Annotated in this window: 58 protein-coding genes (2 of these 58 only partly in view); 27 read left to right on the forward strand and 31 right to left on the reverse strand. The window is 64.2% G+C overall.

Annotation, left to right across the window (positions count from 1 at the left end; genetic code table 11):
• Positions 1–228, reverse strand: partial view of a ParB/RepB/Spo0J family partition protein gene (locus KV106_RS19210; RefSeq protein ID WP_261211751.1) — the beginning only. 813 nt of this gene lie to the left of the window's left edge; only the first 228 of its 1041 coding nucleotides appear in the window; it begins with the start codon at positions 226–228; its stop codon lies off the left edge, out of view.
• A 1-nt stretch (position 229) separates the two neighbouring features.
• The gene (locus KV106_RS19215) at positions 230–1426 is read right to left on the reverse strand and encodes a ParA family protein (RefSeq protein WP_261211752.1); all 1197 of its coding nucleotides are present in this window, start codon (positions 1424–1426) and stop codon (positions 230–232) included.
• Positions 1427–2043: 617 nt separating this feature from the next.
• Here KV106_RS19215 and KV106_RS19220 point away from each other — a divergent pair.
• Both KV106_RS19220 and KV106_RS19225 read left to right on the forward strand, forming a co-directional pair.
• Positions 2044–3429: a replication initiation protein gene (locus tag KV106_RS19220; RefSeq protein WP_261211753.1), complete on the forward strand. Its 1386-nt coding sequence runs from the start codon at positions 2044–2046 to the stop codon at positions 3427–3429.
• Positions 3430–3713: 284 nt separating this feature from the next.
• The gene (locus KV106_RS19225; RefSeq protein ID WP_261211754.1) at positions 3714–4016 is read left to right on the forward strand and encodes a hypothetical protein; all 303 of its coding nucleotides are present in this window, start codon (positions 3714–3716) and stop codon (positions 4014–4016) included.
• Positions 4017–4280: 264 nt separating this feature from the next.
• Here KV106_RS19225 and KV106_RS19230 read toward each other — a convergent pair whose 3' ends face one another.
• Positions 4281–4835: an Rrf2 family transcriptional regulator gene (locus KV106_RS19230; RefSeq protein WP_261211755.1), complete on the reverse strand. Its 555-nt coding sequence runs from the start codon at positions 4833–4835 to the stop codon at positions 4281–4283.
• A gap of 472 nt (positions 4836–5307) precedes the next feature.
• Positions 5308–5718, reverse strand: a complete 411-nt coding sequence (locus tag KV106_RS19235) for a hypothetical protein (RefSeq protein ID WP_057596354.1) — start codon at positions 5716–5718, stop codon at positions 5308–5310.
• Between the two features lie 169 nt (positions 5719–5887).
• Here KV106_RS19235 and KV106_RS19240 point away from each other — a divergent pair, with 169 nt between their 5' ends.
• Both KV106_RS19240 and mltA read left to right on the forward strand, forming a co-directional pair.
• The gene (locus tag KV106_RS19240; protein ID WP_261211757.1) at positions 5888–6673 is read left to right on the forward strand and encodes a hypothetical protein; all 786 of its coding nucleotides are present in this window, start codon (positions 5888–5890) and stop codon (positions 6671–6673) included.
• Positions 6674–7417: 744 nt separating this feature from the next.
• Entirely contained in the window at positions 7418–8809 is a 1392-nt protein-coding gene (mltA, locus tag KV106_RS19245) for a murein transglycosylase A (protein WP_261211758.1), read from the forward strand.
• A gap of 110 nt (positions 8810–8919) precedes the next feature.
• Here mltA and KV106_RS19250 read toward each other — a convergent pair whose 3' ends face one another.
• Positions 8920–9141, reverse strand: a complete 222-nt coding sequence (locus KV106_RS19250) for a hypothetical protein (protein ID WP_261211759.1) — start codon at positions 9139–9141, stop codon at positions 8920–8922.
• Between the two features lie 105 nt (positions 9142–9246).
• On the reverse strand, positions 9247–10197 hold the full coding sequence (locus KV106_RS19255) for an IS481 family transposase (protein WP_261211760.1): 951 nt from the start codon (positions 10195–10197) through the stop codon (positions 9247–9249).
• A 141-nt stretch (positions 10198–10338) separates the two neighbouring features.
• On the opposite strand from KV106_RS19255, the gene KV106_RS19260 reads away from it, so the two are divergent.
• Genes KV106_RS19260 through KV106_RS19270 form a run of 3 tightly spaced genes read left to right on the forward strand, consistent with a single transcriptional unit; the run spans position 10339 to position 11600 of the window.
• Positions 10339–10944 carry a DNA-3-methyladenine glycosylase gene (locus KV106_RS19260; protein ID WP_261211761.1) on the forward strand — a complete coding sequence of 202 codons (606 nt, stop codon included), beginning with the start codon at positions 10339–10341 and terminating at the stop codon, positions 10942–10944.
• Positions 10945–10962: 18 nt separating this feature from the next.
• Entirely contained in the window at positions 10963–11253 is a 291-nt protein-coding gene (locus tag KV106_RS19265) for a DUF3253 domain-containing protein (RefSeq protein WP_261211762.1), read from the forward strand.
• Positions 11250–11600, forward strand: a complete 351-nt coding sequence (locus KV106_RS19270; protein WP_261211763.1) for a hypothetical protein — start codon at positions 11250–11252, stop codon at positions 11598–11600. Before KV106_RS19265 ends, KV106_RS19270 begins: the two co-directional genes overlap by 4 nt.
• A gap of 52 nt (positions 11601–11652) precedes the next feature.
• Here the strand turns inward: KV106_RS19270 and KV106_RS19275 are convergent, their stop codons facing one another.
• A complete protein-coding gene (locus KV106_RS19275; RefSeq protein WP_261211764.1) occupies positions 11653–13392 on the reverse strand; it encodes an ATP-binding protein in 1740 nt (579 codons plus the stop codon).
• Positions 13393–13476: 84 nt separating this feature from the next.
• Between KV106_RS19275 and KV106_RS19280 the strand changes: the two genes are divergently transcribed.
• A complete protein-coding gene (locus tag KV106_RS19280; protein WP_261211765.1) occupies positions 13477–13644 on the forward strand; it encodes a hypothetical protein in 168 nt (55 codons plus the stop codon).
• A gap of 19 nt (positions 13645–13663) precedes the next feature.
• On the opposite strand, the gene KV106_RS19285 is transcribed toward KV106_RS19280, so the two are convergent.
• Positions 13664–14635, reverse strand: a complete 972-nt coding sequence (locus KV106_RS19285; protein ID WP_261211767.1) for a helix-turn-helix transcriptional regulator — start codon at positions 14633–14635, stop codon at positions 13664–13666.
• 251 nt (positions 14636–14886) lie between these two features.
• Between KV106_RS19285 and KV106_RS19290 the strand changes: the two genes are divergently transcribed.
• The 3 genes from KV106_RS19290 to KV106_RS19300 are packed head-to-tail and all read left to right on the forward strand — an operon-like array spanning position 14887 to position 17775.
• The gene (locus KV106_RS19290; RefSeq protein ID WP_057596348.1) at positions 14887–15114 is read left to right on the forward strand and encodes a hypothetical protein; all 228 of its coding nucleotides are present in this window, start codon (positions 14887–14889) and stop codon (positions 15112–15114) included.
• A 4-nt stretch (positions 15115–15118) separates the two neighbouring features.
• Positions 15119–16636, forward strand: a complete 1518-nt coding sequence (locus KV106_RS19295; RefSeq protein WP_261211769.1) for a sodium:solute symporter family protein — start codon at positions 15119–15121, stop codon at positions 16634–16636.
• 53 nt (positions 16637–16689) lie between these two features.
• Entirely contained in the window at positions 16690–17775 is a 1086-nt protein-coding gene (locus tag KV106_RS19300) for a carbon-nitrogen hydrolase family protein (protein ID WP_209547330.1), read from the forward strand.
• A gap of 203 nt (positions 17776–17978) precedes the next feature.
• Here KV106_RS19300 and KV106_RS19305 read toward each other — a convergent pair whose 3' ends face one another.
• From KV106_RS19305 to KV106_RS19370, 14 genes are all read right to left on the reverse strand, one after another.
• Positions 17979–18260, reverse strand: coding sequence for a hypothetical protein (locus tag KV106_RS19305; RefSeq protein ID WP_261211771.1), 282 nt, complete (start codon positions 18258–18260; stop codon positions 17979–17981).
• Entirely contained in the window at positions 18257–19168 is a 912-nt protein-coding gene (locus KV106_RS19310) for a TraX family protein (RefSeq protein ID WP_261211772.1), read from the reverse strand. Before KV106_RS19310 ends, KV106_RS19305 begins: the two co-directional genes overlap by 4 nt.
• A 63-nt stretch (positions 19169–19231) precedes the next feature.
• Positions 19232–19981 carry a hypothetical protein gene (locus tag KV106_RS19315; protein WP_261211773.1) on the reverse strand — a complete coding sequence of 250 codons (750 nt, stop codon included), beginning with the start codon at positions 19979–19981 and terminating at the stop codon, positions 19232–19234.
• Between the two features lie 27 nt (positions 19982–20008).
• Positions 20009–21952: a type IV secretory system conjugative DNA transfer family protein gene (locus KV106_RS19320; protein ID WP_261211774.1), complete on the reverse strand. Its 1944-nt coding sequence runs from the start codon at positions 21950–21952 to the stop codon at positions 20009–20011.
• Positions 21918–23030, reverse strand: a complete 1113-nt coding sequence (gene virB11 / locus KV106_RS19325) for a P-type DNA transfer ATPase VirB11 (RefSeq protein WP_261211775.1) — start codon at positions 23028–23030, stop codon at positions 21918–21920. Before virB11 ends, KV106_RS19320 begins: the two co-directional genes overlap by 35 nt.
• Complete coding sequence (virB10, locus tag KV106_RS19330; protein WP_261211776.1) at positions 22993–24342, reverse strand: type IV secretion system protein VirB10; 1350 nt, start codon at positions 24340–24342, stop codon at positions 22993–22995. Before virB10 ends, virB11 begins: the two co-directional genes overlap by 38 nt.
• Positions 24339–25178 (reverse strand): TrbG/VirB9 family P-type conjugative transfer protein, encoded by an 840-nt coding sequence (locus KV106_RS19335; RefSeq protein WP_261211777.1) that lies wholly within the window; start codon positions 25176–25178, stop codon positions 24339–24341. Before KV106_RS19335 ends, virB10 begins: the two co-directional genes overlap by 4 nt.
• A complete protein-coding gene (locus KV106_RS19340; protein ID WP_261211778.1) occupies positions 25178–25906 on the reverse strand; it encodes a VirB8 family type IV secretion system protein in 729 nt (242 codons plus the stop codon). The genes KV106_RS19335 and KV106_RS19340 overlap by 1 nt, the downstream gene beginning before the upstream one ends.
• A 168-nt stretch (positions 25907–26074) precedes the next feature.
• Positions 26075–27121: a TrbL/VirB6 family protein gene (locus KV106_RS19345; RefSeq protein WP_261211779.1), complete on the reverse strand. Its 1047-nt coding sequence runs from the start codon at positions 27119–27121 to the stop codon at positions 26075–26077.
• Between the two features lie 236 nt (positions 27122–27357).
• The gene (locus KV106_RS19350) at positions 27358–28092 is read right to left on the reverse strand and encodes a TrbJ/VirB5 family protein (protein ID WP_261211780.1); all 735 of its coding nucleotides are present in this window, start codon (positions 28090–28092) and stop codon (positions 27358–27360) included.
• Positions 28085–30592 (reverse strand): VirB4 family type IV secretion/conjugal transfer ATPase, encoded by a 2508-nt coding sequence (locus tag KV106_RS19355; RefSeq protein WP_261211781.1) that lies wholly within the window; start codon positions 30590–30592, stop codon positions 28085–28087. The genes KV106_RS19350 and KV106_RS19355 overlap by 8 nt, the downstream gene beginning before the upstream one ends.
• Positions 30583–30972, reverse strand: coding sequence for a VirB3 family type IV secretion system protein (locus KV106_RS19360; RefSeq protein WP_057590553.1), 390 nt, complete (start codon positions 30970–30972; stop codon positions 30583–30585). Before KV106_RS19360 ends, KV106_RS19355 begins: the two co-directional genes overlap by 10 nt.
• Positions 30973–30981: 9 nt before the next feature.
• Complete coding sequence (locus tag KV106_RS19365; RefSeq protein WP_261211782.1) at positions 30982–31317, reverse strand: TrbC/VirB2 family protein; 336 nt, start codon at positions 31315–31317, stop codon at positions 30982–30984.
• On the reverse strand, positions 31314–31745 hold the full coding sequence (locus tag KV106_RS19370) for a hypothetical protein (protein ID WP_261211783.1): 432 nt from the start codon (positions 31743–31745) through the stop codon (positions 31314–31316). Before KV106_RS19370 ends, KV106_RS19365 begins: the two co-directional genes overlap by 4 nt.
• Before the next feature lie 325 nt (positions 31746–32070).
• Between KV106_RS19370 and KV106_RS19375 the strand changes: the two genes are divergently transcribed.
• Positions 32071–32997 carry a ParA family protein gene (locus KV106_RS19375; protein ID WP_261211784.1) on the forward strand — a complete coding sequence of 309 codons (927 nt, stop codon included), beginning with the start codon at positions 32071–32073 and terminating at the stop codon, positions 32995–32997.
• A complete protein-coding gene (locus KV106_RS19380) occupies positions 32994–33902 on the forward strand; it encodes a ParB/RepB/Spo0J family partition protein (RefSeq protein WP_261211785.1) in 909 nt (302 codons plus the stop codon). Before KV106_RS19375 ends, KV106_RS19380 begins: the two co-directional genes overlap by 4 nt.
• Positions 33903–34216: 314 nt before the next feature.
• Here KV106_RS19380 and KV106_RS19385 read toward each other — a convergent pair whose 3' ends face one another.
• Together KV106_RS19385 and KV106_RS19390 are read right to left on the reverse strand one after the other, a co-directional pair.
• A complete protein-coding gene (locus KV106_RS19385; RefSeq protein ID WP_261211786.1) occupies positions 34217–34549 on the reverse strand; it encodes a hypothetical protein in 333 nt (110 codons plus the stop codon).
• An 842-nt stretch (positions 34550–35391) separates the two neighbouring features.
• Positions 35392–35880, reverse strand: coding sequence for a hemerythrin domain-containing protein (locus KV106_RS19390; protein WP_261211787.1), 489 nt, complete (start codon positions 35878–35880; stop codon positions 35392–35394).
• A gap of 331 nt (positions 35881–36211) precedes the next feature.
• On the opposite strand from KV106_RS19390, the gene KV106_RS19395 reads away from it, so the two are divergent.
• Positions 36212–36589, forward strand: a complete 378-nt coding sequence (locus tag KV106_RS19395) for a hypothetical protein (RefSeq protein ID WP_261211789.1) — start codon at positions 36212–36214, stop codon at positions 36587–36589.
• Positions 36590–37118: 529 nt separating this feature from the next.
• Here KV106_RS19395 and KV106_RS19400 read toward each other — a convergent pair.
• From KV106_RS19400 to KV106_RS19415, 4 genes are all read right to left on the reverse strand, one after another.
• Positions 37119–37715: an alpha/beta hydrolase gene (locus tag KV106_RS19400; protein ID WP_261211790.1), complete on the reverse strand. Its 597-nt coding sequence runs from the start codon at positions 37713–37715 to the stop codon at positions 37119–37121.
• Between the two features lie 216 nt (positions 37716–37931).
• On the reverse strand, positions 37932–38180 hold the full coding sequence (locus KV106_RS19405) for a GlsB/YeaQ/YmgE family stress response membrane protein (RefSeq protein ID WP_261211791.1): 249 nt from the start codon (positions 38178–38180) through the stop codon (positions 37932–37934).
• A gap of 346 nt (positions 38181–38526) precedes the next feature.
• Positions 38527–38979 (reverse strand): YXWGXW repeat-containing protein, encoded by a 453-nt coding sequence (locus KV106_RS19410; protein ID WP_261211792.1) that lies wholly within the window; start codon positions 38977–38979, stop codon positions 38527–38529.
• A gap of 1385 nt (positions 38980–40364) precedes the next feature.
• Positions 40365–40808, reverse strand: a complete 444-nt coding sequence (locus tag KV106_RS19415; protein ID WP_261211793.1) for a universal stress protein — start codon at positions 40806–40808, stop codon at positions 40365–40367.
• 105 nt (positions 40809–40913) lie between these two features.
• On the opposite strand from KV106_RS19415, the gene KV106_RS19420 reads away from it, so the two are divergent.
• The 11 genes from KV106_RS19420 (at position 40914) to KV106_RS19470 (ending at position 50760) form a co-directional block, all read left to right on the forward strand.
• Complete coding sequence (locus KV106_RS19420) at positions 40914–43238, forward strand: heavy metal translocating P-type ATPase (RefSeq protein ID WP_261211794.1); 2325 nt, start codon at positions 40914–40916, stop codon at positions 43236–43238.
• Positions 43238–43375 (forward strand): cbb3-type cytochrome oxidase assembly protein CcoS, encoded by a 138-nt coding sequence (gene ccoS, locus KV106_RS19425; protein ID WP_203208236.1) that lies wholly within the window; start codon positions 43238–43240, stop codon positions 43373–43375. The genes KV106_RS19420 and ccoS overlap by 1 nt, the downstream gene beginning before the upstream one ends.
• A 65-nt stretch (positions 43376–43440) precedes the next feature.
• The gene (gene ccoN / locus KV106_RS19430; RefSeq protein WP_261211911.1) at positions 43441–44880 is read left to right on the forward strand and encodes a cytochrome-c oxidase, cbb3-type subunit I; all 1440 of its coding nucleotides are present in this window, start codon (positions 43441–43443) and stop codon (positions 44878–44880) included.
• A 9-nt stretch (positions 44881–44889) separates the two neighbouring features.
• Positions 44890–45531, forward strand: coding sequence for a cytochrome-c oxidase, cbb3-type subunit II (ccoO, locus tag KV106_RS19435; protein ID WP_261211797.1), 642 nt, complete (start codon positions 44890–44892; stop codon positions 45529–45531).
• 19 nt (positions 45532–45550) lie between these two features.
• Positions 45551–45691, forward strand: coding sequence for a cbb3-type cytochrome oxidase subunit 3 (locus tag KV106_RS19440; RefSeq protein ID WP_261211798.1), 141 nt, complete (start codon positions 45551–45553; stop codon positions 45689–45691).
• Between the two features lie 13 nt (positions 45692–45704).
• Entirely contained in the window at positions 45705–46622 is a 918-nt protein-coding gene (gene ccoP, locus KV106_RS19445; protein WP_261211799.1) for a cytochrome-c oxidase, cbb3-type subunit III, read from the forward strand.
• 22 nt (positions 46623–46644) lie between these two features.
• Positions 46645–48057, forward strand: a complete 1413-nt coding sequence (gene ccoG, locus KV106_RS19450) for a cytochrome c oxidase accessory protein CcoG (protein WP_261211806.1) — start codon at positions 46645–46647, stop codon at positions 48055–48057.
• Positions 48058–48108: 51 nt separating this feature from the next.
• The gene (locus tag KV106_RS19455; protein ID WP_057590530.1) at positions 48109–48384 is read left to right on the forward strand and encodes a FixH family protein; all 276 of its coding nucleotides are present in this window, start codon (positions 48109–48111) and stop codon (positions 48382–48384) included.
• Positions 48381–48650, forward strand: a complete 270-nt coding sequence (locus tag KV106_RS19460) for a hypothetical protein (protein ID WP_057590528.1) — start codon at positions 48381–48383, stop codon at positions 48648–48650. The genes KV106_RS19455 and KV106_RS19460 overlap by 4 nt, the downstream gene beginning before the upstream one ends.
• A gap of 26 nt (positions 48651–48676) precedes the next feature.
• Positions 48677–50053 carry an oxygen-independent coproporphyrinogen III oxidase gene (hemN, locus tag KV106_RS19465; RefSeq protein WP_261211807.1) on the forward strand — a complete coding sequence of 459 codons (1377 nt, stop codon included), beginning with the start codon at positions 48677–48679 and terminating at the stop codon, positions 50051–50053.
• Between the two features lie 2 nt (positions 50054–50055).
• Entirely contained in the window at positions 50056–50760 is a 705-nt protein-coding gene (locus KV106_RS19470) for a sulfite exporter TauE/SafE family protein (RefSeq protein ID WP_261211808.1), read from the forward strand.
• On the opposite strand, the gene KV106_RS19475 is transcribed toward KV106_RS19470, so the two are convergent.
• The 3 genes from KV106_RS19475 to KV106_RS19485 form a co-directional block, all read right to left on the reverse strand.
• On the reverse strand, positions 50729–50995 hold the full coding sequence (locus tag KV106_RS19475) for a hypothetical protein (protein ID WP_057598072.1): 267 nt from the start codon (positions 50993–50995) through the stop codon (positions 50729–50731). The two genes, KV106_RS19470 and KV106_RS19475, sit on opposite strands and share 32 nt — an antisense overlap.
• Before the next feature lie 170 nt (positions 50996–51165).
• Positions 51166–51369: a YgaP family membrane protein gene (locus KV106_RS19480; protein WP_409976539.1), complete on the reverse strand. Its 204-nt coding sequence runs from the start codon at positions 51367–51369 to the stop codon at positions 51166–51168.
• An 86-nt stretch (positions 51370–51455) separates the two neighbouring features.
• Positions 51456–53036, reverse strand: coding sequence for an oleate hydratase (locus tag KV106_RS19485; protein ID WP_261211809.1), 1581 nt, complete (start codon positions 53034–53036; stop codon positions 51456–51458).
• 249 nt (positions 53037–53285) lie between these two features.
• On the opposite strand from KV106_RS19485, the gene KV106_RS19490 reads away from it, so the two are divergent.
• Positions 53286–54110 carry a universal stress protein gene (locus KV106_RS19490; RefSeq protein WP_261211810.1) on the forward strand — a complete coding sequence of 275 codons (825 nt, stop codon included), beginning with the start codon at positions 53286–53288 and terminating at the stop codon, positions 54108–54110.
• Between the two features lie 8 nt (positions 54111–54118).
• On the forward strand, positions 54119–54925 hold the 5' portion of the coding sequence (locus KV106_RS19495; RefSeq protein WP_261211811.1) for an MBL fold metallo-hydrolase RNA specificity domain-containing protein. It continues 546 nt past the right edge of the window; 807 of the gene's 1353 nt are visible here — the first part of the coding sequence; its start codon is at positions 54119–54121; its stop codon lies off the right edge, out of view.

Genomic DNA, 54925 nt, shown 5'->3' on the forward strand with positions numbered 1-54925 from the left:
ACCTTCGAGCTCTGTGCGGACTTCCTGCAGCTGCGCCTCGAGGCCCGCGGCCTTGTCCGCGGCCTCCTTGAGGATCTCGTTCTCGCGCAGAAGGTCGGATCGCGCGTCGTTCGCAAAAGCCATCATGGCGCCAGGCGCCGTCTTGGGCTGCTTGGTCTCGGGCGTCACCGAAACAGGGGCAGTCAGCGAAGCAAAGTCGATCTTGGAAGCTTTGTCTCTCAAGCCCATATCAATCTCCTGCCACCAGCATGGCGTTTTCGGACAGCTGACGTGCCCAGACTGCCCGTATCTGTTGCTCCACCAACTCGCACATCCTGTCGTACGCATCGCGCGCCCGCGCGAAGGTCTTCGAACTCACCGATCCACGCGGAAGGTCGTACACCGTCCCGAACTCGGCGCTCGCCGTGGCCGCGACGGCCGTCTTCGGAATCTCGATCGGCAGCACCTTGTCGCCGTAGCCCTCGAGCACCCATTGCCGAACCACCGAGCTCGCGGCATCGGAGGCCTCCACCCGCGAGAGCAGCACGTCGATGAACTCGAAGCTCTTGTTCTTGCCGCGGCTGCGGATCAGTTGGTTGCATAGGTCGGAGAACAGATCCCAGAACTGGGCCGAGCTCGCGAAGTCCAATGCAGACGGAGGCAAGGGCATGATCACACCATCCGCGGCCATGAGTGCGTTGATGGTGACGTAGCTCAGCGAGGGTGGGGTGTCGATGACGATCACATCGTAGGCCTCCCGCAGGGTGTCGAGGCCACGGTCGAGCACGCGCCAGAACTCGAAGCCCGGGTCCTTGGCTTGCCGTGCTGGCAGCACGAATTCGGCGCCGTAGAGCAGGGGCGCCGCGCAGACCAGGTCAATGCTCGGCCAGTAGGTCGTGCGGATCGCGTACGCCAGATCGTCCTGGTCGCCGGCAAAGAGCGGCATCGCTGTGTGTTCGGTGTCGACTTCGGCATCGGGCAGCACGCCAAAGAGGGTGGTCGCCGATCCCTGGGGATCCAGATCGAGTAGCAGGACTTTGTGACCCCGCATCGACAAACCTTGGGCCAGGGTCACGGCGGAGGTGGTTTTGGCGACGCCACCCTTGAAGTTGGCCACCGTGATGGTGATGCCGGCGGCACCCTTGGGGCGCATGTGCTCACTGCGGAAATCGCGCGACCACAGCTGGGCTTCGCCCATCGACCATTCGCGGCGATTCCCCTGGATCGAACCTGCCGGCAGATCACCGCGGGTGAGGCGATAGGCGATCTTCGATTTGTCGACGCCACACAGGTCTGCCAGTTGCGCAGAACCCAATGCCGGTGCAAGCTTGGTGGCGGTCGGCGCCAGCATCGCCGTGCGGATGTGATCCATCATGCCGGCGATGCGTTGCGCCTGTGCCTCGATATCTTCGAGGGACTGACGTTTGATGGTTTGTTTGATATCCACGAGCGAAACTCTCAAAGTGCTGATGTCATGCGATTATGCCCAGCACTCGTCGAAATTCGAAGAATCTGCAATCTACCAGCGAAGGTTTCGCTGAAGTTCTCTTTGATTGTGGATAACTTCTCCCGAGTTTAAGAAGGTATTAATACCTTTAAAGAAGTTAGCAGAGACTTATACTCGTAATTTTCCCTTTAAAATCAATGACTTACGATGATTTTTAGAGGCAAATTGTCTGTGCTTTACGCGGATCCGTCCGCGTTTTACTCGGATCCGTCCGTGCCCTGCTCGGAAGTCGTCCGTGGGCTAACAGCACCCCGCCGGGTTGTCCACAGGACGACTTGGCCGCCGTCAAGCCGCGTTCTTGGCGCGCGTCCGTGATCTAACCGGGGGCAAATCGACCCAAAATGGAGGAGGACTCGGTCTCGTGTCCGCGATTTACTCGCGGGCATGAGGCGCTGGGCTGTCTTCGAATTCGCCCCGTGTCCGTGTTTTACTCGGGCTAAAAGTGCCTCGTTAGGCGAAGTGTCCGCGGTTTAACCAAGCTTCGGACACTTGCCACCGCCAAAATTGGTAGGCAGGCCTGCTTGGTGTCCAGGTCGACTTGGACATATGATCGCGAGATGACAGCTTCCAGCCCGCTTTCGTCCTCGGCGCCCACCCGCGTCGTGGGCACCGACGGGCTCGAACTGCGCAAGCCACACGAGATGATCGTGATGGTCCCGCGCTCCGCACGGGTGACGTTGACCGCCCGGCGCATTTACACGGTGCTGCTGCAGGTGTCGCAGGCTCGCCTGACCGCCATGGCCTCGATGCCGTTGGCGGACTTCATGTTCGAGGCACCCCTGGCGGCCGTGCTGCGCACCACCGGGTCCGATGGGGCCGATCGTACGGCCGCCAAACGCTACCTCGGCGAAATGAGAAGCCTGGAGGTCGACTGGGAATCCACGGCGCCAGGCGACGGGGTCAAATGGCGCGGTTTCTCCATGCTGTCGGAAGTCGCGCTGGAGGTTCGTCGCGGCGAGACCTGGGTCAGCTGGTCCTTCCCCCCGTCCATCATGACGGCGCTGCGCGAGCCCTCGCGCTGGGCCCGCATCGAGCTCGACGTGCTTGCCCGCTTGAGCACCTATGCCGCGATCGCGCTTTACGAGATCTGCGTGCGCTACCGGGACAATCCCGGCGGCGTGACGAGCCGCAAGCCGGTGGGGTGGTGGACCGACGCGCTGAGTAATCTGCCTGGTGGGGACCGCCGCGAATGGCGCAAGTTCAAGAACGAGCGCGTGAAGGAGGCGGTGGCCGAGATCAACCAGGAGACCGACCTGGAGATCGAGCTCATCGAGCATCGCCAGGGCAGGGTGGTCGACGAAGTGCAGTTTGCGGTTCGCCGTCGTGCCCGTTCGCCCTTTGCGACAAGCGCGGACAAGCCGGTGGACGCCAATCTTGTGCTCCGCGCAGAAACCCTGGGCATTCGAGAGATCAAGCTCGATGGCCTGATCAAAGAGTTCGGCGATGATCGGGTGCGCGAGCAACTCGACGCATTGGAAAGGCGTGCGGCCAACAACTCGCTGCGCGCCGTGGACAACGCCTATTCCTATCTTCGCTCGTTGCTGCGCAACGAGCGCGAGGCGCCTGCGCCGGCGGACGTAGACGAAGAGCCGGATCTCGAGTCGCCGCCGGCACAGGCCGCCGCGGAAGCTGTCGCATCGTCGGGCGCTGCTGCCGCCACGACGGCCGTCACGATTGCCACACCATCCGCGACCCCGACCCCTCCCGTCGATTCCGCCGGCGAGCGGATCCGCACGATGCGTAGAGAGATCGAGGCGTTGCCGCAGGCACAACGTCAGGTATGGGTGGATCGCGCGCTGCAGGCGTTGGCCGCCAAGGGACTGTTGACCGCGATCGTGAGCCGGCGCGCGGCGCAAGGTGACGTGATGCACGGCCTGCTCGGCTCGATGGTGGTCCAGACCTATGCGGCCGCCACGTACGGTGCCGACTGGAACACGGCGTAGACGCCCCTGGACTGCTCGCCGTGTGCATCTCGCGGCCGGTGGTGCAAAGCCGGGTAGACAACTGGCCGTCAGATCATCTGATCCGTCACAGCACTCGAGGATGAGGTCATGCTGGGGGCGGGAAACGCCGGGCATATGGCGTTGAAAACACCGGCTCCGCTACGATGACAAGCAGCCGCCATCGGCCAGGCGCAGCCACTTTCAGTACCGTGACCTCGGCCGAGGTCCGACAGCGAACTTCTAACTTCACTGGTGCCAGTGATTCATCAACTGCCTCAAGAAAAATGTCTGATACCTGGGCTTTCGAAGATGCCCCGAACGTTGCTTGCTTCACCGTGAAGTCCATCATGAATGGGACTGAGCCGATCCTGCAGGTGTTCCACGACGAGGACGATGGTGCTTGGCAGATGCTGCCCGCCAGCGGTGCTGATGCGTCGGAGGCGATGATCGTCGGGCTGGGTCAGCTGGTGCAGTTGGACCAGACGCTCGCTCAACTCGCGGACCTGCCACTGGGCTGGGTTGCTTGGCGCGGACGCAAGAACTCGCCATGGCTGCGCCGGCCAACGTCGCAACTGCCAGTGGCCTGAATGACGTGTGCGGTGCGCCTGTTCGAGCGTTGAGTGTGTTGGGACAGATGCCCTGAAAGGCTGGCGCCCACGCGCACGCGCACATCAAATTGCGTTTCGCGCAACCTGTTCAGCTCGTCTCGTGCTTGCTCGTGAACGGGATGCACTTTCGGCTCACGGCCAGCCGGTTCACGGCTTCTCATGGCCGACCGCGCGGCGCATGAGGTGAAGCTTGTGATGGTGGATTGCAGCTGGATCAGCGCTTGCAGTACTGGAGCGACAGCATCAGTGCTTCGACATCGCATTGGCCAGTGCGAAGACCGAATTGGGGGCGCGGGTGCGCAAGGGTTTCACGGGGGCTGGCGAGGTGATCGCACGCTTGACCGGGGTGGGTGCTTCGAGCTGCGCGCCCTTGGCGACTTGATCTTCGACCAGCTTTTGCAAAGTGACTGTGCGCAGAAAATCAAGCATGCGCTGATTCAGCGAAGCCCAGAGTTCTTCGGTGCTTCGCGCCAGTGACGACGACGAGGCACCCGGCGCGCTCAGGTCGTCAGCATCATCCGCATCGTTGCCGAGGGCGGCTCTCTCATCGACGGCCGCAATGATGTCGGCAACCGAGATGTCCGCGCTGTGGCGAGCAAGACGGTAGCCCCCGCCGGGCCCACGGACCGATTCAACCAGGTTGTGCTTGCGGAGTTTGCCGAAGAGCTGCTCGAGGTATGACAGCGAAATCTGCTGTCGCTGGCTGATGGCGGCCAGATTCACAGGCCCTAGCTGTCGACGCAGCCCGATGTCGATCATCGCGGTCACGGCAAAGCGACCCTTGGTGGTCAATCGCATCACAAGCTCCTTCTCATCGATTCTGTTCGTTGGAACACGTCACGTCGACAAACGGGCCGTCGTGACGTGCCGGCTATCAACTCGAGTCCGGTGGCACCAGCCTCTGTTTGCTAACACGACGTTTTGGTCGAAGCTACTTGCGAGCTCTCTCCAAGACCGAAGACATCGGAGCGATCAGTCGTCAGATGAGGCGCTACGGGCTTTCCCGTGCAAAGCTGGGGACCAAGCAGGCGTGAAACCTGTCGGGTGCTTCTGGCGTAGAGCTCGGTCTACGGCGCCAGCGGGTGTTGACTGAGCAGTGCTATCCCACACGCGCCGTTAGCATATTTTCATGCGCTCCGTTGGGCGCGATCGGCGCCTGGGAACCGGTTGTCGAAGCCAGAAAAAGAATGCCCCGCGCAAGGCGGGGCATAGAGGAAGGCAGGGGGGACGCCTGATTGCGTACCCCTTGTCTTGCCGTGTCGGGATGGGTTTAGCCCTTCATCGCTTTGATGTCGGCCTTGGCCTTGTCATGGTCGGCCTTGGCTTGGCTCACGCAAGAGTTCTTGGCATCGCCCGATTGGTCGTCGCACTTTTCCTTGGCAACGTCGTAGGTCATGTTGGCCTTTTCCTCGGCGACCTTCTTCGCGTGTGCGGCGCTGGGCTTGTAGTCCTGCTCCAGCTGCGCCTTCGCCACGTTCTCCGTGCCCTTGGCTTCCTTCTCGCAGACGTCCTTGGCGTTGTCCTTCATCGTGTCGCACTTGGCCTTGGCGACCTTGTAGTCGGCCTCGATCTTTTCCTTGGCCACGTTGTACTGGTCCTTGGTCATCCCTTCGGCGGCGTTGGCCGCGCTCATGGCGAAGCAGGTGGATGCGATGGCGAGAACGAGAAGATGCTTTTTCATGGGTGAGTCCCCTGGGCTTGATGATTGATGGAGTCGCCCCGTGCGTCTCCAATGACTGTCAATCTAGGAACCCACGTGCGGACCCAAAGTAGGACGATGTCCGTCGGGTCATTAGGTAAGGACCGCACTTGCTTGCAAGCGCAAGTGTGAGCGCACTGCCGCTTGCGGCGTGGTCGGCGCGAAGTCGCTCAAGGCGAGCGGAAAGACAGCGGTGAACTGGACAGGCCGTTTGCTCGCCGGCATCCTATCGCCGCAGATCGTCTTGACTCATCCTGTCGCCAGCATGCTCGCACGCAAGATCGCCTCCTTGTTCGCCTCCCGCTCCGCGGCGCCGACGCCTTCGCGTTTGATGCAACTCCACGAATACCTGGCGCTTCTCCAGGAGGGCACTGAGGAGTTCGCGGCAGGGGAACGCATCAAGCGCGATGCCCTTTCGCTTGCGCAGCGTCTTCGCGAAGAGCTTCGCTTGCCGCTCGGACCGGAACCCAGTCTTGAGTTGGTGCTCGCGAGGCGCTGCAAGGTGCAACGAATCTCCCTCGTTCATGTCCCGCTCGCTGCCAAGGATTGCTTCTTCATCGCGATGTACCACCAGGACGCATCGAGCGCGCATGCCCACCTGGTCTTCGATATCGGCGCAGAGTACCAGCGCCCCTTCCTGGAGTGCCCCGACTTTGGTGTCGGCGAGGAGGCGACGGAGGACAATCTGCGCCACTGGATTCCTCGACTGGCCGAAGCGCCCGATGCCTTCGCGATCGTGGAGCGACGCGATGGAACCTACATGCAGGTCTACGCCGACGATCGGGGTTTTCATCTCGAGCACCAGCTGGTCACGACGGGCTGTCACTATCGGGCTGCGCAGCCGATGAGCAGCGAAGCCGCGGTGGACGCGCTCGTCTCCTATGCTTGCGGAAAGTATGAGTGGGCAAATCGGGCGTGGGACCGGATGGTCCTTTGAGAAGCCAGGAAGCGTTGCAGCGCGGGGCGTCAACCTTCCCATCCATCATCGGCGAAGGCGTCAGGTCGAGACCTGTGGATCAAGGTGAGCTTCATGGCGAATGCGGCCACCTCACGATCGAAGTGCTGACGACGTCTGCTTGATTCAACAAGCCGCCTGCAGATCGTTCATCGCCGCAGTGGATCGGCAGCGAAGGTACATCCACAGCAAGGCGCCAGCTGCCTGCGCATTGCAGCGCCCAAGCAAGGCCCGGCGGCGAGCCTTGTCCTCGCGTGTGCGGCGTTCCTACGTCGTTTGCGCTAGGCAGTCGCCCCGATTCGCAAACACCTGGCCGGCATTAAGCTTGGCCGTTCGCAGCGCCACTTCGTCGGTCACGTGGCGCATCAGCAAGCTCCTTCGCGAGGAATCGGCATGCAACTGGGAGACAAGACCCTTGCTCGCTGGGTCGCCCTGAGTGCCCTGGGCGCAGTGACGCTGGTAGCGTGCACGATGGGGGACTCCCATTCGGTGGGCGGTGCAGGAGGTCCCGGCGCGATGCCTGAGTGGTCGGCAAACCCATCGGCGCAGCGCTCGGCAACGTCAACACCGCGTGCATCAGCGCCGCTGCCGGGTCCTCGTCCGGCCTCTCCATCGCGCTCAACAGGGCAAGCGCCATCGAGCGGGTCGCAGGCATCCGTCGCCGGCGGGCCTGGGTTGAGCAGCGCGGGTGCGATCGCGGGTCGAGCGCGTACTTTTTCCACTCGGTTGGCCACCTATACCTCGGTGGGCTTCGAGCTCTTGCCGGGCTGGCGGCAGGATGATTTCTCGGAGACATGGCCGGCGTTTCTCGGCAGCTGCAAGGTCTTGTCGGGGCGAGCACAGGCGTGGCGGCAAGTCTGCGATCGTGCACGAAAAGTAGATCGTGCCGATGACTTGGCCATCCGCCATTTTTTCGAGCGCGATTTCTCGGCCTATCAGATCCGAGACGATGATCGGCGCCCTGACGGCGTCGTCACCGGCTACTTCGAGCCTGAGATCAGCGGCAGTCGGCACTACGGCGCCCCCAACATCTACCCCGTGTATGCACAGCCCCAAGACATGCTGTTTGCGGATGCGCGAAAACTTCCCAAAGGCGATGGGATCGTCGCTGCGCGTGTGACGGGGCGCAGTGTTGTGGTGCAAGCGGGACTGAGCACGCGTGACATGGGCCGCGCAGGGTTGTACGCGCTCGATCTCTCGCGCATCACCAGAGACACGTTGGATCGCAAGGTGCGTCTTCGTGTCGAGGGAAAGCGGCTCCTGCCCTACTACACACGCAAGGAAATCGAAACCAAGGGTGCGCCGAATGCCAAGGTCATCGCCTTCGTGAACAACGCTTCTGCGCTCTACGAGATGCAGATCCAGGGCTCTGGCCGCATTCGTCTGGACTCGGGCGAGGTGATTCGCATCGCTTACGCGGAGCAGAACGGTCAGCCGTTCAGGCCCACGCTGGCCCAGGCGGCGTCCGGCAAACCTCGCAGCCCCGTGAAAGTGCGCGGCTCCTCGCTGGAACTCGAGCTCGACAATGACGATGAGGAGGACGAAGCAGTGCAACCCGCGGCCGCCAGCAGCGCCGACGTCTCCGTGGTTCGCACGCGTGGCTTCACACTCGCCCTGCCCAAGGTCAATGGCGCTGTTGCGGTGCCCGGACGCCGCGCCGCACAGCGGGTGACTGGCTCGGGCATCGAGGATCCAAGCTACGTGTTTTTCAAGGAGGCCAATGCGCCTGGCGGAGGACCGGTTGGCGCGCTGGGGGTGCCGCTATCGCCTGGACGCTCGATCGCAGTGGATCCGCGAAGCACGCCGCTCGGGTATCCCGTGTTCGTGTCCACGCGCGCGCCAGGCAGCGGGGCGCCAATGCGCCGTTTGACGATCGCGCAGGACACGGGCGGTGCCATTCGCGGTGCAGTGCGCGCGGACTACTTCTTCGGCAATGGCCAGCAAGCTGCGACGCAGGCTCGGCGCATGAAGGAGCGAGGACAACTCTGGGTCCTCCTGCCGCGCGACTTGGCAGTGGCACAGGCGGCCTCCACGGCGGTGCGCACGCGCGGCGGTGCCGTCGGGGAAGATCTTCCCGAATGCCTTGTCGCGGACGAGAACAGCTGCGTCAACGATTGAAGCGCGGAGGAAGAGGCACCATTCCGGATGCGGGGCCGCAGGGCGTCTCGCAGCTTCTCAGGAACTCCCCAAGGCAACGGACACAGGCCGCGCCGCGGCCACTGCGTGGCTCACTGTCGGCGGCCGAGAGATAGCCAGCCCTCGGGCGTGATCGCGGTGACCGTCGCTTCGAGCGGATCGCAGTAGCCCGTCGACTGCCCGCTGAGCGTGCGAAACCTTGCTTCCACAAGGCCAGCGTAAACCAGGCGAGACACCTTCTGCACGTCCGCTCTCGCGATGACGGTGAGGGGCAGCTTGATCGCTGCAATTTCAGAAAGCAAAGCGAGTGCCATCGGTCAACACCTTTTGCGAAGAAAAAGTCCAATGTGCACCTTGTTTTCGAAGAGTGCAATGCCGAGGCACTGGATGCGCTGCCGTGAGCCTGCTCCGGCATCTGCCTAGGTGTGAAGCGTCAAGAGGTTGTTTCTTGACGAGTTGAGTCTGGACATAGGCGCGATGCCGCCAATGCCGCTGTGCGGGCGATGCCAGTTGTAGTGGTGCTGCCAATCCGCCAAGGCATCGGTTCGGTGGGCTGAGTTCTGGTAGACCCAGCCATAGGCCCACTCACGCAACGCGGACTGGATGAACCCCTCGGCTTTGCCGTTGGTCTGCGGCCGGTAGGGCCGCGTGAAGCTGTGCTTGATTCCGAGTTCGATGCAAGTCGCCCTGAACTCTCGCGAGCGGAACGCTGAACCGTTGTCCGTCAGCAGCCGTTGTACGCGAATGCCCAAGCCGGCGTAATAGGCCACGGCGTTGCGCAGGAACAGGACGGCCTGTGCCTGCTTCTCGTCTGGATGCATGGCGGTGAAGGCCACCCTGGCGTGATCATCGATGGCCACGAACAGCGTTTCCCAGCCTGCTCCATCGACCGAGTCGCGCCGATTGCCCGTCACGCGATGACTGGGTCGCACGATGCGCCCAAGCTTCTTGGTGTCGATATGCAGCAGGCTGCCCGGAGCTTCGTGCTCATAGCGCACGATCGGCTCGGCAGGCTCCAGGTCACTCAGCTTGGACATGCCTGCTCGCGCCAGCACACGGCTAACAGTCGAGGCCGAGACGCCCACGCTGCGTGCAATGCGTGCCTGCAACATCCGGCGCTTGCGCAGCTCGACGATGAGTAGCGCTTTACCTGCATCGATGGCCCTGGGCGAGCGTGCTGGCTTGGAAGAGGCATCGGCCAAGGCAGCTTCTCCGCCTGCCAAGTACCGCCCGAGCCACTTCCTGGCCGTGGGTGCAGTGACACCGTGCGCCGCTGCAGCACTCACGGCATCCAAGCCTTCCAAAGTCATCTGCTTGACCATCTCGATTCGGCGGGCAAAGGTAAGTCGGGCATGCTTATGGGTGTTCATCCGGTTGGGCGTCCTGAGTGGATTGGGTGTTTGGCGACTTCCAGTCTCTCAAACCCAGTCCGGATGAACACCGGATACAACCTATTGAAGCTTCACACCTAGGCCTTGGATGCGCCGTGCGACTACAGCTGCGCCAGGGGGATGGCGACATCGCTTGGCAGCCACCGGCAGCAGGCTGTCGGCATGTGCTCTCCGCCTTCCATCGACTTTGGCGTTTCGTCACCCGAGCTCGCGCGAGCATTGATCGGTGCGTCGCTTTGGGTGGAAGGGGTCGGGGGGCGCATCGTCGAAACGGAAGCCTATGACGTCTTGGACCCGGCCTCGCACAGCTATGGCGGCCGATCGGTGCGCAACGCCACGATGTTCGGTCCGCCAGGCCGCGCTTATGTGTACCGCTCCTACGGCTTGCATTGGTGCTTGAACTTCGTCTGCCGGGAGGAGGGCCACGGCGCCGGTGTCCTGATTCGCGCGCTGGAGCCGACGGACGGTCTCGATGCGATGCAGGCACGCCGAGGGCTTCTCGAGCCGCGGCTCTTGTGCGCGGGGCCGGGGCGGGTCGCCCAGGCGCTGGGGATCACCGGTTCGCATGACGGCCTGCAGCTCGACCGCGCGCCTTTCGAGTTGAAGGGTCCGAGCGTGGCACAGGATGTGGTGGTCGGTGTCCGCATCGGCATTTCGAAGGCGATGGATGTGCCTTGGCGTTTTGGGCTGAAAGGATCGCGCTTTGTCAGTCGCAGGTTTGGTTGACGCGGGAGGCCAGCAGCCATGAGCGTTGCCTCACGGACGGTCGTGACGAACGAGGCCGTCGAAGCGGAAATCTTCGAGCTGCTGGCCCGTCGTGCGCCTGGAGCCAGCATCTGCCCTTCGGAGGTTGCGCGAGCCCTGGCGAGCGCGCCGTCGGACTGGCGGGCCCTGATGCCGCAGGTGCGCGAGGTGGCCCAGGAACTCGCCCTTCGCCGGCGACTGCTCGTCACCCGCAAAGGGGCGCGTGTCGAAGCGATGGGGCAAGGTGGGCCCATTCGTCTCTCGTTGCTCTTTGAGAAGGAGCGCAAGTGAGCGGGAGCAACAGCCGATCGCAGGCCGTCGACGGCCCCCTTATGACACCCGATGGCCGCTATCTGGTGATACGTGGACGTCTGTGGCGCGCAACGAACCCCGGACTGCCGGAAGACGAAAAAGACTTCTGGGTTTGCCAACTGATGGCGGCACGGCGCGCGCTGCGCGCATCTGCCTCCGTCGAGAGGCGCGCGGACGCGCGCGCCCTTGTCGACCATGCGAAGCGTCGGCTGGGCGAGCGCGGCCCGCCGTGGTGGACCGACGGCTCCCCCGATATGAATCGCAAGCTGGTCAAGAACACACCGTATGGCGAATGGTTTCGCCGTCTGAATGAGGAAGCGCCTTGATCGAGGCGCGTTCATGAACGGCCGCTGGCATTGCTGTCTGCCGACCGTTGGCTCAGGTGTCGAGCATCCGGGCAATGCGCCGCTTGAATTCGCCCAGCTCGAAAGGCTTGGTCATCACTTCCATCCCAGGCTCCAGAAGACCATTGCCCACGGCGGCGCCGGCCGCGTAGCCCGTGATGAACAGCACTTTGAGGTCGGGTTTGCGCAGGCGCATGACATCGGCGACCTGGCGTCCATTCATGCCACCGGGAAGTCCGACATCGGTGATCAGGATCTGGAGGTCGTTGTTTGGCCCGTCATCCAGGCACGCAAGGCCTTCCCGGCCGTCTGCCGCGGCAGTGACTTCGTAGCCCGCGGCGACAAGTTCTTCCTGGAGCAGGGCTCGAAGCGGTGCCTCGTCCTCGATCAGAAGCACGCGCGCCGACCTCGGTGCTGAGAATGCCGCCGTATCGCTTGTTGGGTTGCGCTGACCAACCGCAGCCTCCGTGTCGTTCGAATCGCCGTCGATACGGGGCATATAGATACTGACGGTGGTGCCTTGACCCAATTCCGACTCGATGCGCATTTGGCCACCCGATTGGCGGGCGAATCCGTACACCATCGACAAACCCAGGCCGGTGCCCTGGCCCAAGGGTTTGGTTGTGAAGAACGGCTCCGTGGCATGAGCCTTGGTTTGCGCATCCATGCCGCAACCCGTGTCGCGCACCTCGAGGCACACGTAGTCACCAGGCGCGTTCCCGATGGGCGTGCTTGCGTCGTGGGGAAATGAACAGTTGTTGCCCGTCACCGTCAAGCTTCCCCCACCGGGCTGCATCGCGTCGCGCGCATTGATGCACAGGTTGAGCAGCGCGTTCTCGAGTTGCGCGCTGTCTGCGCGCACGGGCCAAAGGTCCGCCGGAACATTGAACTGGACGGCGATCGATGGCCCGACGCTGCGACGAACAAGTTCCTCGAACTGGTTCAGGCGAGGGCGAAGATCAATTCGCCGCGGATCCAAGGTCTGGCGGCGAGAGAAGGCCAAAAGACGCTGGGTCAGTGACGCCGCCCGCTCCACTGTTTCCTTGCCGACGGTGACGTACCGCTGGGCTTGCTGCGTGTCGCCGGAACGCATGCGCAGTTCGAGGAGCTCGAAGCTGACCTTCAGGGTGCCGAGCAGGTTGTTGAAATCATGTGCGATGCCCCCGGTGAGCTGGCCAATCGCCTCCATCTTCTGGGCTTGGCGCAGCGCATCCTCGGCTTCCACGAGCGCGCGCGTGCGCTCCTCGATCCTCGCTTCGAGCGTTTGATTGGCCTTGCGCAGCTCGCGCTCTGCCATCACCTTGCTCGTGGTTTCGGTCACCGTTGCCATCACTCCAGCGAACCCTCCGGCGGCATCCGGCACCGGCGAATAGTCGAGCGTGAGCCACACACTTTCCGGCGAACCGTTGCGCAAGAAGGTGAACTCGTGATCTTCGAAGGATTGAGGTTTGCCGGCCAGCACCGTCTTCATGAGGCGATCGTTGAACTCGGACACTTCCGGCCACGCTTCGCGCAAGGGTTGACCCAGGCAAGCTGGATGCCGCCCGCCTGCGACGACGGCATAGGCATCGTTGTAGATCATGATGCCGGCTTCGCCCCAAAGAAGCGCGATGGGCTTCGGCGAATGCAGCACGATGCCCACGGCGCAGCACAGATGCTGAGGCCATTGATCGATCGGGCCCAAGGGCGTAGCCGCCCAATCAAGCTGGGCAATCAGCGCGGCGAGTGCCGAGTCGGGTGGCAAAAATGCCGCTGAAATGGAAGCAGGCGCCACGGTGCTTTCGATCGGGATTCGGTGAAAACGAAAGCTATCACAGCCTGAGGCGAGTTGGCGTAGGAGGGGCCAGCGACCGCTGAAATGCCCAGCGTCGACGCGCATTGTCCAGCCCTGCCGGCAAACATGCGCCAAGCTGCCCCGGAGATCTCGGGTTTGGGCAGACAGCTGTCCTGCATGGGAATGACCATGATGCTGGTCGGCGACGGAAAAAAGGTGGTCGAGGAGATAGGCAAGGCGGTCGTCGCCTGAGGGCGTCGACGGCGGCGAATCACGGCGCGTTCAACAGGCTCGCCAGTTCCGCCTTGTCCGTCAGCCCGAGCTTGATGTAGATCTCGCGCAGGTAGTGCCTGACGGTGGCCGGCGACAGCTGCAGCGCGCGGGCGACTTCCTTGTACGACTGGCCCGAGGAGAACGCGCGCGCCACGTCGGACTCGCGCGGCGTGAGGCGATCGATGGCGCGCAGCCTGCGGACCGAAAGCCGCTGCAGTGCTCCCGCGGCCTCGATCGAGAAGACCAGGTCCGAGAAAACGCTGCGCGCGCCGTCGCGGCGCAAGGCCGAAACGAGCGCCGGCGGCAGCGCTGGCGGCGCCCATGCGGGCCAGATCCGGGTCATGCAGTCCTGGAAGCCCGCCGATTTCTCGATCACGCCCCACTGCAGGTCGACGAAGGCCGACGCCAGCAGTCCGCCGCTTGGCTGCGTATCGGCGCGCTCCTGATTGCGCCCGAGGTTGTGCCGCCAGCCCATGAAGACATGCGGCATGAGGAACTGCTTGGCCCAGGCCTCGGAGGTGTCGAACGCGGGGCTGCGGCCGCCGCGGAACAGCGAGACGAACAGGAAGTCCCCGGGACGCTCCGCGAGCTTGATCGCGGTGCACAGCGCATGCCGGTTGCCGACCCCCGCGTTGATCTCGTACAGGCCGGGCGTGCTGTGGAGCTGGTGGGTGTCGAAGCGCACGGTGTGGGTGGGCGCGTCGCTGACGCTGCTGGCCAGGCGATCGTCGGGCGTGCAGGTGTCCCAGGTCTCGACGTAGGACGCGGGCAGGTTGGCCCGGTAGGAGCTCAGCAGACGAAAGCCGCCTGCGGCGAGGGGCGACATGATCCCCCACCACGCGCGATCGAAACCGATCACGCGATCGATGTCGCTCAGCACGCGCGCCTGGAAGTCCTCTTCGCGCGTCTCGTAGGCCGCCTCGTTGATCCGAAGGATCAGATTGCCGCACTCCTGAAGGTTGTTCAGCATGGGAGTTCCAACTGGGGGCGTTCCAACAAGCAAGCCATATGCCATCGCATGGTGTGGCGGGCCATCCTAGCCTTGCGTCTCCGCCTTGCCAATGCGGCTTGCCCGCCCTCGCGAACCGACCCCGTTCATTTGAACGGTGCACGCCGAAGGACGGCGCTCCTAGAGTCCGTCGCGATGCGATGGATCCGCCTCGCAGACCTCGTACCGGCCCTTTTCCCGCGCGCAGCCCGCGGCCTTCCCGAAAGCCTCCCATGCCCCTCGCGACACTTCCACGGCTACCCGCCTCGATCCGGTGGTGGTTCCTGCTCAATGCGCTGCTGCTCCTGCTGCCGCCCGTGCACTGGCTCGTCAACGACCACCGGGCGCCGGTCCTCGGCCTGCCGCCGACCCTGTTCTATTTCCTCGCGCTCAGCGTGTCGATCGCGGCCAGCGTGGTGGCCGCCTATGTCGCCGAATACGGCGAAGCGGGAAGGGGGTGAAGCCATGGCGCTGACATTCGGCCTCCAGCTGGCCTTCTTCCTCGTCATCATCTACGTGCTGCACCGCAGCTACCGCAAGGACCGGTCCTTCACCGACTACGCCGTGGGCGGCCGCTCGTTCGGGGCCAACTACCAGGCGATGTCCTTCCTCAACACCTGGTATCCGGGCGCGATGTTCACCGCCTTCGCGGGTCTGGCCGTCAGCGCCGGCGTGATCTCGTTCTACGTGCTGGCCTACAGCCTGATGACGGTGGTGCTGATGTACGCCATGTCGCAGCGCGTATGGACCTGGGGCCAGCGCTTCGACCTGCGGACACAACCCGATCTGTTCGCCCTGCGCTACGGCTCCAGGCACATCCGCACCATCGCGGCGCTGATCGGTATCGTGTCGGGCTTCCCGTGGCTGGTGCTCGCGATGCAGGCGATGGGTGGCCTCTTCCACTTCATGTCGCTCGGTGCGCTGCCCTTCTCGGAGGCGGTGATCCTAGGCGTGGTGGTGGTCGCGATCCGCCAGATCTGGACCGTGCGCATGGGCATGCGCGGCGTGATCATCTCGGACATGTACCAGGGTATCGTGGCCTACATCTTCGGCAGCCTCATGCTGTGCGGCCTGGTCGTGTGGCTGTGGACGAGCAAGGGCGTGCGGCTGCAGTCGCTCGATCCCGCGATGTTCTCGCTGCCGTCCTTCGGCTCGAAGGAAGGGCCGCTCTACCTGTTCAGCCTGCTGTTCACGAGCACCATCGGCGGCTGGTGCCTGCCGTTCATCTTCGTGCGCCTGTTCACCGCCGACGGCGTGGCGGCGCTGAAGAAATCGGCGGCCATCGCGATGCCCGCGTCGCTGGTCTTCTGCATCCCCCTGCTGATCTTCGGCATGCTCGCCTCGCAGCTTCCCTCCGTGGCCAGCCACCCCGAGGACGTGTGGTTCATCGTGAGCCAGGAAGCGGGTGGCCTGCTGCTGCTCGGGCTGGCCGGCGTGGTGCTGCTGGCGGCATCGATCGGCCACACCGACGGCAGCATCCAGGCGACGGGCGCGCAGATCGCCAACGACCTGGTCGGGAACTACGCCACGTTGAGCCAGCGGCAGCTGGTCACGGTGTCGAAGATCGGCATGGTGGTTCTAACGGCCCTGGCCGCCTGGGTCGCCTGCCTCAAGCTGCCGGCGCTGTTCACGCTCGCGGTGCTGGCCTACCAGGGCGTCATCCAGCTCGCGGTGCCGCAGTTCCTGGGCATCTTCTGGAAGCGCGGCACCAAGGAAGGGGCGATCGCGGGCATGGTCGTGGGCTTCGCGCTCGTCATCGTGCTCGAGAGCTTCTTCGCCCGGCAGCTCGAAGCCGCCTGGGGCCTGACCTCGGGCGTGATCGCGCTGGCCGTGAACCTGGCCATCTACGCCGGCTTCGCATGGCTGCGGCCTCACGGCGCGGCCGAGCGCCAGCGCATCGACGGCCTGTTCGGGCTGACCCGCGAGGCCGTGGCCAAGCCGGTGCCGCCGCCAGCGAGCGTCGGTGCCTCCGCGCGCGCCTGAGTCTTCCCCCAACCATTCCCTCATTCACCCATCCCTCGAGGAGCGCTTCGTCCATGAATGCATCCACCGGCGCGCCGTCGCCCCTTTTCCCTCCCAAGTTCCTAGCGGCCGTCGTGCAGGCCGCGCCGGGCTTCTGCGACCACGACGCCGCCATCGACCTCACGGTGCGCTACATCGAGGAGGCGGCCGGCAAGGGCGCCGCCATCGTGGCCTTTCCGGAGGACTGGATTCCGGGCTACCCCTGGTGGGTCTGGCTCGACGCGCCGGCCTGGGGCTTTGGCAAGGGATGGGTGCGGCGCTTCTTCGAGAACGCCTTCAGCTACGACAGCGAGGGCGCGCGACGCATCGCCGCAGCCGCGAAGCAGTTCGGCATCTTCGTGTCGCTTGGCGTGGTCGAGCGGCTGGGCGCGAGCCTGTACGTCGGCAACTGGATCATCGACGACCAGGGCGAGACCGTTTCGCGCCGGCGCAAGCTCAAGCCGACGCACATGGAGCGCACCGTCTTCGGCGAAGGCGATGGCAGCGACCTCGTGGTGAGCGACACGCCGCTGGGCCGCATCGGCGCGCTCTCCTGCTGGGAGCATCTGCAGCCGCTCACGAAGTTTGCGATGTACAGCCAGAACGAGCAGCTGCACATCGCCGCCTGGCCCGGTTTCAGCCTCTACAAGGAGAACGCTTACGCGCTTGGCGCGGAGGTCAGCCTCGCGGCGACGCAGACCTATGCGCTGGAAGGTGGCTGCTTCGTGCTGGCCCCATCGGCCGTGACCTCGGCGTCGATGGTGTCGCAGATCTGCGATACGCCGGCCAAGCATGCGCTGTTCACGGTCGGCGGCGGGCACTCCGTCATCTACGGGCCGCATGGCAACCCGCTGTCCGAACGCATGCCTGACACCTGGGAGGGCGTCATCTGCGCCGAGATCGACCTGGGCGAGATCGCGGTGGCCAAGGCGGCCGCCGATCCCGCGGGCCACTATGCGCGCGCCGATGTCATGCGGCTGATGATCAATCGGGCACCGAACCATCGGGTCCACGCCTTCGACCTGGCGCTTCAGGCCGAGGGCGGCGCGTCCGGGCAGGTGCCGCGCCTCGATACCGATGCGGTGACTGAGCACGCGGTCGGCGCGAACAGCCCGGCTTGACGAGGCTTCCCGCCCACTCGGCGGGTCATCGACGCTCGTCTCACCTCATTAGCGCGGTGACTCGGTCCGCAAGCCCGGGTCGCAGACCTAAGGCCGCGTCGTCTCAGCGGTAGTCCGCTTCGCGCTGATGATGAACGACCAACACCTTCATCTGCCGGGCGGGAAGGATTTCGCGGAGGTCATCTCAACCCCGCGAGCCCTGGTCATGTGTTTGGGTCTTGAAGCTCGCGACGTCGTGCATCAATGCGGGCCTGGATGCGATCGAACACCTCGGCCACAGGTTGCGAAACACCAGTTCGTAGATATTCTTGCCAAGCGATATCCCCACGCGCGTAGAACTCGCCTTGAACACGGCAGCGTTCGACGGCTCGGCACGCCCCATCGGCGGCAGAAGTGCTGACGGGTCCGTCAGCATCCGCAACCGATTCGAGTTCGGCACGCAGTTCAGGCTCGACGTCAAAGGTAGTCACGATGGGTGAATTCATGGTGGCCACTTTGTCACGTTTGTACTTGAATCGCCACCTCCGGCCGCGCTGACACCTTCGATAGGTTTGAGTCGGGCCGATTCGGCTGCGCCAGCGAGTGGCTGCACTTCAGGGGCCGTTACGAGGTTCGTCGCAACTTGTGAGCATGCCCGCGCACAGCGCGGTGTGCTGGCGAAGTGCAGCGCAAGGGCAAGAACGAACAGGTGGGCGGGGTAGAAGGCATAGAAGACCCATCGCCGCCGTTCAAGGGGAACATGAATGCGGCTGAACCCCCAGATCAGCGGCAGCGCGGCCATGGCAGCGAAGTTGCCGTTGACGAGCCATAGGGACGCGGTCGCAAGCAGCCAGGCGATCGCGGTCTTGATGCTTGGACGACGAATGAAAGAGCGCGCGCCCAGGCAGCACAGCAATCCCGGCCACCAGAATTCAACCACGGTGCCGCCCACTACAAAGGTGACCAGGGCCAAACATCGATGGCCGACGGTCCGGAGTTCCAGCAGCCAGGCGATCAAGGTCGCGACGAGCAACGTCGCCATGATGTTCAGTGGCCACCATCCGACCAGCAGGACGAACGCGGGCGTTGCGAGCACACCGAAGGCCGCAAGCCGCTTCACCACACGTCGATGAACACTCGCGGCCTTCATGCGAGGGCGCGCGAGGTTGTACATGAGCACAAAGCCAAAGAGCGGCATCGCCATGCGACCGAGCAGGTAGAGCGTCGTGACCTGCCCGCTCAGAAGGTACTTGTTGACATGGTCCCCCACCATCAACGCCAGCGCGAGCCACTTGAGTGCCTCGAGTGATCCGTCCGCGATGTGCCAGCGGCCGCTGGCCGCCGCTTCGCCGGTGCCGTCTCCACGTATCGTGGGTATCGACCTCTTGGGGCGAGCATCACGACGCATGGTCATCAGGCAATGTACGGGGCGAGCCTGCCGGGCCAGCCGAAGCTCGCGCGCCTCTGTCTTGCGAGTTCACGTCCGCTCATGGGCATGCCTGTCCCACTCGGCGGCGCGTCCCGGTGCTGGCAGGCTGAGTGCTCGCGCCATCGCCACCCGCTTGTCTGGGAGATGGATGTCCAGTCCATCCACGAGCGCATCAGCGATGCGATGGCGAATGGATGCGAGCAACTGCTGCTGAGAGCGCGGATCGGCGGTGAGGCGCCGCACATACTGTGCAGCCAATTGGAGCCCGGCCATGGCGTACGTCAGACGGGGGTCGCGCTCCATGTTCCCTGGCGACAGCGTTCGTTCAACACGCAGCCGCTGGGCATCTTGCGCGAGCATGTGCATATGGTCTTGCGTCTCGATGCGCCAGTGACGCCGCTGCGCAAGCACCCGCTCTTCGCCGACAGCGTCTGCATGGCCATCCTGGGCGGGAACGCGAAGCCGGACGGGTTTCGTGCCCAGGGGCAGGACGACGACCTCGTCTCCGATGCGTGGCTGGGAGACCGCTCGCTGGAGTGCGGCTTCCAGGTCGGCGCCCCAAAGGCTGCGCTCTCCAACCTCTGTGCGCAGGAGCAGGTAGAACGAGCGTCGTGCTGCCGGATCGAACCGATAAGGCGCTGCGGCGGCCTCCAGCAACACGCCGCGCACGGGCGCGCGGCCACCGCGCGGGCGCCTTGTGTCGCCGGTCTCCTGCGGATCATCGGATCCCGATGGCGGCGGAGGTGCGGCCCCTGGCGGCTGCGCGCCGAGTGGGGTGGCGTTGGATGAGGAGTGCATGCGATGGCCTTGGTTGGAATGGACCGCTCAGACCAGCAGGCGGGCCATGAACTCGTCGGTGCGCCGCTTCATCTCCGCCTCACTCAGTGGCTCGGTGGGGATGTCGACGTCGTCGAAATCGAAAGAAAAGTCCTTCAGATCCAAGCTGCCGTCGAGCACGGCCTGGGCCATCTGCAGGTCGTCCTTCGCCCGCGCATGGCCCGTGCCCGTGGCGGGCGTCGTCGAAGTCGCAGCGCTCGATCCTGCCGGTGGCGCAGGCGAAGGCATCGCATTCCCGGCAGGTGCCGTGGTTGCACGAGCGGCCATCTCAAGCTTCGGGACTTCGGGTGGGGCGATTTCCCGCCGGGCAAAGGATTTGTCCTTGAAGTAGATGATGCGGTGAGCGAGGACGGGCCGAAGTCCTTCATAGAAAAGGATCATGCGCGCCGGGTCGAGCTCCTTGACTTCCTGGGGCAGCAGCAGCCGGCGCGGCTGTTCGCTGATGCTGACGCTGCCCGATGTGCCTGAGCCGCCCCACATCGGGCGGCTGACGCTTTTCTGGCGAACCGTGTAGGTGCCAAGCTCGCGCGAGATGGCCTCGGCATCCTCGTACTCTTTGGGCGGAAAAACGATGCGCGCGGCGAGCATCTTTCGAATCGACTTGGCACCCTCCACGCCGTACTTCTCGATCAGCTGCGAGTTGGACTGGACGATCACCACGGTGCGCACGTTGTAGCCGGGCAGGAACGCCGTGGATTCCGCGATCACCGGAATGCGCCCGAGCGCGGGGAACTCGTCGAGCATGAGCAGCAACTGGTGCTTCAGGGCCGGGTTGCTCTCGGGCAGTTCCCGCGTCTGCAAACCGATGGCCTGCTGGAAGAACAGGTTGAGCAAGGGCTGCAGACGCGCGATGTTGTCTGGGTTGATCTGCACATAGATCGAGATCGGACGCTTGCGCAGGTCGCGAAGATCGAAGTCGTTGGCCGAAGTGGCCGCGTCGATCAGGGGGTTGAGCCACAGATCAAGTCGACTCGTGAAGGTCTTGCGGATGCTCGAGGCGGTCGTTGGCGCGAGGTCGATGACGTCGTACAGACTGCGCACAGCTTCCTGCGACAGCGGGTAGCCGGCGCGCTCGCACGATTCGATGACGCGCTTCCAGTGTTTCTGGAAGCCCTCCGCATCGCTCGCCATGCCCTGGCGCAGGACTTCACCCAAGGTGCGTGTCGCCCCGGGTGTCTCGAACAGGTACAGCGCGATCCCGAGGAACAGTGACCGCGCGGACGAGGTCCAGAAGGGATCGCCCGCCAGGGGATCCGGGAACAGCATCGTTCCGATGCGCTGCAGGTCGTCGATGCAGCGGTACGGCGTTTGCGACACATAGCCCAGCGGATTCCAGCGCGAGGAGCGCTCCTGCTCGGACAGGGGATCGAACAGGTGCACTTCCTGGCCCTTTGAAAGCCGGAATCCCGCTGTGCGCATGAAGTTCTCTCCCTTCACGTCGCTCACGATGGTGGAGCCGGGCCAGTTCAGCAGGTTGGGCACCACGACGCCCACGCCCTTGCCGCTGCGAGGAGGTGCTTCAACTTCGGCGCCTTGTTGACCGGCGAGCACGAGGTAGCGCGCGCCCAGGCGCCCGAGAACGATGCCGTTGTCTGCGAGCAGCCCGGCCTTCCGAATCTCGCGGTGCGTGGCGAAGCGGGCCTCGCCATGCAGCGCGCGTCGGCGCGGGACCATCGCGATGGCGACGCCACCGAGCGTGATCCCTTGTGCCCCCACCAAAGCGGCCAGCAGCGATCGACGAACTTCGGGTCGGTCACCGTAAGCAAGCCAGTAGTCAACGATCGTCGACAGCGTGGCGCTCTCGGGCGGCAGCTTCATGAGCATCAAGAAGGCGTAGCCCGCCGCCCACAGGCCTACCATGGCCGCGACAAGCAAGGCGCCCCCGATCCTGAAAGCACTAGGCCAAGGCTCGACGCTTGGTGCTGGGGTCATGCCAGATCTCCTGCACGATGCGTCGCTGCCGCACACGTGCGCATTGGATGACGACGTCCACGCTCAGCTGCGAAAGCTCCACGCCTTCACGCGTGGTCATGCCATGGCCTGCGGCACTGCGCTTCATCAGCTGCGCGAGTGCCACGAAGGCCATTTGGGCGCTGTCGGCATGAACGCTGGTGATCGAGCCCGGATGGCCGGTGTTCACCGAGACGAGGTAGTCATAGACTTCATCGCCGGTTCGCAGTTCGGACAGGAAGATGCGGTCGGGACGCTGGCGCTTGGCACCAGCCAGGAGCTGCCCTGGCGTCACGATCGCCTGTCCCTGAGCGCCCTGGGAGTAGAACAGACGCACGTGATTGGGCTGGTTGCGAAGGGACAGCTCCCTGACGTCTTCGATCGTAATCAGCCGGTCCTCGGGGGGAACTTCGAGAATCAATGCCTTGCTCAGCGTCGTCTTGCCCGATCCGGTGGCGCCCGACAGCAAGATGTTGCGGCGCAGTTGAACTGCGCGGCGCAGGAAGTCTCCGAACCTGCGTTCGCGAAGCAGGCCCGCAAGCTCGCGGTCTTCGAGGCCCGCCGAGCTCGCCTCCGACGCTGCCTTCAATACCGCTTCGTTGTAGCGTGTCGCCTCGAACACGCCCATCGATTCAAGTTGATCGAGCGACCACAGTGCACTGGAGGGACGACGAATCGTGATGGAGACGGTCTGCTCGGAGGTCGCCGGCGGCAGCACGATCTGTATGCGTTCGCCCCCAGGCAAGGTGGCCGACAACAACGGTTCTTGAGCCGAGACGCGCTGCTTCGTGAAGTTGGCAACGAGCTTGGCGATTGACATGCACCATTCGAAGCTCGCGAACGCGACGATTTCGCGTGTCCATCCTGTCTGCCGTTCCACAAAAGCGATTCCTGGTTCGTTGATGCAGATCTCCGTGACCTCGGTGTCCTCGAGCAGCGGCATCAGCGGGTCGAGAAACAGCGCGAGCGAGGAGGGCGGCGGTGGCGTGGCTGTCGTCGCCAAGCCTGAAGCTTCCGCTTCTTCAGGGTTGGGCAGGCGCGACGCGTAGGGCATAGACATCGCGGAAGTCCACGTCTCGGGCCACCAGGATTTGGATGCGTTCGCCTTGGTTCTTGATCACGGTTGGAGGTATCGCAATGGTGCCGCGCAGTACCTCGGTCAGGATGTCCCGGCTGCCTTGGGGACCGACCACCAGCGCACCGCGGTTGGCCGGGCCGGCGCCGCCTTGCTGCTGCGCTGTCAGTGCCTGCATCGTGCCGTCGATGACCGACAGCAGCATCGCTGCGCCGAAACGCTCCCAGAAGTGGGTGTCCACGAAACCCGGCAAGCCGTTGCGCCCCAGTTCGTCGGTGCCAGGCGATGCCAGCTGGACGACCACCCCGGTGGGCGTTCTCGCCTCGTTCCAAAGCACGAAAACACGGCCTTGCCCTTGGCGGGGCGAGCCGCGCTGCTCACCCACGTACTTCGTGCCGCGCTCGAGCAGCACCACCTTGCCGTCTGCACTGTAGATGTCGCTGGCACCGATGCAGGTGGTGAGACCTTCGTAGGTCGAATCGATCGCGGTCTCCAAGGTGCAATCGATGAACGCGCCCTTGGGCAGAAGAAAACGGCGCGTCGGCAGGACCTGTGCTGTAACGGCGGGGGTGCGGGTCGGCCGGAGACCGCCCTCGAGGCCGGGAGGGCTGGGAGGGGCGGAGGGGCTGGAGGGTGGCGGCTGCAAGGCCCCCAGGATTTGCGCCATGTTGGGTACGCCGCTTGCCGCCGGCACGGTGGGGCCGCCGACGAAAGCGGCCGTTGCTGCTGCTGCGTCAGGCGACAGCGCGTGCCGCATCACGGGCGACCCGAGCTTGCGCTCGAGCGCAAGCTGGGCCGGCGTCTTTGGCGGTGGCCCGCCTGGCGGTGTCGCCGCCGCTGCGGCCGGTGGAGCGCCGGGCGGCGGTGCGGGGGTCTGGGGCGGCATCGGCGGCGGGTCGATCCGGCCCAGCGGCGGCACCTTGGTTTCGCCGCCGGCGCGGGCCGCCGAGGCCTTCTGTGCGGCCAACTGCGCCTCGCGACCCCTGGCGTACTGGGTGCTGTAGTACCAGAACAGGAAACCGGCACCCAGCAGCAGCATGGTGCCGATGGCCACGAAGCTGCTGATCCTCGACTGGATCGTGCGTTCCCGATTCACCGAGGGAATGGTCCGCTCCCCGTCGATCGCATGGCCGCGCCCGGTGTGGGAGGCATCAGGGCGCTCCGGACGACGGGGAACGGAATAAAGCTCGCCAGTGTCTGGATCGACCGCGCCCGCACTGCGGCGCCCATCGGGCGCTTCGTTGTCGGCGGATGAATTCGCCGGTGGGTTGAGTCCCGGATTCGGTGCATCGCTCATGGTTGCTCTCCCACGGTTGCGCGTTGCACATCGGGCGCCACCGTCGCGCCGGGCGTGCGCGCGCCGCTTGCGAATGCCTTGTTGACCACGCACCCCACGAGCTGACCCCGGCGCAGCACGAGGCGACGCGCGAGGCGATGGATCACGATCTCGTCGGCGTCGATGTTGAAGTTCAGCAATGACTCCGTGCCGTCGTCGTTCTGAACGAAGATGGCCGGCAGTTCAGCCTGTTCGGCGAAACGAAGGCGGATGTGGTGGCCGTCGTCGGAGGCGCGGATCGGCCTGAGCGACTCACTTCCGCAGAACCAGTAGTCCCAGTTGCGCGTGGCTGCCGTGCGGGTGAGCTTCGCGTCCACCTCAGCGCGCTTGCTCGCCTCTTCGGCAGCGCGCAGCGTGTCGGCCGGATAGTTGAACCGGATCGAGTAGATCATTCGTCGAGCCGCGGCCCCGGCGGGCGCCCGGGCTGAGACGATGTAGTCGAAGTGATAGGTGCGACGGTCGGTGAGGATCGTGAGATTCGTATTGGCCTGCGCTTCCTTCGGCTTGAGGAAGAGGTGGTTGCGCTGCGCACCGACGTCGAAGGAGCCGTTGTCGCCGGAGCCCAGGTTCACGAAGGTCTCGCCTTCGGCGAACTGAAGGTGAATCTGGTAGCCCACGTAGCCATGCAGGCTGATGACGTCTTCCGGGTCGTAGTCGATTGTGCGCACGCGCGCATCCACGTGCCCCTCGGGCGGGATCGTTGCAGCGCGCACCGCCGTGTGGGTGGTGCACAGCCAGCCGATGACGAGCACCAGCACGAGCGCGGGCTGGCGAAGAGATGCAAGACGATGGTTCATCAGCGCGCCTGCTTTGCGGGGGAGAGGGGGACGGCGACGGTCGGTGCGACTTCGGGCTCGCGCCGATACTCGACCACCCTGAAGCCCAGGGGATTGAGCGAGCGCCATTTGTCATCCTTCGATGGCGGCACGTAAGCGAACTCGATCGTCGCCACCCAATGGGTCGTCTGCTCATCGCCCGTGCCGCCGGCTCGGGCGTAGCGGCTGAAGCGAACTTGTGCAAGCTTCTCCTTGCCGCTTTCCAGCTTGAGGAAGGTCACAGCACGCACCTGCGCGCGAACGGCCGTGCCGTCCTTGAAGGTGTTGAGCGGCGAGAGTGGATTGTTGGCGGCCCACGACGCCGCCCAGGCCTGGTTCAGGAGAGGCGAGTTCTGGGAGGCGACCAGCTCGTAGTCGGCTTCGGCGGTCGCGTAGAAGTAGCGCTCGCGCGCAATGACGTAGTTCTGCAGCAGGTTACGCGTCACGACCTCTTGAATGTCGGTGGTGCCTTCATAGGACGGCACGATGTCGACGATGCCGCTGCTGCTGTCCACGCGAATGACCACCGGCACCGGCTGCTTGAGGGGCGTGAGTCCGGCGACGGCGGCCACGGCGAATACCGCGATGGCCGTGGCGGCCGCGGCCACAACCCAGGCGGTCTTGGCCGACCCTTGGGCGCGACGTGCGCGATCGAGCTCCCAGCTCTGAGCTTCGAGCGTATAGCGCTCGAGCGCCTCGTCACGATGCATCCGAGCCTCCTGCAGGACGGGGCGCGGAGGCACCGTTGATCGGTGTGAGGGCGCCTTCGCAGGTCGGAGGATGGGGCGCTCGCGTGCCGCAGCCGCCAAGCGCGAGGGTGAGCAAGAGTGCGACCATGAATCTCACGTGAGAGCTCCTATAAAAGCTTTTCAGAGGGGTCAAGTCCGAGAGGAAGAGGGATTCATCACTCGGTCTCTGGGCAGGGTGGGGCGCTGCGTGCTTGCGCCCCTGCCGGCCAGCGAAGCGATCGACGATCCGACCCGGTTGCCTCCCAGGCGACGGAAGGAGTCCCATCGGCTGCCGCGTTCGCCGTGCAGGCCGTCGAGCACGCCGCGGCCGAATTCGTACGCGCTGCGCCTGGTGCCACCGAGCGCCCACTTGGTGAGCCCACCGACAGCGCTGAAGGAGCTGAGCGCAACGCCGCTGGCAAGTCCGGCGGCGATCGGCATCACCTGGCACATCACGAGGAGAACCACCGCGGCGATCAAGGCCATGTTGATGGCATCCACCGTCGTGAGCGCCGCGCCACGTTCCGCGGTTTGAGCGGCGTAGTTCGCCACGACCTGCAGCATGAGCGAGGCGACCATGCTTGCGAGCACCGCGACGAGCGCGTAGTTCGAAAGCTGGGCGACCCATGCCTCGAAGAAGCGCCGTGTCGCTTCGAAGAAGAGCAGGGAGATGAAAATCGGGCCCAGCGCCAGCACGACGGACAGCGCGATCTTCGACAGGGCGAAAAGGAAAAGCGCGTAGACCGCGACGGCGCCGATGATGAGGTAGATGACGGCGCCGGCGATGTAGAAGCCCACATCCCCATTGAGCACACCGCCCCTGCTCCACAGGCTGAACGCGACCTCTCCCCCCTTCTCCCAGATCGTGTCGATGGTCGAGACGGGGTCTGTGGCGCCGACGATCGCTGCCGCGAGTTGGGTCGGGGCGTTGAAGAAGGTGTCGACGATGAGCTCGTTGAAAGCCCAGAGCCTCAAAGCCACACCCAGGATGACCGCTATGAAGAAGATCCGCTTGATCCCCTCCAGAATGGGTTCCTGAATCTTGCCGGTGAGCGAAAGGTATCCCCAGATCATCACGTAGAGCGTTGCCAACGTGATCACCGCGGGCTCGACCGCGGTCGCCAGTGCTGCAGACTTCGCGCCTATGAACTCAGTGAGCTGCGAGACGAGCTGCGTCCAAAGCTGCCGAAAGAACATGGCTTGGCTCCTGAGGTTTCAAAAATCGTGCGACGCCACTTCGACCTCAGCCGCTGGATGCGCCGTCGGCCTTCTCCGTGGGGTCGCATGGCTTGTGGTTGGTGCGCATGCCGCAAGCGCAGCGGGTGATTGGCAGCCCGCTCGCCGTTTGAGAAGCCAGTGGCTTTCTCGAAGCCGCCATGGCGATGACCACGACGGTGGCGCGCCAAAGCGATGTGTTGAGGGGGCAGGGGCGGCTAGGGTGTCGGTGTGAATCGCCTGGAGAAGTCACCGTGGCCGGACACCACCCGCTCTCGGGTTCGCTGGCGAAGCCTCGCCTCGTCGGCCTGCGACAACTGGTAGAGCGCCTGGAGCTTGGTCTGCTCGTTCGTCAGCATGTTCTGCTCCCCCTGGATTCGCGCTTGCAGCTCCTGAATGGCCTTGGGGTCTCGGGCACGCGCGATGGCGGTGATCAGCGTCTGCAGTGCAGAGAACCTCTGGCTGGTGTTCTGAAAAGCCGTCTGGGTCATGCCATCCAGCAAGGCGGCAGATTGACGGCCTTGTTCGACGAGTTGCCTGAGCTCAGGGCTCAGCGCGTCCATCTGCGTCGTCGACAGCACGCTGTTGGCGCTCACGATCGATCGCACCTGTTCCGACAGGCCTGCATAGCCTGGCACGGGCGTGTCGAGCGACCTCCTCAGATCGGCGTAGTCGCTCGGCAAGTAGTTGCGTGCTGCGTCGGAAGTCGCAAGAAGCTGCTCCATGCCGCGCGAGCCGCTCATCGACTGGTAGGTTTGCTTGAGTTGCTCCTTGGAGGCCTTGAGCTCGTCGAACTGCTTTTGCATGGCGGAGATCTGCTGTTGCCAGTACATGATCTGCTGGATCAGGTTGGCGATGGCCGCGAAATCGATGACCGGAATTCCCGCACGCGCATGCAGTGGAGCGAGCAGCGCAGCGCAGGTGACAAGCGAGAGAAGCAGCTTTCTAGGCATGTGGAAACTCCTGGGGTGAAGGTCGTTGCGAGCTGTGCTGTAGCAGCGCCTCGCGAAAAGGGGCGAGCCATTGGCTGGGCGCGCTGCCATGGCGCTTCATCAGCCCCTGCATGAGCCGGACATTGCTGGTGCGGCCCGAGATGACGTCCAGCACATCGTCCAGATGCCTGAGGTCCAACTGGGCCACGACGCTGTCACGGTTTTGCTTGATGAGGAACTGACGCGATCCGGGAACGAGTTCCTGCTTGACCAGCGCGAACTCACGCTCGGTGAGGTTGAAACCCTCGGTGCAATCCGTGTGGCTGGCCTCGGGGTTGGGAAAAAGGATCTTGGTGGGCGTCTGCTCCACGATGGCTCGCGCGATGCTCGAGCCCAGAACATGGTGCGTGCTTTGCGTGAAGGTCACGATGTTCGCGTTCTTCTTGCGCCACGTCTCCAGGCCGTTCTTCGCGAAGCTCGCGAATGCGGGGTCGTCCAGCAGCTTGGCGAACTCGTCCATCCAGCACACCATCGGCCGGCCATCGACCATGCAGTTGACGAGATGGAAGAGGTACATGGTCAACGGGGCGCGCACCACGTCGTTGTCGAGGAAGTCGGTGACGTCGAAACCGACCAACGCATGGGCCTCGAGCAGTGGCGCGACAACGTCGTGGTCGTTGTCGAACACCCACGCGTAGTCGCCGCGCTCCGACGCACACCACTTGCGCAGCCGCGCGTGCACTCCCTCTGGGTCGGTGACGTCCAGGAAAGCCAGCAGACGCGACAAGCGCCTGTAGGGTGGACCGAGTGCGAGGGTCCCGTGCAGGGCCTGATCCAGGTCGTCTTCCTGTCGCACGCTCAGGAGCTCGTGAGGCGAGCGCATCACGAGGCGGCGCAGCCATTGCCGCAGGAACTCGAGGTTTGTGGGTACCCCAGCGTCGAGCTGCAGCGGATTGCAGCCGGTGGGACTTCCGTTCTTCAACGGAAGGTACTGGCCTCCCAATGCCCGCACGAGGATATGGAGGCCCTCGTCCTTGTCGAAGATGATCTGGGTGGCATTCAGACGGTTGCAGATTGCGACGATGCAAAACCCGAGGAAGGTCGTCTTGCCCGTACCAACGGGCCCGACGCCCGTGACATGGCCCACATCGCGACGGCTGCCACCATCGGGGCTGCGCGGGTCGCTCGCATGCAATGAGAAGTAGTAGGGCGAGCCTGCGCGTGTCGTGAGCATCGCGAGCGCATCGCCCCAAAAGTTGCCGCGCGCGCGACCCGTCGGGAAGTTGTGAAAAGGCGACATGGCCGCGAAGTTGCGGCTCGTGATCGGCGCCTTGCGCGTGCGGTAGCCGAAGTTACCCGGCAACTGCGCCCAGAACGCCGCCTCGAGTGCCAGATCCTCGCGTGCGACAACCATCCCGGTGTCGCCGAGCAGGTAGCGGGCCCGCGCAATGTGGTCGTTGAGTTGCTTGAGCCGCGGCACGCCCTCGACAGCGCCTGCGCCTTCCTCGGCATCGGCGAGCACATGCAGGCTGAAGTGATGATCGCCGATGACGAAACGGTTGCTGACCAGGTCATCCAGCGCGTCTGCGAGTTCGTCGGCCTGCGAGACAGCCAGATCGCCTGCGGCCGCCATGCGGTTGTGCTGCCGACGCATCATGTCCACCGCGGTGCCTTTGGCCAGGAACGTGAAGCTCTGCGCGAGGATGAACGGAAAGTCGGCCGTGAGAAGGCCGCTGAACATGCCGGGCGCCGTGGGCGTCGGGTACTCCTTGATGCCGAGGAAGGCACCGATGCGACTTTGCGTCCCCGAGCGGTACTCCATGGCTTCGTTGCCGAAGAAGGGGCGGGATGTGGCCAGTACCTCGTTGAGCGGCGATCGTGGCAGCGGCATGCGCTGCCACTCCCCATTGATCAGCAGTGCGAAAAACTCGAGCAGCGAGGAGAACGGTTTTTGTGCGCCCATCGGTCGGTAGATGCCCAGTGGCTCGGGGTCGTAGCGCTCCAGTGAGGCCAGTAATTCCTGGCGAAGCTTGGTGCATGTGTCCAGGGAGTCCTTGAGCTCTGCCAGGGCGCCCTGTGCGTCGGTTCGCTTGAGAAAGGCCAGCGCCGCGTTGCCGACACGGGTGGACTGTGGACGGTAGACGACGGACAGATAGAGCTCGTTGACCATGAGCCGCTCCTCGGCCATCTTGCGGCGGTAGCGCTGCTCGAGCTCATCGGCAAAGCCGGGGACGGTGCGCCCGGCGGGGTAGCCTGTCTCTCGCCTGCGTACGACGTGGGTCCACAGCGCCAGATGTGGTGATGCGATGTTGCGCAGCAGCACGTTCAGGCGTTCATGCCAGTTGTTGAGGTCCTCGTCGTCAGCGCTCTCGAAGCTTGCGCCCCCCAGGCGCAGGGTCTGGACATAGTCTCCTGAGCGCAGGCGAACCACATGGGCATCGACGTGCGAGGAGAAGGGGATCATCGAGGCCGCGCTCGCTTCGCGGCGCAATGTCGATTCAGAGCGGGTGGTCAATCGCACAGCGCACCCTCCACGGCGATCAGCACCTGCACGTGTCGGTCCCGGCGGCGGCCGCGGGCACCAGGCAGGGTCAGAGCGAGCGGGCTGTAGGAGTTGGCGCGCCAGAAGCGCAGGTTTCCGTTGAGCGCCGCTGGCAAGCGCGTGCGGCCCCACAACTGCAGCAGGTCGAAGAAACGTGGCTCGTAGAGGCATACGAGGTAGAGCACGCCATGGATCGGGACGAAGGCGAGCAGCCAGGCGAGGTTCTTCGTGACGATGAAGGATTCGATGGTCACGACGATGTTGAACATCATGGCGGAGTACGTCACGCCCCAGACCATGGAGGGCCGGGTCATGCCGACAAAAAGAGGGTCCGCCGTGATGCCGTGGTTGCGGTGCATGGCCGCCCCTCAGACACCGAAGAGGCCACGGATCCACGAGACGATCTGCGGGCCGCCGAACACCAGCACCGTGCCGATCACCACCGCCACCAGCCACCACCAGCTCAGCCGCCCGAACCAGGCCATCGCACCCGAGACCATCACCGCGACGGCCGCGATGGGTGTCAGGATCGCAACGAGTTGCTGCTGCGCGGCGTTGGCGCCGGTTGCAAACGGGCTGCCCGCATGCGCCATGAGGGGCCACAGCACACACAGAGCGGCGGCGAGCAGGACGCGCAGGGCAAGCGTTGGCGCTCTTGAATGGCGCATCGCCGGACGGTGGATATCACGAGTGTTGAAGTTCATGTGCCACTTTCTTTGTTTCTCACGCTGGTCGGAACAGGGGAAAGAGATCCCGCGGGCGGTGGCGCCGATGGGTCCGCGCTGCCGATGCGTTGCTGATACACGTCCCACCAGCGCGCGGGTGCTGCCGCATCCGAGCGGCGCGCGGTGGGCTTCGTTTCCGTCGACCGTGGTCTGTCGGCGCTGCGCTGCCGCGGCGCAGACGGGCTTTCTTGTAAGGCCGTTGCGAGCTCTCGCTCGAGCGCGACCAGATCCCCGAACGCGCGTGCACGCTCCGTGTCGACTTCGGCCGCGCCTTCGGCATCTGCGGCCTTCAGACGCGCCGCATGACGGCGAGTCAAGGCGTCGATGGACGCTTTGGTGTTCTGGAGCTCCTGTCTGAGGATGGCGACGCGCTCGCTGTCGCGCGTTGCTTGCACGACGGGCGGCATGCTGGGCTCGGCGCCGGCGGATAGGCAAGCCACTGCAGCGAGGATTGTTCCCAGGAGCGTCTTTGGGAGCGCTCCTGGGAACATCTGAAGGCGCGTTCCTTGGCACGTTCCCTGGGGCCTTTCTGGCCATGCCGTCAAGCGCGGTGCCGCAGATGCCTTCGCTACGCGCGTATTGCATCGCATGCAACGCTGGATGGGCCGTTGCACCCCAAGAGGAGGGTTCGAGAAGTTGGTGGAGATTTGCATCGGGTGCAATGTCTGTGCGCGAGGGCTACCACGCCACTATCAGTTCGGGTAGTCATCGGCCGGGCACCTCTGGTCTCCAATGCGCACCTTTGCCGGCAGGCGTTCTCGACGCCGTCGACCGGCGTCGACGCACGGGTCCTTTCAGGCCGGCGAACTGCTCCGCACGCTGCGGTGGCTGCACGCTTGCGTCGAACAAACCTTCGACCAAGGGGATGGCATGGGCAAGGTGGTGGTCTTCAGCAATCAGAAGGGCGGGGTAGGGAAGACCACGCTCGCTGTGCTTTACGCGTTCTGGCAACGCGAGAAGCACGACAGATCCGTGTGCCTCATCGACCTTGACACGCAGGGCAACGCCTCCAAGACGCTGCGTGCATATGCCCAGGGTGTGGGCGCAGCCGGGCTTTTTGTGCAAGGGACCGAGGTGAAGGATCAGCTCGCAGGACAAGGCCGGCTTGCATTGGCGCCGGCCTCGAGGAACCTTGCAGACGTCGAACTTGCCAAGGCGGAAGTTGCCATCCCGGTGTTTCGCCGAAACGTCGAGGCTCTGAGCTCGCTGTTTGACGTGGTGGTCATCGACACGCCACCCGCGCTCGGCTTGCGAATGAGCGCCTCACTGATCGCCGCCACCGATGTGGTCTGTCCGATCGAGTTGGAGGAGTACAGCATCGATGGCGTGACCGACATGCTCAAGACGGTCTTCGGTGTGCGTCAGCGCTACAACCCTCAGCTGCGCCTCGCCGGCATCGTGCTCAATCGCTTCAACCCTCACTCCGTGCGGCAAAAGGCAGCGATGCGGCAACTCGTCCAAAGCTTTGCCGAATACATCGTTCCCGCACACATCTCGACGCGCTCGGCCATTCCGGAAGCGTTGTCGCAGGGTGTGTCGGTCTGGACGCTGGCCAAGGGCTCAGCACGTGACGCGTGCTTGGAGGTAAGGGAGGTTTTCGAGCTGCTACAGCGTCGCATGGACGCGCAAGACGTGGCATCTTCGGGCATGCCATCATGAAGGACATCAAGCCACTCGACCTCAGCGGGCTCCATAAGTTTCGGGCTTCCGAGCTTCTCGATTCAGCTGGCACTGCAAGTGCGCTGCAAGCGCCCCTGGAGATCGCGCTCGCGTTGATCGATCCCGATCCCGACCAGCCGCGTCGTCGCGTCGGCGAGCAGGCTCTGGTCGAGCTGAGCGAATCGATTCGTGTGCACGGGGTGCTCGAGCCGGTGTCCGTGCGAGCGAACCGGGCTGCAGCTGGACGCTATCTGATCAACCGCGGCGAGCGGCGCGTGCGTGCCGCTCGACAGGCAGGCCTGATCACGGTGCCCGCATTTCTGGACGATCGAGCGGACCCGTTTGCTCAGGCGGTGGAGAACCTGCATCGCGAGGACATGTCCCCACTGGACCTCGCGCTGTTCGTCCAACTGCGCGAGGCCGAGGGAATGTCGCGCGCGGACATCGCTCGCAGGCTGGCCAAGTCCCGATCTTTCGTCACGGAGGCGGCCGCGCTGAACGATATGCCGCCGCCGCTCAGGCAAGCGATCGACGAAGGGCGCATCGGCCTTGACCTTCGTGGCCTCTACCGACTTGTCACGGCCTGGCGCCGCGCGCCAGAAACGGTGGCGGCCGCCTTTGAGCGGGACGCACCGACCACCCGCGCGGAGGTTGAAGCGATGCTGGCCACGCAGGAAGCGCCAGAGCCTGCTCCGACGGAGAAGGCCGAGCGCTCTGTTGCCCGGGCGACAGCGACGCGCAGCGCGGGCCGTACGGTGCTGGTGGTCGAACACGGCGGGCGCCGGGGGACATTGCGCATCAAGGCCCACGACGCCGACAAGGGTGAGGTGCGCTTTGCCGACGGGAGTCATGCGGCGCTGCCACTGAGTGAGCTGCGCTTGGTGTGCTGGGCCGCGCAGGAGTAGTGATCGCATCGCAGCGGCTGATTGGCATTCCATCCGGCGCCGGCCGAAGTAAGCAATTTTCCTGGGACCGGGAGCGCTCGATCTCCGAGCAGTCGCGCCCCCCTCAGAACGTTTGCGTGCCTTGGACACCCAACGAGCAATGAGGCGTCCTCAGCGAAGGGGCACCAAACGCTTGAGTGCGCAGGCAATCCACGCGTTGCCATCAGATGGTCCGGCACTTGCAGGCGCCGAGCCGCCGTACTCTCTTGCGAGCGGAGGCCCTTCGCGGCTATCGCCCGCCATCTTTAAGCTGCCGACGCGGCGGTGCAGGCGGCTCAGCCTTGGGGCTCAGCCCTGGATTTCTTTCGTCCGATGGGCGTCGGATTTCGCTCCCTGTAGCGTTCCCACCAGTACAGGGCTGGAAAGGCGATGGCATGAGCGGCGGCGCAGGCGAAGCCGATGACCATGACGATGACGGCGAGAAATGGGAACACCGCGATTCCGATGAAGGTTCTGAGCACACTCATAGGTGGAGAAAGGCGCAAAGTTTCTCTTGAGCCGAGGCCGATTCCGTAGGACGCTTCCGCTGCACCTGCGGCAAGGACGTCGATGGTGGAACTTCTTGGCGCGGCGGGCCAGCAGTTGGCGACTCTGACATCGGGCTTCAAGAGCCAAGCGGTGCGGTTCGGCCGCTAGCCGCATGGCTCATTTTGACGACGGGCAGACGCTTGCTTCTGCGGGGCTCGGTGGCTTGTCCGCACTGTCGTGCGGCGGGTGGCCCGGCGCAGGGGGGCGTGCGGCGGCACACGCCGATTTGCTGGAACGGGTGGCCGGACGCCACCGACGGTCCAGCGGGCATCAGTGCCGCTTGTTGAAGCTTGCGGTGCTGTCTTTTGCCTTGGACCACGGCGCAGGTCGATGCGATCTCGGATGGACGCGAAGCCTAGATGCATAGTCGACCAGCGCTTGGTCGACCGCATCCTTGCGGAGCAACTGCACCTTTGCGCAGTTCCCACACTGGTAGGCCTCTAACCACGGGAACACTCGCATCCAGGGACGGCGCTCTACGCTCTTCAAATGGACGATGCTGCAGGAGCAGCTGTTGAGAACTGTCATGCTCAATCCGAGGGTATGGGTGGAGCCATCGATTGTCGCATTTGAACGGGGAAATGCATACCATCCGCCGATTTCTTGGGCGAAGGGTCGTATTTGTGACTGATCAGCTATATTTTGTATGTAGAGTATCGGCATGCGCCGAGTGCGTTGTTGCGTGAGACGGCGCTCCTGCTGCGGGGAGCTTTCAGGCGATCGAGTGAGGATGCTTCGACGCCTGGACGCCTGGACGACTTGTGGCCTCGGTGGAGGGGCGCGCATTCAGGCGAGTGCGTCTCGCGGTGCGTCAACATGCTCAGCGACGCAGCCCCCGCAGGCTTGCTGGAATGTTTGATGGCCCATGCATGGCTCAAAAGAAAGCCCGCCGAAAGGCGGGCTCTTGCGGGCGCGACGAAGCTCATGCGCCGGCCATCACCTCGGCCATCAATTCTTCCTTGCGCGCCATCAACTGCTCGCGCATGGCCACGAGGTCCAGACCCTTGGCGGCACGGGCCTTCGGGAACATCTCGTTGCGCTCTTCCTTCACATGGTGGTCGATGTACTCGCCGAGCACCTTCACCTTGGCATCGAACATCTCGTCGATGTCCTCGGCTTCCTGGATCTGAGCGATGAGATCCTTGGCGCTCGCGTGTTCGACCTCAGCCTCGTCCAGCAAGTCGGTCTCCTTGATGGCCTCCCGCACCGCGGGGTAGAAGATTTCTTCCTCGAGCTGGGTGTGTACTGTGAGTTCTGCGCAGATCTGCTGCGCAAGCTCGCGCTTTTGTGCGGTTGCGCGGGCCGACTTCGAGCTGGCGACTTCGTCGTAGGCGGTGAACATCTTCTTGACGTTCTTGTGGTCGGTGTCCAGCAGGCTGCAGGCATCGGGCTGGGAACGATTCGTGGTCATGGCATAGCTCCTGTGATATGGGTCATGGGGAGCTCAAGATCGGATCCTCGTCTCGATAGGGCCGTAGGCGATAGGCGCATCGCTTCGCCAGAATTCTCGAAAGCCCGCCAAACGCTATGGCAGTCAGAAAGGTCCGATTCGTTGGTGCGACAAGCACATCGGATCCCGAGAGCACTTGCGTTCGGCCAAGATGCGCTGCGCCAGTCGTGCGTGGGCACCGCTGCAACGGCGAATGAGGCTGAGCGGGTTGATTGCAGACGCTCTTGAAATTTTTTGCCGCTGCCGCTAACTTGAACCCGTCGAAGTTTGGGTCGACGAAGAGGAGGTTTGTATGACCACAAGCTTGCGTCAACAGATCGTGACTTCTCGTCTACCGATGCCGATCTATCGAAACGAAGAGCTCGATCAACTCCGCATCTTGCGGGCTGCCGGGCTTGTCGTCGCGGCTCTTCCCGATCCCGGCGGATTCGCCGGTCCGTTCGGTGAAGGTCTCGCAGCGCAGGTGCTGACCGTGACGCAGAAGGGTCGTGAGGAATTGGATCGATTTGAGTATCCCGGCGCTCGGGCGCCGCTTTGGCGACAGCGCATGCCGCGGATCTTCACGCGGCACCGCACGACGCCGCCGTCCTCGAGCAACTCTTCATCCGCACGCTGCAGTAGCGCGGCGCCCGACCTGCTGCCTTTCTCGGCCGCAAGAGGAATTGCCTAGGGCTTGGGGTGCGAACCGTGTAGCGGGGGCAAGCCTGGGTCTGCCTGCGGCACTCAAGGTGAACAGGTCCGAGTTTCTTTCGGCCCGTTGGCGAGGAAATTTGATTCCCGCAGCGACTCGTTCGAACCGAACGCGCCCCGAGGCATGGATGGCAGCGCCTGTCAGCGCGTGAGGAGGCGGCGTAGGCCAGGCGATCGAGCATCGCCGTTTGAGGCCTCCTGTAACCGTCGAGACGGAAAGCAGGTCGATCTGCTGAGGGGGAGCGCAGGGCTTTCATCCCCGGCGACGGGTGGGGCCGTACAGCACCGCTGCCGAAGCGGGCAAGGACGTGTATCCCCTGGTGGGCGGCTGGCGTCGCGCGCTGTCAGCTCGCCGGAGAAAGAAATTCGATGAGCGCCGCATTCACTCGTCCGGGGTCTTCGTGATGCAGCCAGTGCGAGGCCTTCTCGAGCCGCACAATGTCCGCATCTCGGCAAAACGGCAGAGCTGCGGCGGCAAGCCCCGGTTCAAGCGCAGCATCCGCTTCACCTCAGATGATGCGCACCTTCGCGTCGATCAAGCCTTGATGTGGTCGCGCGAGCGGCAGCGCGCGATACCACCGCAGCATCGCGGCGACCGCTCCCGGCTGCGCCCAAGCCTCACGATAAGCGCGCAGTTCGGCATCCTTGAAGGTGTGGGGGCGTGCACTGCGAGTCAGCGCCTTCTCCAGCAGCGCGAAGTTCCGTGCTGCGAGCACAGCGTCTGGCACAAAGGGCACTTGGAAAAATGCGATGTAGCTGCTGCGCAGCATTTGAAGGGGATGGCTGAGCGTGTACAAGAACATGCTGGCCGGGTGAGGCGCGTTGAGGATGGCGAGACGATCGACGGCCGTCTTGTCGCGAGCGGCCAGATGCCAAGCCACCATGCCGCCCCAATCGTGGCCCACCAGGCTGAATCGAGGCGCCCGAAGATGCTCGGCCAGCTCGCGAATGTCGTCGGCCAGGGTGTCGAGGGCGTAGGCAGAGATCGAACCGGGTTTGTCCGAGTTTCCGTAGCCGCGCTGATCAGGGATCGCGACGCGAAAGCCTGCATCGACCAGGGGACCGATCTGCTTGCGCCAAGCACCCCCAGTATTCTGGAAAGCCATGCAGCAGGGTGACCAAAGGCGCATCCTCACTGCCTGCGAGAGCCACGTGCAAGGCGATGCCGTTCACGTGAATGGTGCGATGCGTGAGGGTGGCTAGGCTCGACATGGTTAGTTTCGATCGACAAGGCAGGGCTCTGGGTGTTGGTGTTTCAAGCCGGCCTGCCCTGGCTGCCCTGTCTCCCCTTCATGTGCGCCTGCTGCGCTCTTCGCTCCTGTTCAGGAGCGCTTGCGGACGGCGCCGTAGATGGCCAGCACGATCACTGCACCGACGACGGACGCCAGGAAGCCTGCTCCAGCACCCGCTTCATACCATCCCAGGGCGCGTCCGAGATAAGTCGCGAGCAGGGCGCCCACGATGCCCAGAACGGTGGTCCAGATGAAACCAAGAGCTTGACGCCCAGGCATGACAGCACGCGCAACCAGGCCCGCGACGAAGCCGATCAAAATGGTCCAGAGGAATGACATAAGCACTTCGATATTTGTGGAGGAACAACAAGCGCACAGTTCAGTCGCGCCCCAAGCGGTCGCTGCGATAGCCAAGGCCGATGTTCAGGAAGCCGAGTACAAGACCCCGTAGGCCCGGAAGCCGTCGCCGCGAATGATCCCAACATTGAAGCTGGGCGGTGGTGTTGCTTGTAGGCGCAATCCGAGAAGCGGGTCGGATGTCAAATCTCCAACCCGGCATTTCGTCGGCCGGCCCTGAGGCCGCCGATAAGGGTTGGCGTTTCTCTTCGGGTTCACCGATGCTGCGGCGTGGTGCTCGACACGGCATCGGCGGGCATGCCGTCAGCACCACGCCCCGAAGTACTGCTCAGCAACGGCCCTTCTTCGCTTGTCCCGGCGGGCAGTGATACGGTCCGTGTTCATGATGGCGATGAGCGTCCCGATCGCGACGGCGCTCGTGTCTTTCATGGTGCTCGTGCCTCTCGCGCCACCCTTCACGCCGTCGCCAGTTCCCTTCGCTCCAGCGCCATCCTCCACGATCCTCGACCCAACGACCCGGCGCGTAGTCGTAACCTGCGCGGGCCTTCACCCACCGACCTGGGCGCCAGGCGTAGTCTTGACCATTCCATGCCCATCGTCCCGGTACCCAGACAAAGCCGCCTCGCGGTGCAGGTGGCGCTTCATAGCGCGGAGCCGGCGGCGCCATGATGACCAGACCGGGTACGTTGATGTTGACGGCAACCTGTGCGGTTGCAGGCGGGCAGATGCCGAAGAAGGACAGGGCGCCTGCCAGGGCAAGTGCATTGAGATGGAGTTTCATGGGCTCAGCGTTCCTTGTTAGTGGGGCTTCGTTTCAACGCGAGCCGCATGCCGATCTTCGCCCCGCGGCAGGGCGATGTGCAAGCTGACAAGGTTGTTCGTTGATTCTCGTAGAACGCGGGGCACCTGCGGGCGCTCGCGCCCTCGCCCAATCCCGGGTCGGTGGATGAAACAGGATAGCGCGGCCGCAAGGGATGAAGCGGTCAGCTGCAATCGCGTTGTGTACCGGGCAGGAGAATGCACAAGCCGTGGTCAAGAACTGGGCCTGGGGGCGCTAGCCCGAGGCGTTGGGCCGCATGCGAGCGCAACATGCTCGCCATTCTCTCGGAGGTCAAACAGATGTTGGCCCAGCAGGGCAGCTCGCCAGGCACTCCGGTGCAAAAAAGGCCGCAGAACCGGTCCGGTCATCTGGTGTTCCCTGCGGCGGTCGAACGGTGCTGGTGGTGGTGGACGCGGGGCGCCGGGGATCCTTGCATCAGGGCTCTCTGATGGCGACGAAGCGCAGGTTCAGTGCGCCGACGGGCTACATGTGGCGCTGCCGCCTGGCGAGTCGCGACTGGTGTGCTGGCTCGTGCAGGAGCAGGAACTCTAAAGCTCGCGGCAATCGCTTGATCCGGGGCAACGAAGAGGCGAGATGCTCGGCTTGGTGGCAGCAGTGAACGTGACACACCAAATCGCTCAAGTCTTGCCAATCGGTAGCATGACCGTCGGCGCATACGTCAAGAGCATCTAACTAGAGCTACGAGTTCACACCCGTGCTCATGCGGTGGTCGAAACATCGAACGAGGGCTGCTTTCACGCCCTTGCCGAGAGATCGCATGGCAGAGGCGGGGGCCTGTGGCCGTGCAGTTGCTGTTTTGCCAGATTTCGCGATGGGCAGCGGCCCTGGGCCCAGTTGCTCTGCTATGCCCGGCGCCGCCAAGATGCTCGGTCGGCACTTGGCCCGTGACTGGTATGGCGTCGCGATGCGCCAGTCCGCACAATGATTGGATGGCAGCACTCATGGATGGGTTCGGCGAAACGCCGATTGCCGATTGTGAGCACCGACCTTCGACTGCTGGAGGCATGCAGCCTTCGCGTCAACGGTCTTGAGCCGAGCTCAGTTCATCCGCGTCAACGGAGCAAGGGGAGTAGCCGTATGCGGTGTGCTCCACGATGAACCTGGGAAGCAGGAATCGCCGAATATCGTGAGGGAGACCAGGCCTCGTTGTTTCCGCAATGGACTTTCCGTTCACGCTCAACGTCGGGTGTGGTTGCCGTGCGCCTAAGCGGAGAAGCCCGCGCAGGTGCATACCACCAGCGTTGACCCGTTTTACCGCGTTGAATGGCGCTGAAGCGCTCGCCTCCAGCAGCCTCGATCTCCAGGCCACCTCGCTGGATGCGCCATCAGCGTAGTACGAGTACCGGCACGGTCGTCTGAGTCAAGACGTGTTGAGTTTCGCTGCCGAGCAGCAGGCGCTGCAAACCCCTGCGCCCGTGCGACGCCATGACGATCAAGTCGCTGCGGTGCTTGCGCGCGGTAGCGATGATGGATTCCGCGACCAGATCGGAACTCATCGCGACTGTCTTGGCGACCACGCCTTTGTCGCTTGCTTGACTGGCGATGGAATCCAGCATTCCCTGCGCTTTTTCTGCCCACTGCTTCTCGATCCTGCCAATCTCTTCCGCCGAGAAAGTGGCTGCGCCCTCAAGAAAGCTTTGCGGATAGCGGGGGATGACATGCAGTACGACGAGATCGGCATTGCCTTGTGCCGCCATCTCAACGGCGCGTGACACGGCTTTCTTCGATAAGGGAGAGCCGTCGGTCGCGACAAGTATGCGTTGAAACACGATAGATGCGAAAGGGAGAGTTGCACTCGAGCCTAGGGGGCACTTCTCGCACACGGCTTGATCCAGATCAACTCGCACGTATTGCAGAGCCTCTAGTCTTGAATGATGCAAGCCAGCATCGCCTCTCTGCCCTTCAACTCCGAGGTCTTGATCAAGACCTCTCAGGCATGGGAGGCGCTCGACGATCAGCAGGAATGGACCGAATTCAGCGACAGGGTTGCGATCGATCCGAAGGACGATCGCTGGACCTCACAAGTCATGGTCGGCGGCATGCGTTGCACCGCGTGTGGATTCAGCGTCGAAGCCGTGCTTCGTGCACTACCGGGTGTGCTCGAAGCCCAGGTCAATCCGGCCAGCCGAAGAGCGCGCATCGTATGGGTGTCTACCGTTACCAAACCTTCTGTTTGGTTCGAGGCTTGCGCCGCGGCCGGCTATCCATTGCTGCCAGCAAGCCCAACATCGGTACACGGTGAGAATGCGCGTGAACTGCGCACCGCCCTTTGGCGGTGGCTGGTATCGGGCTTGTGCATGATGCAAGTCATGATGTATGCCTACCCGGCATACATCGCGAGGCCCGGCGAGATGTCATCGGACGCGCTGGAACTGCTGCGCTGGGCATCCTGGGTTCTCACGCTACCCGTGATGCTTTTCTGCTGCGGCCCGTTTTTTCGCAATGCCTGGCGCGACCTGCGAGCGGGACGAATCAGCATGGAGCTCCCAGTTGCCTTTGGCGTGGCAATCACATTCGTCGTCAGCACGGCCGCGACTTTTGACCCGAATGGCTCCTGGGGCCAGGAAGTCTATTTCGATTCGCTGACGATGTTTGTCTTCTTCCTTCTCACAGGCCGCTGGCTCGAGGCGAAGCTCAAGACGCGGACTGCCGGCGCGCTCGACGCGCTGTTGCACCGATTGCCGGACAGCGTTGAACGCTTAAGCGGCGATGAGCGATGGCAGCGTGTGTCACCTCGACAGCTTGTGGTAGGCGATATCGTGCGAGTGTGGCCTGGCGAAGCTTTTCCGGCCGATGGCCTGCTGGTCGACGGCGACACCAGCGCAGATGAGGCGTTGCTTTCCGGCGAGTCGCGTCCGGTTCCACGCGGGCGCGGAGACTGCGTGCTTGCGGGCAGTCATAACATTTCTGCGCCAGTGAAAATGCGTGTGGAGCGTGTGGGAGCGGAAACGCGCTTTGCAAACATCGTGCGGCTTATGGAACGTGCGGCGCTTGAGAAGCCGCGGCTCGTCCGCTTGGCCGATCGATTCGCATATCCGTTTTTGTGGGGGGTACTGGTATCAGCCGCTGTCGCTGCCGCGTTGTGGTGGTCCGATGGTCCAGGTAAGGCATTGATGGTGGCTGTATCCGTGTTGGTCGTCACCTGTCCGTGCGCATTGTCCCTTGCCACGCCCGCGGCCATGTTGGCAAGCGCGGGTGCCTTGGCGCGTGCTGGAGTACTGACGGCCAACCTGCAATCCTTGGAGACGTTGGCGAGCATAGACACTGTCGTTTTCGACAAGACCGGCACACTGACCACCGACACGCCTCAGCTGGAGCGTGTGTACTGTCGCCGAGGGCTTCTCCCTGGCGACGCACTGGAGATTGGCGCGGCCCTGGGTAGCCTTTCTCTGCATCCCGCCGCTAGGGCGTTGGTAAATGCATGGTCAGCTCAGTTCCGAAATCCACCGCAGTGGGAGCTGTCCGGAACGCTCGAGATGGCGGGGCAGGGTGTGCAAGCCAGTCGTCGGCGCGCGAACTCAAAGTTTTCTCCAAATCCCGAGATCAAGACACGGCTCGGATCGGCGACGTTTTGCACCGTGCAGCCGCTGCAGATCGATGGAATGCAGATCCATTTGACTGATGACCAAGGGTGGATGGCAAGCTTCGTTCTGTCCGAGAACCTGCGCGCTGATGCAGCGCAAGCCGTCGTTGCCTTGAAGCGCCAGGGCATTTCGGTACGCATGCTGTCGGGAGATCAGGACGCTTCCGCGCGAAGGGCGGCAGCGCGTGCGGGTATCGCAGCGGTGCAAGGTGAATGTACGCCGGAAGAAAAGCTCAATGTCCTCTGGCGTCTACAGGCCGAGGGCAGGCGCGTGGCCATGATCGGTGACGGCTTGAACGACGGACCGAGCCTCGCTCGAGCCGATGCGTCGTTCGCGTTTGGTGAGTCGGTTCCGATGTCGCGTGCAAAAGCCGACTTCGTCGTCCTGGGCGATGAGCTGATCAAGATCCCTGACGCGATGGCACAAGCGCGACGCACGCTGCAAGTGATCAGGCAGAACCTGGCCTGGGCGGCAGGGTACAACGCTATTTGCGTTCCCGTCGCGATCGTGGGTTGGCTCCCGGCGTGGCTTGCAGGACTTGGCATGGCAGCAAGCTCCCTTGCAGTGCTGCTGAACGCCTCAAGACTCGCACTAGCGCGTCAAGCGAAGGCCTGATGGAAATTCTTTTCCTCCTCATCCCGCTGTCGGTCGTTCTGGTGCTCGCGATTCTCGGTGGGCTATGGTGGGCGATCGAGCGTGGCCAGTTTGACGATGTCGACGCAGAGGGTGAACGCATCCTGCACGTCGATTGATTTGGATCAAGCCTCGAAGGCGGCCCCGCGCGGAAACTGCCCGCAACTCAATCAAGGGCACGATGATGCAAGCACCGACAACACCCGCCGTGGAATACGACGACACAGTCGTGCGGCAATTTGCGCTGATGTCCGTGGTGTGGGGAGTGATCGGCATGCTAGTGGGCGTGGTCATTGCCTCACAGCTGACATGGCCCGAACTCAATCTTGGCGTTCCATGGCTCAGCTACGGGCGCTTGCGACCACTGCACACCAACGCAGTCATCTTCGCGTTCGGTGGCTGCGCGCTGATGGCCACAAGCTTCCACGTGGTCCAGCGCACCTGCCAGGTGCGGCTCTTCGCACCCAAGCTCGCTTCCTTCGTTTTCTGGGGCTGGCAGGCGGTGATCGTGGCTGCCGCCATCAGCCTCCCGATGGGGTATACCAGCGGCAAGGAATACGCAGAGCTGGAGTGGCCTATCGACCTGTTGATCGCAGTGGTCTGGGTGGCCTATGCCGTCGTGTTCTTCGGCACTGTCGGAACGCGCAAGGTGCGCCACATCTACGTGGCGAACTGGTTCTTCGGCTCCTTCATCATCGCGGTGGCGCTGCTGCATATCGTCAACAGCGCCGAGATCCCGGCGGGCTGGATGAAGAGCTACTCAGCCTATGCCGGCGTGCAGGACGCCATGGTGCAATGGTGGTACGGCCACAATGCCGTCGGCTTCTTCCTCACAGCCGGCTTCCTGGGGATGATGTACTACTACATCCCCAAGCAGGTTGGCCGGCCGGTGTATTCGTACCGGCTGTCCATCGTCCACTTCTGGGCGCTGATCTTCACCTACATGTGGGCGGGTCCGCACCACCTGCACTACACCGCGCTGCCCGACTGGACCCAGTCGCTCGGCATGGTGTTCTCTTTGATCCTGCTGGCGCCGAGCTGGGGCGGCATGATCAACGGAGTGATGACGCTCTCGGGCGCCTGGCACAAGTTGCGCACCGACCCGATCCTGCGCTTCCTCATCGTGGCGCTGTCGTTCTACGGCATGTCGACTTTCGAGGGGCCGATGATGTCCATCAAGACCGTCAACGCCCTGAGCCACTACACCGACTGGACCGTCGGCCATGTGCACTCCGGCGCGCTCGGCTGGGTGGGCTTCATCACCATGGGCTCGCTCTACTACCTGATCCCACGCATGTACGGCCGTACCGCCATGTACAGCACGAAGGCCATCGAGGCGCATTTCTGGATCGCCACCGTCGGCATCGTGCTGTACATCGCGGCGATGTGGATCGCCGGCGTGATGCAGGGCCTGATGTGGCGCTCCATCAACCCCGACGGCACGCTCACCTACACCTTCGTGGAGAGCGTGAAGGCCACCTTCCCGTTCTACCTGGTGCGCGTGATCGGCGGCGTTCTCTACCTCAGCGGGATGCTGCTGATGGCCTGGAACGTCTGGATGACCGTCATCTCCGGCCTTGCGGTGCGCGCCGAGATCCCGCCCCCCGCCATGGCCCATGCCTGAGGACGCACGATGAACCAGAAAACCTCCGGCTCGAGTTCCAGCTCCAGCGGCTTCACGCACGAGAAGATCGAGACCAACAACCTGCTGATGATCGTGCTGATCCTCGTCGTGGTGGCCGTGGGCGGCCTCGTAGAGATCGTGCCGCTGTTCTTCCAGAAGTCGACCACCGAAGCGGTGCAGGGCGTCAAGCCACTCACGCCGCTGCAGCTCGCCGGGCGCGACGTCTACCTGCGGGAGGGTTGCTACAACTGCCACTCGCAGATGATCCGCCCCTTCCGCTCGGAGACGCTGCGCTACGGCCACTACTCGGTGGCGGGTGAGTTCGTCTACGACCACCCGTTCCAGTGGGGCAGCAAGCGCACCGGGCCTGACCTGCACCGCGTGGGTGGCAAGTACAGCGACGAGTGGCACCGCATCCACCTGAACAACCCGCGCGACGTCGTGCCCGAGTCGAACATGCCGGCCTACAGCTGGCTGGAGAAGACGCTTGTCGACGCCGAATCGCTGCCGGCCCACATGCGTGCGCTGCGCCGCGTTGGCGTGCCCTACACCGACGCGGAGATCGCCAAGGCTTCGGAAGAGGTCACGGGCAAGACCGAGATGGAGGCCACGGTGGCCTACCTGCAATCTCTGGGCCTGGCTCTCAAGTAAGCAACAAGAGACTGCAACCATGACCGACCTCACCACATTGCGCATAGCCGCCACCGTCGTCTGTTTTGCGCTTTTCATCGGCATCGTGATCTGGGCGTACTCGCGTCGCAACGCGCGCGGCTTCCAGGATGCTGCACGACTGCCCTTCGAGCAGGACTGAGGAGCGCACGACCATGAGCGATTTCATCAGCCATTTCTGGTCCGACTACGTGGCCGTGATCTCGTTGCTGAGCATCCTCGGCTGCGTGCTGCTGCTGTGGTTCACCGCCCGCAAGCGGGTCGCGGCCAGCGCCGACAACACCACGGGCCACGTCTGGGACGAAGACCTTCGCGAGGCCAACAATCCGCTGCCCATGTGGTGGATCGGTCTGTTCGTGCTGACCATCGTCTTCGGGCTCGGCTACCTGGCGGTCTTTCCGGGACTGGGAAGCTTTCACGGCAAATCCGACTGGAGTTCGCGCGGACAGTACGACGCGGAGATTGCCAAGGCGAAGCAGGAACTTGCCCCCGTCTATGCAAAGTACGCCGCCATGCCCGTCGAGGAGATCGCCAGGGACACACAGGCCAAAGCCATCGGCGAGCGGCTCTTCATGAACAACTGCGCGCAGTGCCACGGCTCCGACGCACGCGGCAGCAAGGGCTTTCCGAACCTGACCGACAAGGACTGGCTGCATGGCGGCACGCCCGAGAAGATCGTCGAGAGCATCACCAAGGGCCGCGTCGGCGTGATGCCGCCGATGGCCGCAGCCGTCGGCACCACAGACGACGTGAAGAACGTCGCGAACTACGTGCTGAGCCTGGCAGGCGAACCGCATGATTCGGTGCGTGCCGGCCTCGGAAAGTCGAAGTTCACGGCCTGTGCGGCCTGCCACGGCATCGGTGGCGTTGGCAATCAGGTCTTGGGCGCCCCCAATCTCAGCGACAAGGTGTGGCTTCACGGCTACGGCGAGTCCGCGATCATCCAGATGATCAACACGGGCAAGCAAAACGAGATGCCAGCGCAGGAAGGTCGCCTCACGGAAGCGCAGATCCGGATGCTCGCCTCGTACGTCTGGGGCCTGTCCAACAACACGTCCACGGCCACCCCTTGAGATCCGAGAACGGCGCAATGCCATGACCCGGAAGATCATTCCCATCGTCAGCGCTGGCAGCGAGGAGGTCGGGCTCTACGAGGCCACGAAGAAGATCTACCCCCGCAGCGTGCGCGGCATGTTTGCGCGCTGGCGATGGGCCATGGTCTTTCTCACCCAGCTGCTGTTCTACGGCCTGACGTGGGTGGAGTGGGGTGGGCGGCAGATGCTGCTGTTCGACTTGGCCGCGCGTCGCTTCTACATCTTCGGGCTAGTGCTGTACCCGCAGGACCTGATCTATCTCTCGGGCCTGCTGGTCATCAGCGCGCTGTCGCTCTTCCTGTTTACTGCGGTGGCCGGGCGGCTGTGGTGCGGCTACGTCTGCCCGCAGACGGTCTACACCGAGATCTTCATGTGGGTCGAGCACAAGATCGAGGGCAACCGCACCGCACGCATGCGGCTGGACGCCGAACCGATGTCGCTCGAGAAGCTGGTGAAGAAGTGGTTCAAGCACATCGTCTGGATCGGCATCGCGCTGTGGACCGGTTTTACCTTCGTGGGTTACTTCACGCCGATCCGCGAACTGGGCATGGCCTTCCTGCAGACGCAGATGGGCTCATGGGAGGAGTTCTGGGTCTTCTTCTACGGCTTCGCCACCTATGGCAATGCCGGCTTCATGCGCGAGCAGGTCTGCAAGTACATGTGCCCCTATGCGCGCTTCCAGAGCGCCATGTTCGACCGCGACACGCTCATCGTCACCTACGACCCCGGACGCGGCGAGCCGCGCGCGCCTCGCCGCAAGGGCCACGACCCGCGCACGCTGGCGCTGGGCGACTGCATCGACTGCGGCCTGTGCGTGCAGGTGTGCCCGACCGGCATCGATATCCGCCAGGGCCTGCAGTACGAATGCATCGGCTGCGGACTTTGCGTGGATGCCTGCGACACCGTCATGCAGAAGATGGCCTACCCGCCACGGCTGATCCGCTACGACACGCAGAACGGCATGGAGGCCGGCTGGTCGCGTCGGCAATTGTTGCGGCGTGTGCTCCGGCCACGCGTGCTGGTCTACACGACGATCCTGGCGGCACTTGTGATCGGACTGCTGGCCAGCCTTGTCGTGCGTACGCCATTCAAGGTCGACGTGGTGCGCGACCGCGCCTCGCTGGCCCGCATTGCCGAGGGCGGGCGGCTCGAGAACGTCTACCGGCTCCAGATCATGAACGCCACCGAGAAGCCGCGGCACTACCGCATCGCCGCCGACGGGCTGGATGGCCTCGGCGTCTCGCCCGACGAGCCGGTGACGGTCAATGCGGCCGAGTCGCGCTGGGTTGCGGTGCGGTTGCAGGTCCCCTACGGCACTGTGCCCGCCGGTTCGCACACGGTGCATTTCCGCATTCGCGACGAGGACAGTGGAACGCAGGTTTCGGAAAAGGCGGCCTTCCTGGTGCCGCGCTGAAAGGTCGACATGAAAGCAGCAACCGCAACGACAACAACGACGGCACTCGCGATGAACGAAGAAGCCGCAGGCGCCTGGTGGCGCTATCCGCTGCTCTGGATGGTGATCGGCGGGCCGCTGGCCGTGGTGGTCGCGAGCTTTGTCACCTTCTGGCTGGCCTGGCGCAGCCCGGACGCGCTGGTGTCGGAGGACTACTATCGCGAGGGCATCGAGATCAACAAGACCCTGGCCGAGAAGAAAATGCTGCCCGCGCTGGCCGGCCGCAACCATGCGATGACGCCGGCGGACGACCTGCCGGCACCCTCGCCACGAAAGACCGCACCATGAACGGACTGCGCCAGTTCGCCGGCATCCTGTGGCCGTCCTTCCTGGTGGCCTGCGGCATGGAAGTGCTCGTGTTCGCGCTCGTCGATCCGATCAATGCGTTTTGTGGCGCCGACGCGTTGCACATGTCGCGCCAGGGCATCTACACGGCGGCTTTCTTCGTCTTCTGGCTGATGGCCGCGGCCTCGAGCGCCTGTACGGCACTGCTCGCCAGGCCTTCCGTCGCGGACCTTTCCGACGCCCCTCCTTTGCGGACACCCACGCGATGACTCACGCCGCTCTCGCTCCTGCGCCCATGCGGGTCCCGCTTCCCGTCGAGCTGTTGCGGCAGTTCGACGTCCCCGGGCCGCGCTACACCTCCTATCCCACCGCCGACCGCTTCGTCGAGGCATTCGGCGCCGACGACTACGCACGGGCACTGTGCCGCCGGCGTGAGACGGGGGTGGATGCGCCATCGCTGTCGCTGTATGTCCATATCCCGTTCTGCGAGTCGCTTTGCTACTACTGCGCCTGCAACAAGATCGTCACCCGCCACCGCGAGCGCGGCCGGCACTACCTAGCCTATCTGAGGCGCGAGGTGGAGCTCCAGGCGGCGCAGTTGGGGCGCGGCGCCACCGTTGGGCATCTGCATCTCGGCGGCGGTTCTCCGACCTTCCTCGACGACTCCGAACTCGGCGAACTCATGGCGATGCTGCATCGCTCTTTTGCCTTCGTGCCTGGCGGGGAGCGCTCCATAGAGGTCGATCCGCGCACGGTCGATGCGCAGCGCCTCGCGAACCTGGCAGCACTGGGCTTCAACCGCCTGAGCTTCGGCGTGCAGGACTTCGACCCCGCCGTACAGCAGGCCGTGCATCGCATCCAGCCGGCGCAGCAGGTCTTTGCGCTGATGGATGCGGCGCGCGCGCTCGGCTTCGAATCCATCAACGTGGACCTGATCTATGGCCTGCCGCGGCAGAACGACGCTTCCTTCGAGCGCACGCTGGCGCAGCTGCTGGAGCTGCGGCCCGACCGGGTCGCGCTCTACGCTTATGCGCACCTGCCCGAGCGCTTCAAGCCGCAGCGTCGCATCGCGGCCGAAGAACTGCCCGATGCCGCCGCGCGGGTGCGCATGCTAGCGAGCGCAATCGCGCGGCTCACCGAGGCGGGTTATGTCTACATCGGCATGGACCATTTCGCACTGCCCGACGACCCTCTCGCGATCGCCAAGAGGCAGGGGCGTCTGCAGCGCGACTTCCAGGGCTATGGAACCCGGCCTGAGGGCGACCTGATCGCACTTGGAGTCTCGGGTATCGGCCGTGTCGGCTCGACCTACAGCCAGAACGCCAAGAGCCTCGACGAATACTGCGACCTGCTCGACCAGGGGCGTCTGCCCGTGGTGCGGGGCCTTGCGCTGTCGCGCGACGACCTGCTCCGGCGCGAGGTCATCATGGCGCTGATGTGCCGCGGCAGGCTCGACTTCAACGCCATGGGCGATGCGTTCGCCATCGACTTCCGGCGCTACTTCGCCGTCGAGTTCGCGGCGCTCGGGCCGCTGGTCGCCAACGGCCTGGTGCGGTTGAGCGACCACGACCTCGTCGTCACCGAGCAGGGTTGGTTCTTGGTGCGCGCGGTCGCCATGGTGTTCGACAGGTACTGCCGCGCGAACCGCGCGCGCTTTTCCCGCGTGGTCTGACCATGCAGCTCGCGCTCGCCGGTGCCGCGCTTCTCATGGGCCTTGCCGGCGGGCCGCATTGCGTTGCGATGTGCGGTGCCGCTTCATCGGCGGTGATCCGGATCTTGCCACTCGCGACGGTGGGGCAGCAGGGTGCGATGCCAGCACTCACGGCACCCGGCGCCTTCCATCTGGGACGTATCTCGAGCTACGCGGCGGCGGGTGCCATCGCTGCCGCCAGCGTCGACAGCCTGACGCTGGCCAGCACCCACGTTGCCGCGCTGCGGCCACTGTGGGTCCTGCTGCACGTGTTCGTGTTCACGTGGGGCGCGATGCTGGCCGTCACGGGGCGGCAGCCGCTATGGGCACAGCGCATCGGCCGCTCGCTCGAATCGCGCCTTCGACCCCATGCCGGCGGCACGTGGCTGGGCGTGCTCGCGACCGGGCTGCTGTGGGTTGCGCTGCCCTGCGGGCTGCTCTATTCGGCGCTGATGCTGGCGGGGCTGGGCAACGGGCCGTTGCAAGGTGCGACGCTGATGGCGCTGTTCGCGATAGGCAGCGGCGCTTCGCTGGTTGCCGGGCCATGGCTCTGGCAGCGTTGGCGTCTGGCCAGTTCCGGAGGGCGCCAGGCCTGGGGGGCGAGGGCGGCCGGCGTGCTGCTGGCCGCCGCGGCGGTGCATGCCCTGTGGTCGGATCTCATTCGCCAGATCGACGCCTGGTGCCGATGAACCGCGATGGCTCCTCCGGGGGAGCATCGGCGGCAAGGGTCTCCCTTCCTGCAGGCGTGATGCCGACCACGGTGGCTGCGTCCTGGCGCAGGCAGTCATCGAAGTCCGCGCGGGCGGGAGGAATCAGCGCCTCGACCTGGCCGGCGGCTTCGAGGATTCGCAGCCTGTCGATCATCGCGGGATCGGCCTCCGCGCAAGGCAGCTGCGCAGTGGCGAGTCTGCGGAGCAGGTTCATGCACATCGATCCATCTCCGAGAAGCTCAGTCCAGAGTGATCCACTTGATGAAAAGCTGGGACACGAGCCACAGAACGGCGATGCCGAGCACCGCGCACAGCACGATGAACAGCAGCAGATAGACAGACATCCGATTTCTCATGACGCGGCGATGCAGGCGCATCCAACGCTCAGCGCTCGTTGTGGGAGCAGGTGCTGACGCCGAAGAGGGTGTAGGCCGGGCAATTGCCCACCACGCCCGTCAGCAGCGGCACCACGCCGATGTAGCCCCAGAACCCGATGAGTCCCTTGGCTGCAAGCACGATCAGCAGCAAGCCCGCGCAGACGCGAAGCAGGCGGTCAAGGATTCCGACATTCTTCGACAGGAAAAGCATGTGACTTTCTCCTTTGAGCGGATGGAGAAGAATCTTGCTCGCCCGACCGAAGGCAGAGGTTGAGGGGGATCAAACCTCGGATCGAGTCAACCGATCAGTGTGCCCAGGCTCTCGAGCGCCACCTTCGGATCGGCGATGCCGTGGTAGATGGGTGGCACCTCGAGGTCTAGGCCCATGAGTCCGTAGACCCCATGCATTGCGCCGCGCACCGAGTATTCGACCGTGAAGACGACGTCCTCGGGGATCTCCACGTACTGGCCCAGCAGGGCGAAGTTCTTCGCTCCAGCCGGGATGACAGGTGGTCGGTCCGATGCGCTGCGGCATGCGAACTCGCTGGTGATGTAAGGCATCATCACGGGCACCACGGTCGTGGTACGTCGTACCTCCTCGAGGATGTCCTCGAAGCCAAGGTGATGCATCAGCTCCGTGAGAATTTCCTGGCCGCTGGCCTGGGCCATCGTCTTGTCGACGTGGTTGCCCTGGATGTCGACGAGCAGTCCATAGCCCCATAGCGTGTAGATGCCCTCGGGCTGGTCCTCGAAGTGCGGCGCGTGCGGCACCACGATCGACATCAGCCAGCTCGAATCCTTGAAGGTCATGAGCCCGCCGGTGCCGGGCGGATTGCCAGAGAACGCCTGGATGCGCCGGATCAGCAACGGGCTGCGCATCGTGAGCGTGAACGACTCCCACTTGCTCTCGTCCACGTTGCCGCAGAAGGTCTCCGGCCGGCCGAGGCCCGGCGCCTTGCGCGCCATGTTGCGCCACAGGGTCCAGGCCCCGTCGCTCTGGTTGCGCACCAGCTCGGGCGCCTGCTGGTCGGTGCCGTTGCGTGAGTCGGCGGTCATGGAGCCTATGGTGACGAAGGCACATTCTTCCGCGCCGATGCTGTACGTCAGTGGCCGGCCTTCCTTCACGCAGTGCAGGGTCTCGAGCCGCAGGCCGTCGGAGCTTCTGGCAAAGTCCGCATCTATCACGCATATGCCGTACTCGAACCGCACCCCGCGATCCAGCAGCCAGGTCACCATCGGACGCACGATGGAGTCGTACTGGTTGAACTCGGTACGCCGCACGCCGCCCAATGTGTGGATTCGCGGCAACTCCTGCAGGAAGCGCAGCATGTAGCGCTTCAGCTCGACCGCGCTGTGCCAGTTCTGGAACGCGAATGTCGTGCGCCACATGGCCCAGAAATGGGTGTCGAGGAAGTGCGTGGAAAAGCATTCCTCGATGCGCCTGGTGCCCAATGCGCGTTCCGGCGTGGCGAGCAGGCGCATCAGTTCCACGCGGTCCTGGAAGTTGAAGCCCAGGTCGCTGGCGTCGAGGATGCGGCGATCCCGGTTGATCAGACGGGCGTGTGCATCGGAGCGCCACAGCGCATTGAAGGCCTGGATCTCGTCGCGCACCGTGTGGCCCGTTGAACTGAGCGCAGGAATGCTCTGCAGTACGTTCCAGAGACAGCTATATGTCTCGTCGGTGAACATGCGCCCTCCGCGTGTCACATAGCCTTGAGCGGCATTGCCGGTGCCATCGAGCGCGCCGCCTGGTGTCGGCGCTTCTTCGAGAATTCGGATGCGCGATCCGGGCATTCCGGCGTCACGGATCAGCAGCACGGCAGCGGACAGGGCGCCGATGCCGCTGCCGACGATGCAGGCTTGTTGGAAAGATGTCATGGTGCAGTGCCCTTGGTAAGCGGGTGAATGAGGCCGAGCCACGCGGCGTCGGATGCGGATGTGCCATGACGGCATGAGCAGTGGTACGAGATCCGAGACTAGGCACGTACCACCGGCACGACCTTGCGCCGGATCAAGCCTCGGCACCACCGGAGTCAAGGCTCGCGGGTGGTTGATGCAGCGCAAGGCTGCACGCGACGAGGGGGCCTAAGGTCACCGCACCACATCCCGCCAACCCAAGGAGCCCTCATGCGTACCCCGAAATCCATCCTGCTTCACCTCGACGGTTCGGTCCGTACGGCGGAGCGCATCAAGCTGGCCCGCCAGCTCGCCGAGACTTTCGATGCCGAAGTGACCGCCCAGCCGTGCACCCTGTCCGCGCTCATGCGCTACCCCTATGCGATCGAGGCCGCGGCGGAAGCGGTCGCGATCATGCAGGAGATCGACAAGGACGCGCGCGACAAGATGCACGCCACCTTCATGACGCACAGCGAGGGCTCCCAGCGCCTGCATTGGGTCGAGCCGGAAAGCGACGGCCCATGGGGATTCGGGCGGCGAGCCCTCTATGCCGATCTGTTGATCCTCGGCCAGCGCGACCGCAACGACCCGATGGACGGCGAACTGCCCGGCGATTTCCTGCCCAGCGTGCTGGTGCAGAGCGGCCGGCCAGCACTGGTGCTGCCATATGCAGGCTCCATCGGACCCATCGGCCGCAACGTGCTGGTGGCCTGGAAGGAAACCCGCGAATCCGCGCGTGCCGTGACCGCCGCGCTGCCGTGGCTGCGCCAGGCGGCGCGTGTGCATGTCGTGGCCTACGGCGTGGGCGCGGAGACGTCACTGCAGAGCCTGCAGAACTACCTGCGGGCGCAGGGCGTCCAAAACATGGCCCTGCACCCCGCGGGGGACAACGACGACGATGTCGGCAACAAGCTGCTGTCCCTTGCCTCCGACCTGAGTTCCGACCTGCTGGTGATGGGCTGCTACGGCCACAGCAGGGCGCGCGAGTGGGTGATGGGTGGTGCCACGCTGTCCATGCTCCAGTGGATGACGCTGCCTGTGCTGATGTCGCACTGAGGCGCACCGTGCGCAACGACTTCCTCGGCGGCACCGGTACCGTCACCGGCTCGAAATACCTGCTGACGCACGAAGGCCGGCGGCTGCTGGTCGATTGCGGGCTCTTCCAGGGGTTGAAGCAACTGCGCCTGCGCAACTGGGACGTACTGCCGGTCGACCCCGCCGGCATCGATGCCGTGCTTCTGACGCATGCGCACATGGACCACAGCGGCTTCGTGCCGCGCCTGGTGCAGCTCGGCTTCAAGGGCAAGGTGTACTGCAGCGCGGCCACCCGCGAACTCTGCGAACTGCTGCTGCCCGACTCGGGCCGCCTGCAGGAAGAAGACGCCGACTTCGCCAACCGCCACGGGCATTCGAAGCACAAGCCGGCGTTGCCGCTGTATACCGAGCAGGACGCGCGCGCGGCCCTCAGGCGCTTCGACGTTGTCCCGTTCGGCCAGGAATGCTCCCCGTGGCCGGGTTGGTCCTGGCAGCTCCGCAGGGCAGGGCACATCCTCGGTGCCGGCAGCCTGCGAGTGGGCTGGGAAACATCGAGCATCCAGTTCTCGGGCGACCTGGGGCGCAGCGATGACCTGCTGATGCGTCCGCCCGCGGCCGTCGAGCCGGCGGACTACGTGGTGATGGAATCGACCTACGGTGACCGCACGCACCCCGCCATGGACACGCTGGCCGAGCTGGCAGGAGTGATCAACCGCACGGCCGCGCGCGGCGGCATCGTGGTGATCCCGGCCTTCGCGGTGGGGCGCGCGCAGACGCTGCTGCATTGCATCCAACTGCTCAAGCAGGCGCGCCGCATTCCCGACATGCCTGTCTAC

It is taken from the genome of Variovorax endophyticus (assembly GCF_025376855.1).
Lineage (GTDB): Bacteria > Pseudomonadota > Gammaproteobacteria > Burkholderiales > Burkholderiaceae_C > Variovorax.

Excerpts from the sequence above, each read along its gene's own strand:
- KV106_RS19395 (WP_261211789.1), top strand. The coding sequence starts at position 36,212 with ATGACCACAAGCTTGCGTCAACAGATCGTGACTTCTCGTCTACCGATG.
- KV106_RS19420 (WP_261211794.1), top strand. The coding sequence starts at position 40,914 with ATGCAAGCCAGCATCGCCTCTCTGCCCTTCAACTCCGAGGTCTTGATC.
- KV106_RS19455 (WP_057590530.1), top strand. The coding sequence starts at position 48,109 with ATGAACGAAGAAGCCGCAGGCGCCTGGTGGCGCTATCCGCTGCTCTGG.
- KV106_RS19335 (WP_261211777.1), bottom strand. The coding sequence starts at position 25,178 with ATGAACCATCGTCTTGCATCTCTTCGCCAGCCCGCGCTCGTGCTGGTG.
- KV106_RS19290 (WP_057596348.1), top strand. The coding sequence starts at position 14,887 with ATGCCCCTCGCGACACTTCCACGGCTACCCGCCTCGATCCGGTGGTGG.
- ccoG (WP_261211806.1), top strand. The coding sequence starts at position 46,645 with ATGACCCGGAAGATCATTCCCATCGTCAGCGCTGGCAGCGAGGAGGTC.
- KV106_RS19400 (WP_261211790.1), bottom strand. The coding sequence starts at position 37,715 with ATGGCTTTCCAGAATACTGGGGGTGCTTGGCGCAAGCAGATCGGTCCC.
- KV106_RS19390 (WP_261211787.1), bottom strand. The coding sequence starts at position 35,880 with ATGACCACGAATCGTTCCCAGCCCGATGCCTGCAGCCTGCTGGACACC.
- KV106_RS19350 (WP_261211780.1), bottom strand. The coding sequence starts at position 28,092 with ATGCCTAGAAAGCTGCTTCTCTCGCTTGTCACCTGCGCTGCGCTGCTC.
- KV106_RS19250 (WP_261211759.1), bottom strand. The coding sequence starts at position 9,141 with ATGGCACTCGCTTTGCTTTCTGAAATTGCAGCGATCAAGCTGCCCCTC.
- KV106_RS19255 (WP_261211760.1), bottom strand. The coding sequence starts at position 10,197 with ATGAACACCCATAAGCATGCCCGACTTACCTTTGCCCGCCGAATCGAG.
- KV106_RS19490 (WP_261211810.1), top strand. The coding sequence starts at position 53,286 with ATGCGTACCCCGAAATCCATCCTGCTTCACCTCGACGGTTCGGTCCGT.
- virB10 (WP_261211776.1), bottom strand. The coding sequence starts at position 24,342 with ATGAGCGATGCACCGAATCCGGGACTCAACCCACCGGCGAATTCATCC.
- KV106_RS19300 (WP_209547330.1), top strand. The coding sequence starts at position 16,690 with ATGAATGCATCCACCGGCGCGCCGTCGCCCCTTTTCCCTCCCAAGTTC.
- KV106_RS19320 (WP_261211774.1), bottom strand. The coding sequence starts at position 21,952 with ATGACCCCAGCACCAAGCGTCGAGCCTTGGCCTAGTGCTTTCAGGATC.
- KV106_RS19280 (WP_261211765.1), top strand. The coding sequence starts at position 13,477 with ATGCCCAGCGTCGACGCGCATTGTCCAGCCCTGCCGGCAAACATGCGC.
- KV106_RS19260 (WP_261211761.1), top strand. The coding sequence starts at position 10,339 with ATGGCGACATCGCTTGGCAGCCACCGGCAGCAGGCTGTCGGCATGTGC.
- ccoP (WP_261211799.1), top strand. The coding sequence starts at position 45,705 with ATGAGCGATTTCATCAGCCATTTCTGGTCCGACTACGTGGCCGTGATC.
- KV106_RS19480 (WP_409976539.1), bottom strand. The coding sequence starts at position 51,369 with ATGCTTTTCCTGTCGAAGAATGTCGGAATCCTTGACCGCCTGCTTCGC.
- KV106_RS19265 (WP_261211762.1), top strand. The coding sequence starts at position 10,963 with ATGAGCGTTGCCTCACGGACGGTCGTGACGAACGAGGCCGTCGAAGCG.
- KV106_RS19370 (WP_261211783.1), bottom strand. The coding sequence starts at position 31,745 with ATGCCGCCCGTCGTGCAAGCAACGCGCGACAGCGAGCGCGTCGCCATC.
- KV106_RS19485 (WP_261211809.1), bottom strand. The coding sequence starts at position 53,036 with ATGACATCTTTCCAACAAGCCTGCATCGTCGGCAGCGGCATCGGCGCC.
- KV106_RS19305 (WP_261211771.1), bottom strand. The coding sequence starts at position 18,260 with ATGAATTCACCCATCGTGACTACCTTTGACGTCGAGCCTGAACTGCGT.
- KV106_RS19365 (WP_261211782.1), bottom strand. The coding sequence starts at position 31,317 with ATGAACTTCAACACTCGTGATATCCACCGTCCGGCGATGCGCCATTCA.
- KV106_RS19410 (WP_261211792.1), bottom strand. The coding sequence starts at position 38,979 with ATGAAACTCCATCTCAATGCACTTGCCCTGGCAGGCGCCCTGTCCTTC.
- ccoN (WP_261211911.1), top strand. The coding sequence starts at position 43,441 with ATGCAAGCACCGACAACACCCGCCGTGGAATACGACGACACAGTCGTG.
- KV106_RS19460 (WP_057590528.1), top strand. The coding sequence starts at position 48,381 with ATGAACGGACTGCGCCAGTTCGCCGGCATCCTGTGGCCGTCCTTCCTG.
- KV106_RS19475 (WP_057598072.1), bottom strand. The coding sequence starts at position 50,995 with ATGAACCTGCTCCGCAGACTCGCCACTGCGCAGCTGCCTTGCGCGGAG.
- KV106_RS19285 (WP_261211767.1), bottom strand. The coding sequence starts at position 14,635 with ATGCTGAACAACCTTCAGGAGTGCGGCAATCTGATCCTTCGGATCAAC.
- KV106_RS19340 (WP_261211778.1), bottom strand. The coding sequence starts at position 25,906 with ATGCATCGTGACGAGGCGCTCGAGCGCTATACGCTCGAAGCTCAGAGC.
- KV106_RS19405 (WP_261211791.1), bottom strand. The coding sequence starts at position 38,180 with ATGTCATTCCTCTGGACCATTTTGATCGGCTTCGTCGCGGGCCTGGTT.
- KV106_RS19235 (WP_057596354.1), bottom strand. The coding sequence starts at position 5,718 with ATGAAAAAGCATCTTCTCGTTCTCGCCATCGCATCCACCTGCTTCGCC.
- ccoO (WP_261211797.1), top strand. The coding sequence starts at position 44,890 with ATGAACCAGAAAACCTCCGGCTCGAGTTCCAGCTCCAGCGGCTTCACG.
- KV106_RS19375 (WP_261211784.1), top strand. The coding sequence starts at position 32,071 with ATGCGCACCTTTGCCGGCAGGCGTTCTCGACGCCGTCGACCGGCGTCG.
- KV106_RS19345 (WP_261211779.1), bottom strand. The coding sequence starts at position 27,121 with ATGTTCTTTCGGCAGCTTTGGACGCAGCTCGTCTCGCAGCTCACTGAG.
- KV106_RS19360 (WP_057590553.1), bottom strand. The coding sequence starts at position 30,972 with ATGCACCGCAACCACGGCATCACGGCGGACCCTCTTTTTGTCGGCATG.
- KV106_RS19440 (WP_261211798.1), top strand. The coding sequence starts at position 45,551 with ATGACCGACCTCACCACATTGCGCATAGCCGCCACCGTCGTCTGTTTT.
- KV106_RS19230 (WP_261211755.1), bottom strand. The coding sequence starts at position 4,835 with ATGCGATTGACCACCAAGGGTCGCTTTGCCGTGACCGCGATGATCGAC.
- KV106_RS19380 (WP_261211785.1), top strand. The coding sequence starts at position 32,994 with ATGAAGGACATCAAGCCACTCGACCTCAGCGGGCTCCATAAGTTTCGG.
- KV106_RS19470 (WP_261211808.1), top strand. The coding sequence starts at position 50,056 with ATGCAGCTCGCGCTCGCCGGTGCCGCGCTTCTCATGGGCCTTGCCGGC.
- KV106_RS19310 (WP_261211772.1), bottom strand. The coding sequence starts at position 19,168 with ATGACCATGCGTCGTGATGCTCGCCCCAAGAGGTCGATACCCACGATA.
- ccoS (WP_203208236.1), top strand. The coding sequence starts at position 43,238 with ATGGAAATTCTTTTCCTCCTCATCCCGCTGTCGGTCGTTCTGGTGCTC.
- KV106_RS19220 (WP_261211753.1), top strand. The coding sequence starts at position 2,044 with ATGACAGCTTCCAGCCCGCTTTCGTCCTCGGCGCCCACCCGCGTCGTG.
- KV106_RS19225 (WP_261211754.1), top strand. The coding sequence starts at position 3,714 with ATGTCTGATACCTGGGCTTTCGAAGATGCCCCGAACGTTGCTTGCTTC.
- KV106_RS19295 (WP_261211769.1), top strand. The coding sequence starts at position 15,119 with ATGGCGCTGACATTCGGCCTCCAGCTGGCCTTCTTCCTCGTCATCATC.
- virB11 (WP_261211775.1), bottom strand. The coding sequence starts at position 23,030 with ATGTCTATGCCCTACGCGTCGCGCCTGCCCAACCCTGAAGAAGCGGAA.
- KV106_RS19315 (WP_261211773.1), bottom strand. The coding sequence starts at position 19,981 with ATGCACTCCTCATCCAACGCCACCCCACTCGGCGCGCAGCCGCCAGGG.
- hemN (WP_261211807.1), top strand. The coding sequence starts at position 48,677 with ATGCGGGTCCCGCTTCCCGTCGAGCTGTTGCGGCAGTTCGACGTCCCC.